This is a genomic window from Polycladomyces subterraneus, from assembly GCF_030433435.1.
GTDB classification, from domain to species: Bacteria; Bacillota; Bacilli; order Thermoactinomycetales; family JIR-001; genus Polycladomyces; species Polycladomyces subterraneus.
Genome location: NZ_JANRHH010000004.1, coordinates 1 through 57,671 on the forward strand (window position 1 = coordinate 1; position 57,671 = coordinate 57,671).

61 protein-coding genes and 2 pseudogenes (1 of these 63 running past the window's edge) are annotated in these 57,671 nt (G+C 53.8%); 2 read left to right on the forward strand and 61 right to left on the reverse strand.

The features are described from left to right. The 29 genes and pseudogenes from NWF35_RS00430 to NWF35_RS00570 form a co-directional block, all read right to left on the reverse strand. Positions 1-315: pseudogene (locus NWF35_RS00430) on the reverse strand (RNA-guided endonuclease TnpB family protein); the annotation flags it as partial. Positions 316-319: 4 nt separating this feature from the next. Further along, a pseudogene (gene tnpA / locus NWF35_RS00435) lies at positions 320-726 on the reverse strand (IS200/IS605 family transposase). A gap of 217 nt (positions 727-943) precedes the next feature. Beyond that, positions 944-1,747, reverse strand: coding sequence for a ribonuclease HII (rnhB, locus tag NWF35_RS00440; RefSeq protein ID WP_301237144.1), 804 nt, complete (start codon positions 1,745-1,747; stop codon positions 944-946). Then, on the reverse strand, positions 1,716-2,624 hold the full coding sequence (gene ylqF, locus NWF35_RS00445; RefSeq protein WP_301237145.1) for a ribosome biogenesis GTPase YlqF: 909 nt from the start codon (positions 2,622-2,624) through the stop codon (positions 1,716-1,718). Before ylqF ends, rnhB begins: the two co-directional genes overlap by 32 nt. Before the next feature lie 15 nt (positions 2,625-2,639). After that, positions 2,640-3,185: a signal peptidase I gene (lepB, locus tag NWF35_RS00450; RefSeq protein WP_301237146.1), complete on the reverse strand. Its 546-nt coding sequence runs from the start codon at positions 3,183-3,185 to the stop codon at positions 2,640-2,642. Positions 3,186-3,319: 134 nt separating this feature from the next. Further along, the gene (gene rplS / locus NWF35_RS00455) at positions 3,320-3,667 is read right to left on the reverse strand and encodes a 50S ribosomal protein L19 (protein WP_205492419.1); all 348 of its coding nucleotides are present in this window, start codon (positions 3,665-3,667) and stop codon (positions 3,320-3,322) included. A gap of 125 nt (positions 3,668-3,792) precedes the next feature. After that, on the reverse strand, positions 3,793-4,533 hold the full coding sequence (trmD, locus tag NWF35_RS00460) for a tRNA (guanosine(37)-N1)-methyltransferase TrmD (RefSeq protein WP_301237202.1): 741 nt from the start codon (positions 4,531-4,533) through the stop codon (positions 3,793-3,795). Between the two features lie 10 nt (positions 4,534-4,543). After that, positions 4,544-5,068, reverse strand: a complete 525-nt coding sequence (rimM, locus tag NWF35_RS00465; protein ID WP_301237147.1) for a ribosome maturation factor RimM — start codon at positions 5,066-5,068, stop codon at positions 4,544-4,546. Positions 5,069-5,094: 26 nt separating this feature from the next. Next, complete coding sequence (locus tag NWF35_RS00470; RefSeq protein ID WP_435873791.1) at positions 5,095-5,328, reverse strand: KH domain-containing protein; 234 nt, start codon at positions 5,326-5,328, stop codon at positions 5,095-5,097. 29 nt (positions 5,329-5,357) lie between these two features. Continuing rightward, positions 5,358-5,630 carry a 30S ribosomal protein S16 gene (gene rpsP / locus NWF35_RS00475; RefSeq protein WP_301237149.1) on the reverse strand — a complete coding sequence of 91 codons (273 nt, stop codon included), beginning with the start codon at positions 5,628-5,630 and terminating at the stop codon, positions 5,358-5,360. 35 nt (positions 5,631-5,665) lie between these two features. Continuing rightward, positions 5,666-7,021, reverse strand: a complete 1,356-nt coding sequence (gene ffh / locus NWF35_RS00480) for a signal recognition particle protein (RefSeq protein ID WP_301237150.1) — start codon at positions 7,019-7,021, stop codon at positions 5,666-5,668. Between the two features lie 34 nt (positions 7,022-7,055). Then, on the reverse strand, positions 7,056-7,388 hold the full coding sequence (ylxM, locus tag NWF35_RS00485; RefSeq protein ID WP_301237151.1) for a YlxM family DNA-binding protein: 333 nt from the start codon (positions 7,386-7,388) through the stop codon (positions 7,056-7,058). Between the two features lie 101 nt (positions 7,389-7,489). Further along, positions 7,490-8,479 (reverse strand): signal recognition particle-docking protein FtsY, encoded by a 990-nt coding sequence (gene ftsY / locus NWF35_RS00490; protein WP_301237152.1) that lies wholly within the window; start codon positions 8,477-8,479, stop codon positions 7,490-7,492. A gap of 15 nt (positions 8,480-8,494) precedes the next feature. Further along, complete coding sequence (gene smc, locus NWF35_RS00495; protein WP_301237153.1) at positions 8,495-12,085, reverse strand: chromosome segregation protein SMC; 3,591 nt, start codon at positions 12,083-12,085, stop codon at positions 8,495-8,497. 317 nt (positions 12,086-12,402) lie between these two features. Next, a complete protein-coding gene (locus tag NWF35_RS00500; RefSeq protein WP_301237154.1) occupies positions 12,403-12,735 on the reverse strand; it encodes a tRNA-binding protein in 333 nt (110 codons plus the stop codon). Positions 12,736-12,807: 72 nt separating this feature from the next. Further along, entirely contained in the window at positions 12,808-13,416 is a 609-nt protein-coding gene (locus NWF35_RS00505) for a putative glycolipid-binding domain-containing protein (RefSeq protein ID WP_301237155.1), read from the reverse strand. A 13-nt stretch (positions 13,417-13,429) separates the two neighbouring features. Beyond that, positions 13,430-13,624, reverse strand: a complete 195-nt coding sequence (locus tag NWF35_RS00510; protein WP_301237156.1) for a hypothetical protein — start codon at positions 13,622-13,624, stop codon at positions 13,430-13,432. Between the two features lie 150 nt (positions 13,625-13,774). Further along, positions 13,775-14,509 (reverse strand): ribonuclease III, encoded by a 735-nt coding sequence (gene rnc / locus NWF35_RS00515; protein ID WP_301237157.1) that lies wholly within the window; start codon positions 14,507-14,509, stop codon positions 13,775-13,777. 21 nt (positions 14,510-14,530) lie between these two features. Then, positions 14,531-15,775, reverse strand: a complete 1,245-nt coding sequence (fabF, locus tag NWF35_RS00520; protein ID WP_301237158.1) for a beta-ketoacyl-ACP synthase II — start codon at positions 15,773-15,775, stop codon at positions 14,531-14,533. A gap of 195 nt (positions 15,776-15,970) precedes the next feature. Then, positions 15,971-16,204, reverse strand: a complete 234-nt coding sequence (acpP, locus tag NWF35_RS00525; RefSeq protein WP_301237159.1) for an acyl carrier protein — start codon at positions 16,202-16,204, stop codon at positions 15,971-15,973. Positions 16,205-16,324: 120 nt separating this feature from the next. Continuing rightward, positions 16,325-17,068 (reverse strand): 3-oxoacyl-[acyl-carrier-protein] reductase, encoded by a 744-nt coding sequence (gene fabG, locus NWF35_RS00530; RefSeq protein WP_301237160.1) that lies wholly within the window; start codon positions 17,066-17,068, stop codon positions 16,325-16,327. A gap of 23 nt (positions 17,069-17,091) precedes the next feature. After that, entirely contained in the window at positions 17,092-18,030 is a 939-nt protein-coding gene (gene fabD, locus NWF35_RS00535) for an ACP S-malonyltransferase (RefSeq protein ID WP_301237161.1), read from the reverse strand. 234 nt (positions 18,031-18,264) lie between these two features. Beyond that, a complete protein-coding gene (locus NWF35_RS00540; protein WP_435873792.1) occupies positions 18,265-19,272 on the reverse strand; it encodes a beta-ketoacyl-ACP synthase III in 1,008 nt (335 codons plus the stop codon). Between the two features lie 5 nt (positions 19,273-19,277). Continuing rightward, complete coding sequence (plsX, locus tag NWF35_RS00545) at positions 19,278-20,270, reverse strand: phosphate acyltransferase PlsX (protein ID WP_301237162.1); 993 nt, start codon at positions 20,268-20,270, stop codon at positions 19,278-19,280. Further along, on the reverse strand, positions 20,270-20,854 hold the full coding sequence (fapR, locus tag NWF35_RS00550; protein ID WP_301237163.1) for a transcription factor FapR: 585 nt from the start codon (positions 20,852-20,854) through the stop codon (positions 20,270-20,272). Before fapR ends, plsX begins: the two co-directional genes overlap by 1 nt. A gap of 158 nt (positions 20,855-21,012) precedes the next feature. Beyond that, the gene (rpmF, locus tag NWF35_RS00555; protein WP_205492438.1) at positions 21,013-21,189 is read right to left on the reverse strand and encodes a 50S ribosomal protein L32; all 177 of its coding nucleotides are present in this window, start codon (positions 21,187-21,189) and stop codon (positions 21,013-21,015) included. 68 nt (positions 21,190-21,257) lie between these two features. Then, the gene (locus tag NWF35_RS00560) at positions 21,258-21,782 is read right to left on the reverse strand and encodes a YceD family protein (RefSeq protein ID WP_301237164.1); all 525 of its coding nucleotides are present in this window, start codon (positions 21,780-21,782) and stop codon (positions 21,258-21,260) included. Between the two features lie 11 nt (positions 21,783-21,793). Further along, positions 21,794-22,909 (reverse strand): SepM family pheromone-processing serine protease, encoded by a 1,116-nt coding sequence (locus tag NWF35_RS00565; protein ID WP_301237165.1) that lies wholly within the window; start codon positions 22,907-22,909, stop codon positions 21,794-21,796. Then, a complete protein-coding gene (locus NWF35_RS00570; RefSeq protein ID WP_301237204.1) occupies positions 22,893-23,723 on the reverse strand; it encodes a patatin-like phospholipase family protein in 831 nt (276 codons plus the stop codon). The genes NWF35_RS00565 and NWF35_RS00570 overlap by 17 nt, the downstream gene beginning before the upstream one ends. Positions 23,724-23,877: 154 nt before the next feature. Here NWF35_RS00570 and ylbJ point away from each other — a divergent pair, with 154 nt between their 5' ends. Beyond that, positions 23,878-25,122 (forward strand): sporulation integral membrane protein YlbJ, encoded by a 1,245-nt coding sequence (gene ylbJ, locus NWF35_RS00575; RefSeq protein ID WP_301237166.1) that lies wholly within the window; start codon positions 23,878-23,880, stop codon positions 25,120-25,122. Between the two features lie 26 nt (positions 25,123-25,148). On the opposite strand, the gene coaD is transcribed toward ylbJ, so the two are convergent. The 10 genes from coaD to NWF35_RS00625 form a co-directional block, all read right to left on the reverse strand. After that, positions 25,149-25,631, reverse strand: coding sequence for a pantetheine-phosphate adenylyltransferase (gene coaD, locus NWF35_RS00580; protein ID WP_301237167.1), 483 nt, complete (start codon positions 25,629-25,631; stop codon positions 25,149-25,151). Positions 25,632-25,643: 12 nt separating this feature from the next. After that, positions 25,644-26,204, reverse strand: coding sequence for a 16S rRNA (guanine(966)-N(2))-methyltransferase RsmD (gene rsmD, locus NWF35_RS00585; RefSeq protein ID WP_301237168.1), 561 nt, complete (start codon positions 26,202-26,204; stop codon positions 25,644-25,646). Positions 26,205-26,830: 626 nt separating this feature from the next. Beyond that, on the reverse strand, positions 26,831-27,427 hold the full coding sequence (locus NWF35_RS00590; RefSeq protein ID WP_301237169.1) for a hypothetical protein: 597 nt from the start codon (positions 27,425-27,427) through the stop codon (positions 26,831-26,833). A gap of 294 nt (positions 27,428-27,721) precedes the next feature. Continuing rightward, entirely contained in the window at positions 27,722-28,033 is a 312-nt protein-coding gene (locus NWF35_RS00595; protein ID WP_301237170.1) for a DUF2461 domain-containing protein, read from the reverse strand. A gap of 688 nt (positions 28,034-28,721) precedes the next feature. After that, positions 28,722-30,773 (reverse strand): ATP-dependent DNA helicase RecG, encoded by a 2,052-nt coding sequence (recG, locus tag NWF35_RS00600; RefSeq protein WP_301237171.1) that lies wholly within the window; start codon positions 30,771-30,773, stop codon positions 28,722-28,724. 4 nt (positions 30,774-30,777) lie between these two features. Beyond that, positions 30,778-31,665 (reverse strand): L-serine ammonia-lyase, iron-sulfur-dependent, subunit alpha, encoded by an 888-nt coding sequence (gene sdaAA, locus NWF35_RS00605; protein WP_301237172.1) that lies wholly within the window; start codon positions 31,663-31,665, stop codon positions 30,778-30,780. Between the two features lie 180 nt (positions 31,666-31,845). Further along, on the reverse strand, positions 31,846-32,505 hold the full coding sequence (sdaAB, locus tag NWF35_RS00610; protein ID WP_301237173.1) for an L-serine ammonia-lyase, iron-sulfur-dependent subunit beta: 660 nt from the start codon (positions 32,503-32,505) through the stop codon (positions 31,846-31,848). A 100-nt stretch (positions 32,506-32,605) separates the two neighbouring features. Continuing rightward, positions 32,606-33,460: a DegV family protein gene (locus NWF35_RS00615; protein WP_301237174.1), complete on the reverse strand. Its 855-nt coding sequence runs from the start codon at positions 33,458-33,460 to the stop codon at positions 32,606-32,608. 20 nt (positions 33,461-33,480) lie between these two features. Continuing rightward, the gene (locus tag NWF35_RS00620) at positions 33,481-35,121 is read right to left on the reverse strand and encodes a DAK2 domain-containing protein (RefSeq protein ID WP_301237205.1); all 1,641 of its coding nucleotides are present in this window, start codon (positions 35,119-35,121) and stop codon (positions 33,481-33,483) included. 447 nt (positions 35,122-35,568) lie between these two features. Further along, positions 35,569-35,934, reverse strand: coding sequence for an Asp23/Gls24 family envelope stress response protein (locus NWF35_RS00625; RefSeq protein ID WP_301237175.1), 366 nt, complete (start codon positions 35,932-35,934; stop codon positions 35,569-35,571). Positions 35,935-36,120: 186 nt separating this feature from the next. Between NWF35_RS00625 and rpmB the strand changes: the two genes are divergently transcribed. Continuing rightward, the gene (rpmB, locus tag NWF35_RS00630) at positions 36,121-36,309 is read left to right on the forward strand and encodes a 50S ribosomal protein L28 (protein WP_212772548.1); all 189 of its coding nucleotides are present in this window, start codon (positions 36,121-36,123) and stop codon (positions 36,307-36,309) included. Between the two features lie 133 nt (positions 36,310-36,442). On the opposite strand, the gene spoVM is transcribed toward rpmB, so the two are convergent. From spoVM to bcaP, 22 genes are all read right to left on the reverse strand, one after another. After that, positions 36,443-36,526 carry a stage V sporulation protein SpoVM gene (gene spoVM, locus NWF35_RS00635; protein WP_205493194.1) on the reverse strand — a complete coding sequence of 28 codons (84 nt, stop codon included), beginning with the start codon at positions 36,524-36,526 and terminating at the stop codon, positions 36,443-36,445. Positions 36,527-36,691: 165 nt separating this feature from the next. Further along, the gene (locus tag NWF35_RS00640; protein WP_301237176.1) at positions 36,692-37,366 is read right to left on the reverse strand and encodes a thiamine diphosphokinase; all 675 of its coding nucleotides are present in this window, start codon (positions 37,364-37,366) and stop codon (positions 36,692-36,694) included. Then, positions 37,363-37,920, reverse strand: coding sequence for an energy-coupled thiamine transporter ThiT (gene thiT, locus NWF35_RS00645; RefSeq protein ID WP_301237177.1), 558 nt, complete (start codon positions 37,918-37,920; stop codon positions 37,363-37,365). The genes NWF35_RS00640 and thiT overlap by 4 nt, the downstream gene beginning before the upstream one ends. Before the next feature lie 178 nt (positions 37,921-38,098). Beyond that, positions 38,099-38,770: a ribulose-phosphate 3-epimerase gene (gene rpe / locus NWF35_RS00650; protein WP_301237178.1), complete on the reverse strand. Its 672-nt coding sequence runs from the start codon at positions 38,768-38,770 to the stop codon at positions 38,099-38,101. Positions 38,771-38,772: 2 nt separating this feature from the next. After that, entirely contained in the window at positions 38,773-39,651 is an 879-nt protein-coding gene (gene rsgA, locus NWF35_RS00655) for a ribosome small subunit-dependent GTPase A (RefSeq protein ID WP_301237179.1), read from the reverse strand. 169 nt (positions 39,652-39,820) lie between these two features. After that, complete coding sequence (gene pknB, locus NWF35_RS00660) at positions 39,821-41,446, reverse strand: Stk1 family PASTA domain-containing Ser/Thr kinase (RefSeq protein WP_301237206.1); 1,626 nt, start codon at positions 41,444-41,446, stop codon at positions 39,821-39,823. A 28-nt stretch (positions 41,447-41,474) separates the two neighbouring features. Further along, positions 41,475-42,230, reverse strand: coding sequence for a Stp1/IreP family PP2C-type Ser/Thr phosphatase (locus NWF35_RS00665; RefSeq protein WP_301237180.1), 756 nt, complete (start codon positions 42,228-42,230; stop codon positions 41,475-41,477). 114 nt (positions 42,231-42,344) lie between these two features. Then, positions 42,345-43,403, reverse strand: coding sequence for a dual-specificity RNA methyltransferase RlmN (gene rlmN / locus NWF35_RS00670; RefSeq protein WP_301237181.1), 1,059 nt, complete (start codon positions 43,401-43,403; stop codon positions 42,345-42,347). Positions 43,404-43,756: 353 nt separating this feature from the next. Beyond that, the gene (locus NWF35_RS00675) at positions 43,757-44,932 is read right to left on the reverse strand and encodes a Ger(x)C family spore germination protein (protein WP_301237182.1); all 1,176 of its coding nucleotides are present in this window, start codon (positions 44,930-44,932) and stop codon (positions 43,757-43,759) included. After that, positions 44,916-46,073, reverse strand: coding sequence for a GerAB/ArcD/ProY family transporter (locus NWF35_RS00680; protein WP_301237183.1), 1,158 nt, complete (start codon positions 46,071-46,073; stop codon positions 44,916-44,918). Before NWF35_RS00680 ends, NWF35_RS00675 begins: the two co-directional genes overlap by 17 nt. Then, entirely contained in the window at positions 46,070-47,659 is a 1,590-nt protein-coding gene (locus NWF35_RS00685; RefSeq protein WP_301237207.1) for a spore germination protein, read from the reverse strand. The genes NWF35_RS00680 and NWF35_RS00685 overlap by 4 nt, the downstream gene beginning before the upstream one ends. 124 nt (positions 47,660-47,783) lie before the next feature. Continuing rightward, complete coding sequence (locus NWF35_RS00690) at positions 47,784-48,590, reverse strand: GAF domain-containing protein (protein ID WP_301237184.1); 807 nt, start codon at positions 48,588-48,590, stop codon at positions 47,784-47,786. Between the two features lie 74 nt (positions 48,591-48,664). After that, a complete protein-coding gene (gene rsmB, locus NWF35_RS00695) occupies positions 48,665-50,026 on the reverse strand; it encodes a 16S rRNA (cytosine(967)-C(5))-methyltransferase RsmB (protein ID WP_301237185.1) in 1,362 nt (453 codons plus the stop codon). Next, a complete protein-coding gene (fmt, locus tag NWF35_RS00700) occupies positions 50,023-50,946 on the reverse strand; it encodes a methionyl-tRNA formyltransferase (RefSeq protein ID WP_301237208.1) in 924 nt (307 codons plus the stop codon). The genes rsmB and fmt overlap by 4 nt, the downstream gene beginning before the upstream one ends. Positions 50,947-50,969: 23 nt before the next feature. Beyond that, positions 50,970-51,449 carry a peptide deformylase gene (def, locus tag NWF35_RS00705; protein WP_301237186.1) on the reverse strand — a complete coding sequence of 160 codons (480 nt, stop codon included), beginning with the start codon at positions 51,447-51,449 and terminating at the stop codon, positions 50,970-50,972. A 16-nt stretch (positions 51,450-51,465) separates the two neighbouring features. Beyond that, a complete protein-coding gene (gene priA, locus NWF35_RS00710; RefSeq protein WP_301237187.1) occupies positions 51,466-53,913 on the reverse strand; it encodes a primosomal protein N' in 2,448 nt (815 codons plus the stop codon). Next, the gene (coaBC, locus tag NWF35_RS00715) at positions 53,903-55,105 is read right to left on the reverse strand and encodes a bifunctional phosphopantothenoylcysteine decarboxylase/phosphopantothenate--cysteine ligase CoaBC (RefSeq protein WP_301237188.1); all 1,203 of its coding nucleotides are present in this window, start codon (positions 55,103-55,105) and stop codon (positions 53,903-53,905) included. The genes priA and coaBC overlap by 11 nt, the downstream gene beginning before the upstream one ends. Positions 55,106-55,247: 142 nt before the next feature. Next, positions 55,248-55,451 carry a DNA-directed RNA polymerase subunit omega gene (rpoZ, locus tag NWF35_RS00720; protein WP_301237189.1) on the reverse strand — a complete coding sequence of 68 codons (204 nt, stop codon included), beginning with the start codon at positions 55,449-55,451 and terminating at the stop codon, positions 55,248-55,250. 12 nt (positions 55,452-55,463) lie between these two features. Further along, positions 55,464-56,069: a guanylate kinase gene (gene gmk / locus NWF35_RS00725; RefSeq protein WP_301237190.1), complete on the reverse strand. Its 606-nt coding sequence runs from the start codon at positions 56,067-56,069 to the stop codon at positions 55,464-55,466. A 14-nt stretch (positions 56,070-56,083) separates the two neighbouring features. Then, the gene (remA, locus tag NWF35_RS00730; RefSeq protein WP_301237191.1) at positions 56,084-56,350 is read right to left on the reverse strand and encodes an extracellular matrix/biofilm regulator RemA; all 267 of its coding nucleotides are present in this window, start codon (positions 56,348-56,350) and stop codon (positions 56,084-56,086) included. Between the two features lie 152 nt (positions 56,351-56,502). Then, positions 56,503-57,366 (reverse strand): YicC/YloC family endoribonuclease, encoded by an 864-nt coding sequence (locus NWF35_RS00735; protein WP_301237192.1) that lies wholly within the window; start codon positions 57,364-57,366, stop codon positions 56,503-56,505. Positions 57,367-57,511: 145 nt separating this feature from the next. After that, on the reverse strand, positions 57,512-57,671 hold the end of the coding sequence (bcaP, locus tag NWF35_RS00740) for a branched-chain amino acid transporter BcaP (protein WP_301237193.1). The gene runs 1,250 nt beyond the window's last position; only the last 160 of its 1,410 coding nucleotides appear in the window; the start codon falls outside the window, past its right edge — the gene reads right to left on this strand; its stop codon occupies positions 57,512-57,514.

The window sequence follows — 57,671 nt, forward strand, 5'->3', positions numbered from 1 at the left end:
CGACACCGTGTAGAAGTCGCCATTTTTCTCGACTTTCAGGTTCTGATTGTTGAACGAACACCACATCTTCCTGAATACCCGAGCTTGTTGGTGTTTCTTCTGCGATCTCACATCCCGGATCGTTTGGTTAATGATGGCAGACGGGAACTTCTCGTTAGAAAACTCCTTGAAAATCTTGCTGGTCGCCTTGTTCACGTCGGGACGAAGCAAGAGCCAGTTTGCAAACTCCGTGTTGATCTGGGTCATTCGTTCATACATGGCCTGTTTGAATTTGGTTGGTTTGAATAGTTCCAGCTTGAGTGTGATGGTGGACATCCATTCACCCCCTTTTCTTTTGTTCTTCCACATATCGCTGGATCGTTTCACTTGAAACGTCCAGCCGTACTAAAAAGAATGAGCATGTCCACAAGCTGGGCAAATGAGAGCTGGGCAAATGAGACAAGTGATTGAATTCTTGCCTCAGTTTTCTAGTAGTCATCCACTTCAATTTTGCCATGATGTCAGATGGCGAATCACTGGGTCGGCAGTTTAAAAACAGATGACAGTGATCTGGCATCACTTCCATGGCAAGGATATCCCAGCCGTTTTCCTGACAGATGTGTCTTTCACCAACTGTTTGAATCGCTCTTCCACTTGGTATATCAACACTTTTCTGCGATAACGTGAGCAGAAAACAAAGTGGTAGTAAGATACCGTCTTTTTCGTCCTTCTGTATGCTTGTCCCATGGTTTTAGTTGTATCAGTATTTTATTAATACTGCAACAACTAAAAACAAAAAATGTTGCTCTAAGCGCCCTTTTCAGAGGGCACCGAGCAACGCCTTTCATCCCACAATTAAAACCGTGGGCTTTCAGATGACTTTTTCTATAAATAGCGGCAAGCGATGGCTTCCCCCGTCCTCCCTACTTGGCGCCGGTCATCCGGTTTCCGTCTTTTCATCGCTTCACCCCGTCGACCGGGTGGTTCGTTCCACTTGTTGCACCATCTCGCGAATCGGCGCGAAACTGCGCCGGTGCAATGGGCACGGTCCCCACTCGGCCAATGCCGCCAAATGTTCCGGTGTCGCATACCCCATATGTTTCTCAAAACCGTATTGCGGATAACGTGCTGCTTGCTCGATCATCCACTGATCCCGCACCGTCTTGGCGATCACCGAAGCGGCAGCGATGGAGTGGGAGAGTTGGTCCCCCTTGATGATGGCATGTTGCGGAATCGACAGATCGGGTACTTTCACCGCATCGACCAGCAATTGATCGGGGCGAATCGGCAAATCGTTAACAGCCCGACGCATGGCCTCGTATGTAGCCTGCAAAATGTTGTATGTATCGATGAAATCCGTTTCCACGATTCCGATCCCGATGGCCACGGCATGATGTTCGATCCGTTTCCGCAGCGTCGCCCGCTCTTCTGCCGACAGTTGCTTGGAATCATTGAGTCCTGTCGGATCAAAGTCTTCCGGCAAAATGACAGCAGCAGCAACCACCGGCCCGGCCAGTGGGCCTCTCCCCGCTTCGTCGATCCCCGCGATCAGTCGGCACCCCTGTTCCCGATACATCCGCTCAAACCGCCACATTTCCTCCAGGCGTGCCGCTTCCTTACGCTCCTGCTCCCGCTTGCGTAGATAGTAGGCCACCAGTTTTTGCACACCGACCCGCTCATCCCGTTTCAGTTGTGCTAAAAAATTGTCAGTGACCTCACCCTGTTCCAAACGCTTCTTAATGGACTGAATCGTTTCCGGGACTCTCATGCGCCGATGATTCACCTTCTTTCTGCCAATCGTCCGGGAGTTCCAGAGAGATGCGACCGATTCGACCAGAGCGAATCTCGTGGACCACCAGTTCCGCCGCCTTCTCCAAATCCACTTCCCCGCCTTTTCGCATGCATCCCCGGCGTCGTCCCACTTCTTCCAACATCCATGCGCCTTCCTGCATCTCGCCCGGCGCGATCCCGTAGCGCTCCTGTAACAAAACCGGATAGCGGTTCACCATATATTGCAAAGCAAAGGCCGCAACCTCCTCCAGCGGCAGGATTTCCTCTCGAATCGCCCCGCTGGCTGCCAGGCGCAAACCCACCAGTTGATCCTCAAATTTTGGCCACAAGATCCCCGGCGTATCCAGCAACTCCAATGCGTTGCCAATTCTAATCCACTGCTGTCCCTTCGTCACCCCCGGACGATCGCCGGTCTGCGCTGCATTTCGTTTAGCCAACCGGTTGATCAATGTCGACTTGCCCACATTGGGGATACCCAGGATCATGGCACGGATACGGCGAGTTCGGATGCCTTTGCGAGCCAATGCCGCAAATTTCTCCGCCAAAAGCATCTCACACCGCTTGGGAATTTGGGCCACTCCTTTTCCAGTCGTCGCATCCACCGGCAATACATCCAACCCCAACCGGTTGAAGTGACTCACCCATGCTTCTGTGGCCGTGGGATCAGCCAAGTCGGTCTTGGTCAATAGTACCAGCCGCGGCTTTTTGCCGACCAATCGATCGATCAGGGGATTGCGGCTGGACATTGGTAGACGGGCGTCCAACAACTCCAACACCACATCCACCATTTTCATCTTTTCTTCGACCTGGCGTTTCGCCTTGGCCATATGACCGGGAAACCACTGAATCACCATGTGACCACACCTTTTCTACCACAACACGCGAAAATCGTTGAGCGGCCAGAAGACGACATCCGCCCTTCCTACGATCTTGTCCACCGGGATCGGCCCCAATTCCGGGTCCCGGCTGTCGCTACTGTTCATACGATTGTCGCCCATGACGAACACATGACCCTTGGGGACTCTTTGCAGTTTGATATCATCCGTGCGTGTCGACAGGTACGGTTCGTTGATACTATGGCCGTTGACCCGCACGACGTTGTTTTGGGCTTCGATGGTGTCGTTTTCAACTGCGATGACCCGCTTGATGTAATCTTTGTGACCGGGGGCTTCAAATACGATGACTTCCCCACGTTTGGGCATACGGTACTGGTAGACGAGTTTGTTGACCAACACGAAATCGCCGTCATGCAATGTGTTCATCATAGACGGGCCGGAAACATTGAACGGTTCAAAGATAAAATAACGGATAATCAGCGCCAGGACCACCGCGATGACCAACGCCTGCAACCATTCCCATGCTTCATTTTTTCCGCGCCTTTTGTGCCTGGCGGATCGTGAGGGTAATTGGTTCATGAAGCTCCTCCTGCCTTGCGATCACAAACGAAATCTGAAATCGTGCAGAATAACGGGCGACACGGAACTAATGAATTTTCAGTATATATGCGGGAAAAGGGCTTGAGATGCCAAGCCCTTACGCCACCATTCGATCAGGAATGGATTTCTTTGATTCGCGCTGCTTTCCCGCGGAGCTTCCGGAGATAGAACAGCTTCGCACGACGCACTTTCCCGCGCCGAACCACTTCAATTTTCTCGATCCGCGGAGAGTGCAGCGGGAAGGTCCGTTCCACACCTACGCCATAGGACACTTTGCGGACGGTGAAGGTCTCGGAGATTCCGCCTCCACGGCGTTGAATCACCACGCCTTCGAACACCTGTACCCGCTCCCGTTGCCCCTCGATCACTTTGACGTGAACACGCAACGTGTCACCGGGGCGAAATTCCGGGATGTCTTGCCGTTTTTGGCTTTCAGTCACTTTTTGAATCAACGGATGCATCGTTTTCACTCCTTTCCTTTCCCACTTCTAAACCCGTATCTCAAGTGATCCCGATTTGCCGCACGAAAAAGGAAAACACGGGAAATATTGTACCACAATGGGGATCAGTTGCACAAACCTACGGCTTACTCACCGGAATCTTCCTCCAGTTTTCGCAGAAACGCCCGGTCTTCCTCGGTCAGCCGGGCGGTCCGGAGTAGATCCGGTCTGCGCTCCCAGGTACGTCTGAGCGCTTCCTGCCGGCGCCAACGTTCGATATTTTGGTGATGTCCAGACAGCAGCACGTCCGGAACTTTCCACCCGCGAAATTCTGCGGGGCGAGTGTACTGAGGATACTCGAGCAATCCAGTGGAGAACGAATCATCTTTGGATGACGATTCGTTGCCCAAAACACCCGGTAACAGCCGGATCACGCTGTCCATTACCACCATGGCCGGCAGCTCGCCGCCGGTTAGTACGAAATCGCCGATCGAGATTTCATCCGTCGCCAAGTGTTGGCGAATGCGCTCGTCGTAGCCTTCGTAATGGCCGCAGATCAAGATCAGACGACGGTGCTCAGCCAACTCCTCCGCCTTTTTCTGGGTGAAACGGTCCCCCTGCGGTGTCATCAGGATAATCGGCGGGCGCTTGGGTTCGTCCTGCAACAGGTGTTCCACCGCACGAAACAAGGGTTCCGGTTTCAGCACCATCCCGCCACCGCCGCCATACGGCGTATCATCAACGGTGCGGTGTTTGTCCGTGCTGAATTCGCGGAAATCCACAACCGAAGTGGATACGATCCCTTTTTCATGGGCTTTTTTGACGATACTCGACGAAAGAAATCCGGTAAACATCTCCGGAAACAAGGTCAGTACGTCGAAATGCATACGAACCACGTCACGCCAGTCCTTCCATCCACTGAATCACCACTTGTTTTGATTCGGGGTCCACTTCCTTCACCACATCGTCGATATACGGGATCAAGATGTCCTTGCCCCCGTCCGACGGTGCCACCACCCACACGTCGTTGGCGGGCAACTGAAGAATTTCCCGCACCGTGCCGATGTTTCGTCCTTCCGTGGTCACCACCTGGCAACCTATGATTTCATGGAAATAAAATTCCCCTTCATTCAGATCCACGGCATCAGCGCGTTCCACCACCAGCTTTCCGCCCTTGTACGGTTCCGCCTGATTGATGTCGTCCCATTCCCGGAACTTGATGATCACCACGCGCTTGTGAGGGCGGCTTTTCTCAACGGTGAGGGGAAGCGGTTCCCTCAGGTCGGGATGGGTGAGCAACAACCGGCTTCCCTGCGCGAATCGCACTTCCGGGAAATCGGTGTGAGGGTAGACGCGCACTTCCCCGCGAATACCGTGTGTCGTCACCACTTGGCCGACCAACAAATGTGTTTGTTCATTCATGAATCGGGGTCCCCCCCTGCGGAGTCTCAGACGATTTCAACCACGACGCGTTTGTCCTCTTTCACTGCGGCCGAACCGACCACCGTGCGCAACGCTTTGGCCACTCGTCCCTGCTTGCCGATCACTTTGCCCATATCGTCTGGCGCGACGGAGAGTTGGTACACGATCGTGTTATCCTTTACCTGCTCCGTCACCCGCACTTGGTCCGGGTGGTCCACCAACGCTTTGGCGATCAGCTCGATCAGCTCTTTCACTTCCATTCCCCCCTGGCTACACGAAAACGGGGTGCTTACTTACCGTATTTGGCTTCGTGCACTTTTTTCAGGATACCCACTTTGCGGAACAGGTTGTTCACCGTGTCCGTCGGTTGGGCACCATTGGACAGCCATTTCAAGGCTTTTTCCTCATTGATGTTGATTTGCGCCGGCTCGGTCAGCGGGTTGTAGTACCCGATTTCTTCGATGAAACGACCGTCGCGCGGGGAACGGGAATCAGCTACCACCACGCGGTAGAACGGCGCTTTTTTGGCACCCATCCGTTTCAGGCGAATTTTCACTGCCATTCGTCTTCACCTCCTTTTACAGAGTCAAAGGATATTCACTGCGGCATGAAGGGAAAACGGAATCCGCCGCGTTTCTTTTTCTTGCCGCCTTTGGTCATGGCGGAGAATTGCTTCATCATCTTTTTCATATCCTCAAACTGCTTGATCAACCGGTTGACATCCTGTACGCTCGTCCCGCTTCCCAATGCGATCCGGCGACGCCGGCTGGCATTGAGGATTTCGGGGCGCTGTTTTTCCTTGGGTGTCATCGAGCGGATGATCGCTTCGACCCGGGCCAGCTGCTTTTCATCAATCTGCAGGTTTTTCATCCCCTTGAGCTGACCCATGCCGGGGATCATCCCCAGCAGTTCGTCGAGCGGTCCCATTTTGCGCACCTGCTGCAGTTGCTCCAAAAAGTCGTCGAAGGTGAACTGCTGGGTACGCATTTTCCGCTCCAGCTCTTTGGCCCGTTCCTGATCGACCGCAGCTTGCGCTTTTTCGATCAGGGTCAGCACGTCACCCATGCCCAGGATTCGGGAAGCCATCCGTTCGGGATGGAACGGTTCAAGCGAGTCGAGCTTCTCACCCATCCCGACGAATTTGATGGGACAGTCGGTGACGGCTTTGACCGACAGGGCGGCACCGCCGCGGGTATCCCCGTCCAGCTTGGTCAGCACGACACCGGTCAATCCCAATTCGCGGTGGAAGTTTTCCGCCACATTGACCGCATCCTGACCGGTCATCGCGTCAACGACCAACAAAATCTCATGAGGCTGAACCTCTTCACGGATTTTCCGGAGCTCCTCCATCATCGCCTCGTCGACGTGCAGCCGACCAGCGGTATCGATCAGGACGACGTCACAGCCTTCCTCCTTGGCCCGGGCAACTCCTTCCGCAGCGATCCGGACGGGACTTTCCTTGTCCCCCATTGAAAATACCGGAACGCCCACCTGTTCCCCCAGCACCTGCAGCTGGCGAATGGCCGCCGGCCGATAGACGTCGCCCGCCACCAACAATGGCTTGCGGTTCTGCTTTTTCAACAGACGCGCCAGTTTGCCGGTCGTCGTCGTTTTCCCGGCCCCCTGCAGACCGACCATCATGATGACGGTCGGCGGGCGCTGGGCGAAAGTGAGTTTGCTTTGCTCCCCGCCCATCAGCCGAGTCAGCTCTTCGTTCACCACTTTGATGACCTGCTGGCCGGGTGTGAGGCTTTTGAGCACTTCCTGCCCAACGGCGCGTTCCCGAACACGGTCAACAAACTCTTTGACCACTTTGAAGTTGACGTCAGCTTCTAACAGGGCAAGGCGCACCTCGCGCATTGCCGCCTTGACGTCGGCTTCCGTCACTTTGCCTTTGCCGCGCAATTTTTGCAGGGCGGCCTGCAGTCGTTCGGACAATCCTTCAAATGCCATTGTGCCGCCTCCCGCACAGGCTTTTTTCGAGACCCTAATCCAGATCCAACAGCGCATCCAACAGCGGCTCGATCTGTGCTTTCCCTTCGGGATGCACTTCCAGCCGCTTCCGTATCTCATCCGCGATGGCAATCCTGCGGTTGTGTTTCTCCAACAAGTGCAATCGCTGTTCCAGATCTTCCAGCGCGGTCTGCGCCCGTCTGATCGCTTCAAACACGGCTTGACGGGAAATACCGTGATGTTCGGCGATTTCCCCCAGAGACCAATCCTCGTGATAATACAATTCCAACATGGCTCGTTGCTTCTCCGTCAACAACGGACCGTAAAAATCGTACAACCAATTGATCCGGTTGGTTTTCTCCAACATGCGGAGTCACCTCGCAACAAGCCCGTCAAGGAAATGCCCTTTACAGGGTAACACTCTATCACGTCCCGCGTCCGGTGTCAAGGTTTTCTCCTTGATATCTTTCATTCCGCCTCTTCCATCAGCCGTGACTGGCCGAACAAACCGTGGACAAACTGTTCTGCGTCGAATTCCTGCAAATCCTCCATCTTTTCTCCCAAACCGACCCATTTGACCGGCAAATCCAGCTCGTTTCGGATGGCGATGACGATACCGCCCTTGGCTGTGCCGTCCAGCTTGGTCAACACGATCCCGCTGACGTTGACGGCCTGGCTAAACGTTTTGGCTTGTTGCAATGCATTTTGTCCGGTCGTGGCGTCCAGCACAAGTAACACCTCGTGCGGTGCGCCCGGCACTTCCCGCTGAACCACCCGATACACCTTTTTCAACTCTTCCATTAGATTCACTTTGCTGTGCAGGCGTCCGGCCGTATCGCACAAAAGGACGTCCGCACCGCGGGATTTGGCCGCCTGGATGCCGTCGTACACCACGGCGGCGGGATCCGCACCCGCTTGGTGTTTGATGACATCCACCCCGACACGTTCCCCCCAGGTTTCCAGCTGCTCGATCGCACCGGCTCGGAACGTATCTCCCGCTGCTAATACCACTTTTTTGCCTTGGGATTTCAGTTTGTGCGCCAGTTTGCCGATGGTGGTCGTTTTGCCGACCCCGTTGACCCCAACAAAGAGGATGACGGTCAACCCTTCGTTGTTCATGGCAAGGGACGGTGTCACGTCATCGGTTTTCATCATTTCCAGGAGTATTTCCGACATCAAGGGTTGCAGTTCGGCCGGATCCTGGATTTTGCGCTCTTTTACCTCTTGGCGCAGGCGGTCGACCAGCTCCATCGTCGTCGAGACGCCCACATCGGCGCTGATCAAGATTTCCTCCAATTCTTCGAACAGCTCTTCATCAATTTTATTGCGCCGCAGGATCAGATCTTCCATCGCCCCGACCAGGGACGAGCTGGTCTTGCTCAGGCCGGAGACGAATTTTTGCGTCACCGACTCCGTCGTTTTGGACACCTTTTCCTTCAGTTTCCTGAAAAAATTCATCGTTGTTCTCCCTCCTTACGCGCGGCTGGCGGCCACCTCCACCTGCTCCTCGAAGTCCTCCAGCTTGACGGACACCAACTTGGATACCCCGGATTCCTCCATCGTAATGCCGTAGAGGACATCAGCCCCTTCCATCGTCAATTTCCGGTGAGTGATGACGATGAACTGGGTGTTTTGGGAAAACTCCCGCAGATAACGAGCAAACCGAGCCACGTTGGCATCATCCAACGCTGCGTCCACCTCATCCAGCACGCAAAACGGCACCGGTTTCACGCGAATCACGGCGAACAGCAACGCAATGGCGGTCAATGCCCGTTCCCCGCCGGAGAGCAAGCCCAGATTTTGAAGCTTTTTGCCTGGGGGCTGAGCCATGATTTCGATACCGGTCTCCAGCAGATTGTCCGGGTCGGTCAGGTGAAGATCTGCCCGTCCACCCCCAAACATTTTAACAAATACGTCCTGGAATTCGGTACGGATCGCTTCAAAACTCTCCAGGAAACGGCGGGACATCTCCGACTCAATGTTACGGATGACTTCGTAGAGCGTGTTTTTCGCCTCAATCAGGTCATTTTGCTGTTGCTCCAGAAATTCGAGGCGTTCCGTCAGCCGTTTGTATTCTTCGATCGCTCCGAGATTCACCTCGCCCAAGGAGGCGATTTTTTGTTTGAGAGATCTCACCTCCCGCTCAGCTTGGGACGGATCTTCCGGAACGGAGAACCGTTCGCGGGCCAGTTCAAAGCTCATCTCGTATTCTTCCGCCAATTTCTCCAACAAGTGATTCAATTCCACGTCCATCCGGTTGACCTTGATTTCATGTTGCCGGAGTTGATCCTCTTGTTTGCGCAGGGTTTGTTGCACCTCACGCAACTCCCGCTCCAGCTCCTCCCGCTGACGATACCATCCGTCCCGTTTTTTGCGCGCTTCATCCAACTGGGCTTGCGTCTCGGATTTGACTGTGCGCAAATCGCCGGTTGACGCTTCCAGCTGTTCTGCTTCACTCCGGTTGCGTTCCAATTCCGCGTCCAACCCTTCCCGCTGTTCCATCGCAGCACGGAGTTGTTCGTCCAACCGGTCCAGCTCTTCCCGAACACGCGATCCGTTGGTCTTCAGGTATTCCTTTTCCTGTGTCAACCGGGCCACGGTCACTTTCCATTCTGTGATCATGCGACCCACTTCGTCTTTTTCGGTGGCCTCCCGGCGAACTTCCGCCTCCAACTCTGCGATGGCGGTTTGGCATTTCTCCGCTTCCTGTCGCAGTGTCGCAAGCCGCTCGGCTAGCTCCGTTTGCTTTCGGCCGATTTCAACCAATTCCGCATCTGTTTTTTCCCGTTCTTCGCGTACCACATGCAACCGTTCGGCGACCGACCGGTGTTCCACTGCCTTTTCCCGCTCAGATGCATGCAGCTCCTGTTTACGGGCCCTGTGTTCCTCCCCTTGGCGGCGCAATTGTTCCAATGCTTGTTCCCACGCCTGATGGCGATTCTCCAATGCGTCCACCCGTTCCCCGATGTCGCGCCATTCACGTTCTGCTTCCCGCAGACGGGTTTCCAACTCCTCCAATTGACGTGTGCGTCCTAACAAATTGACCTTGGATTTTTGCCGGCTGCCACCGGTCATGGAACCGCCCGGGTTGACGACGTCGCCATCCAATGTGACCACCCGGTAACGGTAGCCCAATTGACGGGCGATCGCATTGGCCTTCTCCAGGGTACGTGTGACCACCACTTGTCCCAGCAGATTTTCCACGACCGAACGGTATCGATCATCCGATTTAACGAGATCAGCCGCGATGCCGACAAAGCCGTCCACACTGCGCAGGCGGTCTGCCTCATGAGCAGGGAAATGGCGCGGTTGGATGACTTCCAACGGGAGGAACGTAGCACGTCCCAAACCGTTTTCCTTCAGGAAGCGAATCCCCTTGCGGCCATCCTCTTCCGTGTCGACTACCAAATGTTGCAGGGCACCGCCCAGCGCCGTCTCCATCGCCGCTTCATATTCCGCGGGTACCTGAATCAATTGGGCCACTGCGCCGTGAATGCCCTTCAGTGCCGCGTGGCCGCGATCGCGAGCTTTTAAGAGCTCTTTGACACCTTGAAAAAAGCCGGCGTGCTCAGCTTCCATCTCCTTGACGATCTCGTGACGCGAACGGAGGGCATCCACTTGTTGTTCCGCTTGCCGGAGCCGTTTGGCCATTTCGGCCAATTCGGCCTCCCCCGCTTTTTTCTCATCCAATGTGCGCCGGTAGTCATCAGCTACCGTTTCCAACATCTGTTCCACTTCAGCTGTTTCGCGCCGGAGCTGTTCCATCCGATCAGCCAGCGACCGCTCCGTTGCGACCAGCTGCTTTTCTTGTTCAGCCAACTCTTCGAGCCGACGCTCGGTTTGCACTCGTCGATCTGTCAGGTGACGCTCTTCGCTTTGCAAGGCGGTGATCTCATTGGTCAATTCCCGGTAACGGTCACGAAGCCGCTCCAGTTCTACTGCGCGATCGTCCCCGGTCGCGGCCAGACGGGCTTCCGCTTCCCGCAGACGGGCTTCGGCCTCCGCCAATTCGGCCTCTTTTTCCCGCAAGCGCTCGTCGTTAACGGACTGTTCCTCCCGCAGACGAACCATGGCTGACTGGAGTTCTCCAATGCGCGAGACGGTCTGCGCATATGCTGCTTCTTGGTTGCGAATCCGCTCCAGCAGGACCTCTCTTCGCCCTTCCGCTTTTTCCAGTTCTTCACTCACCTGCAGCAACCGAGTTTGAAGTGCTTCCATCTCTTCCTCATGTCGGCTGATCTCCCAGCGCAGAGATTCCAGTTTGGCCTCACGTTGGCTGACTTCGGCGGACAGATCCACTTGCCCGGTTGAAAACGACTCCACTTGCTTGGTCGCTTCTTGCCAAGCCTGATGCAAGGTTTCAATCTTATGTACATACAAGCCGATTTCCGTTTGTTCCAATTGCGCGCGCCATTCTTTGTACTGTGCCGCTTTCTCCGCCTGTTCCGCCAATGGCGCAACCTGGTCCCTTAGCTCCAGTACCAAATCGTTGAGCCGGGCCAGGTTTTGTTCGGTAGCGTCCAGCTTTTTTTCCGCTTCCTTTTTCCGCGATTTGTATTTGACGATTCCAGCCGCTTCCTCAAAAATGGCACGACGATCTTCCGATTTGGTGCTCAGGATGTCGTCGATGCGCCCTTGACCGATCATGGAGTAGGCTTCCTTGCCGATCCCGGTATCCATGAACAACTCGGTAATATCCTTCAAACGGCATGGTTGCCTGTTGAGCAGATATTCGCTTTCTCCCGAGCGATAGACACGACGGGTGACCGTCACTTCTGAATAATCAAGGTTCAATTTTCTGTCCGCGTTGTCGAACGTGATGGAGACTTCGCAGAACCCGACCGGCTTGCGCGAATCACTGCCGGCGAAAATCACGTCCTCCATCTTGGACCCCCGGAGCGATTTGGCGCTTTGTTCTCCCAGCACCCAGCGGATGCCGTCGGTCACATTACTTTTGCCGCTTCCGTTGGGACCGACCACGGCGGTGATGCCGGGGACGAATTCCAATTCGGTCTTATCCGCGAACGACTTGAACCCCATCATCTCCAACCGCTTGAGATGCACGTGCTAGCCTCCTTTCGCTCGAGTTTCACGATCCGGACTTATTTGCCCGGCAACCGCTTCCACCATGGTGTGACGATCGGACAAAGACCACCCTTCCACCATGAGAGACAACGGATCAGCCGGGCAAGTTCATCCGAACTGCACTATTTTACCACATAACGGTTATACCGGGAACTCAGGTGCAAATATTACAAATCGATTTGCAAAAGTTCTTTACACACTATCCTCTCTTTCCCGCTTCGATCCTCAATTCCAGGACGTGCCTGATCACATCCGAAGGTGAAACGAATTATCGACACACCTACATCGACTAAAGTTCACAAAATGCGCTTTCCCAGCGGCACCTCCCGGTCGGGACGGATCAACGCCACCTCTCCGTCATCCAACACCACTCCGAGTACCAACACTTCTGAAATGAAGTTGGCTACTTGACGCGGCGGAAGGTTGGTAACGGCGATCACCTGTGTGCCGACGAGTGTATCGGTTTCATACAGCTTCGTGATTTGGGCGCTGCTTTTCTTCACGCCCAATGGCTCTCCGAAATCGATCCACAGACGGTATGCCGGTTTACGCGCTTCCGGGAACGATTCCACCCGCACAATCCGTCCCACTCTCATCTCGATCCGTTCAAAATCGGCGTAGGTAACCATTGCCTCACTCCTCTTCGGGTGCTGATTTCTCCAACTGATCAGCGGTGCGGCGCAACGTCTCATCGGCGACGATCACCGCAGGGTTTCCCCCTTCGGCGGCAAGGTTGTCTTATGCCACACTCGTTCAAACCATCCGGAGTAATCGATCACGCTGCCTTCTGCGTCCACGCGCAGCTCAGCGGTGATACCCGTGTCCAATCCCTCATATCGATATACGGTCTCGTCAGCTGTACGTACGAGGCAGGTGTAACGCTGGGAGATGGGTAGCCAACAAAGGCTCGGCACATCAACATAAACGACTCGAATCGTCTCCATGTCTGTCGGACTCAGACCCAATCGGCGTATGGCGATTGTATTGGTGAACGGCGTGACGTTCAAATCCACATCTACGCACCCGTCGAGGGCTGGAACAGGACGACCGAAAGCATCCCGCCAATGCCCCGTCCCATCCGAGATCAACCGGATCGGTTCCAAATCCTCCTGGTTTTGCAGACAGACGACCACTTCCCTTGTTCGCCACCATTGATCCGTTTGCACCCAATATTGATAACGAACCGGCTCATCACTTCCCAACCATATCCCCACACCGTCCGCGAGCCAACCGTTCTGTTTTTCTTGCAGTGTGACTTGCTCGTAACCGACGGTGTCCAATCTTTTCCACATCCAGTGGTGGGTTTGCACAAGCGATCTCCCCTCATTTCTGCATATCGGTTCGGGATCCCGTCTCCTGTTCCGCCAACCGCTCTAAAGCCGCTGCTGCAGTTTGCAAGGCGCGCATGATCTTCCATAGCGAAATCATGACCACCACATATGTGATCAAAGTAATAAACGGAAGAATAATACCGAACAATCCCATCCCCAACAACATGGAATGATGGAATATCTCCATTCCCATCCTCCCCTTTCGCATGATCCCTTACCATTTTCGACAACTTGATGATCGAACCTCCATTTTCTACAAAAAAGAAAATCCCATCGGCAATGTCGATGGGCAAATTGACCGGAGCAATCATGATGCGCTCCGGTTTTCCATTCCCCGTCAACGTTGCCGATGGGAGTCGGCGATGTCGTGACCTGGGCGACCTGGGCCTTGTTCCCAATTCTGCAAGGCTTCAAAGGCGGCACGCTGTTCCGCTTCCTTTTTAGAACGACCACTGCCTCTGCCCAGCCGTTTTCCCTCCAGCCACACCTCGGCCACGAAATGGCGGTCATGGGCAGGTCCCTGAATATCCACGATTTGATATTCCAACGGTCCCATTCGTTCCTGTTGCACGATCTCCTGCAATTGACTCTTGGCATCCGTTACCTGGGATAACCATTTTTCATCTATGCGGGGAAAGACTACCGCATGCAAAAATTGTTTGACCCGATCTAAGCCTTGGTCCAGGTACAGCGCTCCGACAAACGCTTCAAACACATCAGCCAGCAAGGCCGGACGCGTCCGGCCCCCGGTCATCTCTTCCCCTTTGCCAAGACGGACGTATTGACCGAAATCGAGCTCATGTGCAAAAGCGGCCAATGACGGTTCACACACGACTCGGGCCCGCGTCCGGGTCAAATCTCCTTCGCTCATGTCGGGAAACCGATGAAACAAAAACTCCGAAACCGCCAGTTCCAACACGGCGTCCCCCAGAAATTCCAGCCGTTCGTTGTCTTCGTGAAAAACGTTTCCCTTTTTCTCATGGGCAAACGACGTATGGGTAAATGCCTGCTGAAACAAACGACGGTTCCGAAACGGGAAGCCGACTTTTCGCTCCAAATCGGTCAAATCCATCCGTCTTTCACCACCTGGTCATTACGCGTCCTCATAGGTTTTCAAAGCGATCGTCGCATTGTGACCGCCAAATCCGAACGAGTTGGACAAAGCGGCTCTTACGCGCGCACGACGGGCTTCGTTGGGGACGTAATCCAGATCGCATTCCGGATCCGGTGTTTCATAGTTGATCGTCGGCGGGATGATTTGCTCTTTGAGCGTCATCGCTGTCGCCACCGCTTCGACACCACCTGCGGCGCCTAGCATATGTCCGATCATCGACTTGTTGGAGCTAATGGCCAACTTGTAGGCATGATCGCCGAACGCCTTTTTGATGGAAATGGTTTCAAATTTGTCATTGAGGTCGGTCGACGTACCGTGAGCATTGATGTAATCGATATCTTCCGGTTTCAGTCCGGCTTCTTGGATGGCGCGCGTCATGGCACGGGCTGCCCCTTCTCCTCCCGGTGCAGGTGAGGTAAGGTGGTAGGCGTCACCGCTCATACCGTAACCCACAATTTCGGCGATGATGTTGGCTCCCCGTTTTTTCGCGTGCTCCAGTTCCTCCAGAATCAAGACGCCCGCTCCTTCGCCCATGACAAACCCGTCCCGATCTTTATCAAACGGCCGGCTCGCCTTTTCCGGCTCGTCATTGCGCGTGGACATGGCACGAGCCGCACAAAATCCGGCAAATGCGAGTGGACGGATCGTGGATTCCGCCCCGCCGGCAATCATGACGTCGGCATCCCCGTGCTGGATGATCCGAAACGCGTCCCCGATGGAGTGCGTACCAGAGGCACAGGCAGATACAGATGTGCTGTTGGGCCCTTTGGCACCGGTAATAATGGATACCTGACCCGCCGCCATATTGGAGATCATCATCGGGATGAAGAACGGGCTCACCCGGTTTGGTCCACGATTCAACAAGACTTGGTACTGTTCCTCCCAAGTGGTCAAACCGCCGATGCCCGAGCCGATGTACACCCCGACACGATCCGGATCCACCTGATTCATGTCCAATCCGGCATGTTCCAATGCTTGGCGGGCAGCGGCAACAGCAAACTGAACAAAACGGTCCATGCGCCGTGCTTCTTTTCTGTCCATGTAATCCAACGGGTCAAAGTCTTTGACTTCCGCCGCGATGCGCGTGGGATAGTCGCTCGCATCAAACTGGGTCACTGGACCCACGCCGGATTTTCCGGCGATCAGATTGTTCCAAAACGTCGACAAGTCGTTGCCGATCGGCGAAATGACCCCCAAGCCACTGATCACCACTCGTCGGCTCATGATTCCACCGCCTTTTCCAACAACTGATCTATGTGAAGGGTGCCGTTATGCACCCCTTCTACTTCTTCATATGGGGGAGAGGATGCGTTTCCCGCCGCAATCCGCCGTATAGCGGACATCCGGCCGGGAAAACGCCCCCCTGCTCAGGTCGAGATATCAATAACCTGAAAGTCCCGTTATGTAACGGGACTTTGATTATTTGTGGGACTCGATGTACGCGATGATATCCCCCACCGTGGAGATTTTTTCAGCGTCTTCGTCCGAAATCTCCATTTCAAACTCATCTTCCAGCTCCAGAACCAAATCCATCACATCAAGGGAGTCAGCTCCCAGATCTTCCTTGATCGAGGCTTCCGGAGTCACTTCGGAAGGATCCACGTTGAGCTTGTCTACAATGATGCGTTTCACACGCTCCAACGTATCTGCCATCTTGTTCACCTCCCTTTCGTATTATACGAAAAGTACCATTAAAAGACTAGCAATCCAAAACGATGAGCAACGCCGTCGAATATCCGACCATATGCGTCAACCCACCGTGGATTCACGATGTTAGTAAGTCACCATGCCGCCGTCCACATTCAAGGTTTGTCCCGTGATGTAGGCGGCGTCATCGGACGCCAAAAACGCAACCGCACCGGCCACATCCTCAGCGGAACCAAAACGGCCCAACGGGATTTGACTGAGCATCTGCTCCCGGGTTTCCTCTCCCAATACAGCCGTCATATCGGTTTCGATAAAACCTGGTGCAATTGCATTCACGGTGATGCCCCGGCTGGCCAATTCGCGCGCCGCCGTTTTGGTCAAGCCGATCACGCCGGCTTTGGCGGCCACATAGTTGGCTTGCCCCGGGTTCCCGATCAATCCCACCACAGAGCTGATGTTGATAATGCGGCCGAAGCGTTGTTTCATCATTTGGCGGGTGACCGCCTTGGTGCACAGGAACACCCCTTTGAGGTTGGTGCTCATCACCGCGTCCCAATCTTCCTCTTTCAATCGGAGCAGGAGATTGTCACGGGTGATTCCTGCGTTGTTCACCAAAATATCGATTCGGCCAAACGCCTCGATCACTTGTTTCACCATGGCGTCCACTTGTTCTGCCTGTGAAACGTCAGCCTGGATCGCCACGGACCGTCGACCCATCTCCTGAATTTCGCCGACGACGGCTTCCGCCTTTTCGCGGTTGCCAGCAAACACGACAGCTACATCAGCACCCGCTCGGGCCAATCGGAGTGAAACGGCCCGCCCGATGCCGCGGGAACCGCCGGTGACGATCGCCACTTTACCGGTTAACATGCGTGAGCCTCCTTCGGTCATCGTCATTTTCGCAACGTATCCACTGCTGCCTGCAGTGTTTCCACGTCCTGTACGGAAACAGCAGTCACTTCGCGCTCCACTTTCCGCACCAATCCGGTCAACACGTTGCCCGGTCCGATCTCCACGAACGTGTCCACTCCCTGATTCAACATCCAGCGAACACTATCCTCCCACAAAACGGGGCTGGCCACTTGTTCCACCAGCGAACGGCGGATCTCATCCGCGTCTTGGATCGGAGAGGCCGAGACGTTGGCCACGACCGGTACGCGTGCATCACGGACGGTGATGGCATCGAGAACATCTTTTAACCGTTCGGCCGCCGGTTGCATCAAAGGTGAATGGAAGGGGCCGCTGACGGCGAGCGGAATCACTCGACGAGCCCCGGCGGCTTTGGCTTTTTCGCCCGCTTCCTCGACGGCGTCACGATGTCCGGAAATGACGATCTGCCCAGGGCAGTTGTAATTGGCCGCCACCACTACGTGGCCTTCGCGCGTCACTTCTCGGCACACCGCATCCAACGCCTCGCGTTCCAATCCCATCACCGCCGACATCGCCCCCTGACCGGCAGGGACTGCTTCTTCCATGAACAGTCCGCGCCGATGCACGGTGGCCACCGCATCCGCAAAATCAAGTGCTCCTGCGGCGGTCAACGCCGAATATTCTCCCAGGCTGTGTCCCGCCACATAATCGGGCTCGATCCCTGCGTCAGCAAAAACCGTATAGATAGCCATACTGGTGGTCAAAATTGCCGGTTGCGTGTTAGCCGTCAGGCGCAACTCCTCTTCAGGGCCTTCGAAACAGAGTCGAGACAACGCATAACCGAGCACTTCATCCGCCTGAGCGAAAAGACGTGCCGCACGCTCGTCGTGTTCCGCGATGGCCCGACCCATCCCCACGGATTGCGATCCCTGACCGGGGAAGAGAAACGCGATTTTTCCCATCGTTCCTGCTCCTTTCCGTCAACTTGCGCCGTGTTTGGGGTGTGTCGAATCCATTCTATTTCTCACTCGCTTTAGTTCACCAATCTCAAAGTTAAGGTCGACCGCGAGAAACAGGCTTCCCTTTCCTAAAATAACCAGACATGCTTGTAGGGGTGTCTGATCCATAGCGTCCACATCGCATTCCCGGCTCTCGCCTGGAAAACATTGCCGCTTGGTCGAATGACCAGCCAGGTCTTAGTCCCCTAGTTTTTCTTTGGTGGACCACTTGAGTACGGCCGCACCCCAAGTCAGTCCACCGCCGAATCCGACGAGCACCAGGGTATCTCCCTCACGAATGCGACCTTCACGCACGGCTTCGTCCAACGCGACCGGGATGGAGGCAGACGACATGTTACCATAGCGATCCAAGTTGACAATCACTTTGTCTTCCGACAGACCGAAACGCCTTACCGCGGCGTCGATGATGCGGATATTGGCTTGGTGCGGGACGAGAAAATCGATGTCGTCCTTGGTCAACCCCGCTTTTTTCAACGCCTCTTCGGCGGCATTGCCCATGACGCGAACGGCGAATTTGAACACTTCCCCGCCAGACATGGAGATAGTGTGCAGTTTTTTCTCCACCGACTCCACTGTCGCCGGAATACGCGAACCCCCGGCCGGCTGAAGCAACAGGTTACCACCCGAACCATCCGCGCCCAAATCAAACGAGAGGAAACCATATCCCTCTTCGACGGGGCCCAGTACCACTGCGCCCGCCCCATCGCCAAACAGCACACAAGTATTCCGATCCTCCCAGTTGGTGATTTTGGACAAACAATCGACACCGATCACCAAAGCGTAACGATAGATTCCGTTGGCGATGAATTGGACCGCCGTGGTAATTCCGTACAAAAATCCGGTGCAAGCGGCGGACAGATCAAAAGTAGCCGCTTTTGAAGCTCCCAGTCGGTCCTGTACGAGGCAGGCCGTTGCAGGGAACATCATGTCGGGCGTCACCGTGGCCACAATGATCAAGTCCAACTGATCAGGTGTGATCCCCGCCGCTTCCAACGCTTTTCGTCCGGCCTCCACCGCCAAGTCCGAAGATGCTTCATTATCCGCCGCGATGCGCCGCTCCCGGATACCGGTTCGGCTCACAATCCACTCATCCGAAGTATCCACCATCTTCTCCAAATCGGAATTGGTTAACACCTTTTCCGGCAAATGCGCGCCGGTTCCTAAAATCCCCACGGATCGCATCATCGTCGTCATTCCCCCCTGTCATTCCCGATCTCACCGGAGATCTGTGAAATCACCGCCTGTTCCACAAACCGACGCGCCTGGCGAATCGCATTGGTAATCGCGTTGGCGTCAGAAGATCCGTGTGCCTTGACGATCGCCCCGCTTAACCCCAACAGCGGCGCACCGCCATGTTCGGTGTAATCCATCGCTTTGGCGAACCGTTTCAGACCAGGTTTCAAAATCGCCGCAGCCAATTTGTTCAACCATGTACGGGTAAATTCCGCTTTCAACCGTTCAAAAATCGCCTTGGCCACGCCTTCTGTGTTTTTCAGCAGAATATTGCCGGAAAAACCGTCACACACGAGAACGTCGCACACCCCGTACAACACGTCCCGCGCTTCCACGTTGCCGATAAACCGTATGGGCAACTGCGACAGCAAGTTGTACGCCTCTTTGGTCCGATCCGTTCCTTTCCCTTCCTCCGTTCCGATGTTGAGCAAACCGACACGCGGTTTTTCAAAACCCAATACCTTTTCGGCATAGATCGCACCCATCCTGGCGTATTGCGCCAAATGCTCCGGTTTGGCTTCCGGATTGGCACCCACGTCCAATACCAATATGCCGCGTCCGTCCATCGTGGGGAACACCGGCGCCAATGCTGGACGGTCAACCCCCTGCAATCTGCCGGTGTAAAACAGCCCGGCCGCCATCAGTGCGCCCGTATTGCCGGCACTGATGAATGCGTCCGCCTTGCCCTCCTTCACCATCCGGCAACCGACGACGATGGACGAATCCTTTTTACGTCGGATGGCCTTGACCGGCTCTTCTCCCGCGTCGATCGACTCGGTGACGGAATGGAGTTCCACATTGGATGGATAACTCGTTTGAGAATGCAAGACTTCTTCCCGGCCGATCAATATCAAACGCAAATCCGGCCATTGTTCAGCCGCTTGCCGCACTCCTTCGAATATGGCCGTTGGCGCATGGTCCCCGCCCATTACGTCCAACGCAATGCGCATCAATGCCCCTCCTTCAATTTAACCGCCTCGTCTCCCGAGGCACGATACATATCGAATTCGCCTTGAAAGACGATTTCTTCTTCCACATAGGTTTTCACGTCGACTTGTACGCGGTGGGCACCTTTCTTCACTACTTTCGCCCTGGCAACGCATTTTTCCCCCAAGCGAACGGGGCGCAGAAAGCGAATACCCGCCGAAGCGGTCAACACGATCTCCGCATCGATAATCGCCACCGCCAGCGAATTGGCCTGCGCAAACAGGTAGTGCCCGCGTGCGATGCGATTGCGGGTGAACACGTGCTCCCGCTTGATTTCCAAAATGGAAGTTCCGCCGTGATCCAGGTGGAGTTCAACGATCTCACCGATCACCTCTTCCGGCGCCAACGAACGCACCCGGTCAAATTTCTCTTCCGCCATGTGCTTGATTCGTTCCCGCAGTTCGGGAATGCCCAATTCCATCCGATCCAACCGGATCGTCTGGATACTGACGCCGAATTGGCGGGCCATCTCTTCGTCCGTCGCGAACGGGTTTTGTTGTAACGCCAACGTCAATTGACGCTGCCGTTCTTTCTTCGAGAGGCGCACAGCGGGAGTCTCACCACCTTTTAAGACCACCTATTAATACCAAGTCCTAACTTAGTATATAGAAAACGCCGCCAAAATACAACGGCTATTTTAGCGAATGTCCCAAAAATGATGAAAGACCGGTCGCTGACGCCGGTCTTCCGCTTTATTCCGTGTGATCAGTCATTGCTGGCCACTTCGTTGCCTTTGTAGTATCCGCATGCTTTGCACACGCGGTGAGCCAGTTTGAATTCGCCGCATTGCGGGCAACGCACCATGCCCGGTACAGCCAGTTTGAAGTGCGTGCGCCGTTTGCGCTTACGGGTTTTGGATGTACGCCGAAAAGGTACTGCCATGATTTCACCCCCTCCAACATGATGGAACCGATCAGGGCAGCCTATCGTCGCTAAATGACCTAGATGCCCTAATCTTTTTCAGGATGCTGGTTGAACCAATCCTGTAAAGCCGCTAGTCGGGGATCGATCCGTTCCATGTCGCAGGTGCAGGTCACTTCGTTCCGGTTGACGCCACACTTGGGACACAACCCCTTGCAATCTTCCCGACATACGGGGATAAACGGAAGGGTGAACAACATTGCTTCCCGTATGTAAGGGGTAAGATCGACCGGATCGGATTCGATCAGTTGAACTTCCCGTTCCTCCGTCTCCTCCGCATACGCGGGATGGTCGGTCAACCACTCTTCCCATTCGGTATGCAAAGGGACGTCAAATCGCTTCAAACATTTGGAACAGACGACCGTCGCCGTCGTTTCTAGTTCACCTTTCACATGAAATCGATGGTCGTTACGGGAAATAGCGACCTGAACGCGGAGCGGCTCAAACCGAACCAATTGCCGCACTTCCCGTTCAAGCCCCTCCAGTTCAACCGTTTCGTTCAAAACCAGCGTTTCCGCCCCGATGCGGTTGAGTTCCCGCAGGGATACCTGCATGCTCCCACTCCTTATGAAAACAGGGTTATTATATGCCAATCCCGACGACCTGTCAATGTTTCCGCCTGATGGAAAGCCGCCTTCCGCCGCTGGGGCAGACGCTCCAAATACCGGATTGCTTCCTGCAAGGTGGCGACGGGAACCACTTTCATGTGCAATTTCAAACGCCTTACCGTGGCCTGCGCGGTTTCCGAATTGCTGTCACCCGGTGCGATATCTTTCGGTACAAAAAAGAGGGTCGCGCCTTCCCGCTCTGCGGCCACTACCTTGTGCTCCACCCCGCCGATTTGCCCCACACGTCCGTCAGGGGAGATCGTGCCCGTTCCGGCTACACGATATCCTTTGGTCAAATCGCCGGGTGTCAGCTGATTGACGATCTCCAGCGAAAACATCAACCCGGCCGACGGCCCGCCGATGTCTCCCGCATTCAATCTGATGACAGGCCTGGTTTTCACTACTCGATCCGTGACGGGAACAATTCCGATTCCCGCCTGTATTTTCCCCGGCATCACCGGAAGACGGGTCAGTGTCACCGTCTCTTCCCTTACTTTTCCGTTACGAACCACTCGCAGCCGGACACGTTCTCCTGGGTGGCGCCATTTCAACGCCTGCATCAACTGATCGGCTGTTTGCACAGGCTGTCGGTCAATCGCCTGGATCAAATCGTTTTCCTTCAATACTTTTTCCGCCGGCATTCCTTTAACCACACGCAAGATCTTTACGCCGCGCAGTTTCACTGAAACAGGTTTGCCTGCTTGATGAAATGCGGCGATGACTGCATTGTCCTGCGAAGTGCGCATAATTTCTTCCTGCCGTTGGAAATACTCACGTGAATTCTCTCCCGGGCTCAATATTTCCTGTTTGGCGACCAGTTCGCCATCATCTCCATATTTGGCCAGTAGATAAGTCCATACGTTTCCTTCCTTCATCAATACCGTCGTAAGGTAAAACGCGCCTGCCTCATCAGGGTGCACACCCTGAATTTTCACCATTGGTGCCACCGGCATGGCCGAACCAGGGGCTATCACATAATACGGAACCGGAATCACCCAACCCAACACAGCCAACACCGCCAATATTGCCAATACCTGCAGCCAACGGTGCCGATTATTACTTGGCCACCCCATCACCTTCCACTCCTTCCCAGTTGCGGATCCGCTCCCGAATCCTTTCCACATGTGCACGCGCCGCTTCCTCACCTAAACGGATGCATTTCTCCACCTGATGAAAAGCGGTCGGACTGATTTCAGACATCTCCGGGTGAATCAGGAAGTCAGCTTCAATCAATTGCTGGCTGAGCATTTGCCTCTCCATCACCCCGAGCGTTTGCGCAATCACATCAAAGATCGACCGGATTTTGACTTCGTTGAAACGCGGAACCACATCGACCGCAATGACCAAATCGGCTCCCATCTCACGAACCACCGTAATGGGAATGCGGTCGATCACACCACCGTCAACCAGGATTTTATCTTCCCATTCGACTGGTTCAAAGATTCCGGGGATGGAGATACTCGCCCGTACCGCCAAATCAACCGGACCGGACGTAAATACCACACGTTCCCCTTTTACGAGATCGGTCGCCACCACCGCCAAGGGAATAGATAATTCTTCTATTGATTTTCCGTGTGTGAGCAAGCGGATCAGCTCTCTTACTTTGTCACCGATCATAAATCCTTTGCGCGGAACGGTCAGATCAACCCAATATTTGCGCTTCAACCGTGTCGCCAAACCTTCAATCATGTCCAACTCTAAGTTATTAGCATATAACGCTCCGACTAAACTCCCCATACTGCTTCCCGCAATCATGTGAACGGGGATGCCCGCTTCCTGCAACACCTTGAGCACTCCAACATGGGCCCAACCTCTTGCCCCACCCGATCCCAAAGCCAATCCAATTTTCGGCCCTCCCAAAACGCCCCCTCCTTTCGGGTGTCCCATGTCTGATGGTAAGTCGATCACCTTAGGAAACGTTGCCGATTTCTAAACAACGCATTTCCTTACGCATTCTATGGGACAGACAAGCGGTCTAATTCCCCGCATGATCGCGTAGACATGATATCACCATCACCTCACGCCTGTTTGGAGGATTCCGATGTATCGGACAAACCTTGTCCTGCTCTCCCAACTGAAATCACTGGGACTTGCTTTGGTCGCCTTATTTTTTGCCGTTTCACTGGTGTTTTACCCTGAACCCACCTTCCAAGCTTCCTTAAAAGGGTTAAAAATTTGGTGGGACGTCATTTTTCCCGCTCTGTTTCCCTTTTTTATCGCATCGGAGATCCTGATGGGGCTCGGTGTCGTCCACTTCATGGGCATCCTGCTGGAGCCATTGATGCGCCCCCTGTTTCGTGTGCCCGGTACGGGCGGCTTTGTCATGGCGATGGGGTTCGCCTCAGGTTATCCGATGGGGGCGAAACTGACGGCACGACTTCGGGAACAACACTTACTGACCCGTGTAGAGGGGGAACGACTGGTTTCCTTCACTTGCACCGCTGACCCGTTATTTTTGTTCGGCGCCGTTGCTGTGGGCTTCTTTCGTGATGCTTCCTACGGTATCACCATTGCCTTGGCGCATTATGGTGCATGTGTTCTGGTGGGGTGGTTGATGCGCTTTCATAACGGGGGCGACGAGGTTACTACTCTCTCGCACGAAGATCATTCTTTTTTCTTGACCCGCGCATTTCGGGCCATGCATCACGCCCGCTTGCAAGACGGACGAACATTGGGAAAATTGATGGGGGACGCGATCCAATCCTCCATTCAGACCTTATTGATGATCGGTGGATTCATCATGATGTTTTCCGTCATCATCCAAGTGTTGACACTGCTCGGTGTGACACATGTCCTCGTACTGCTGATCAGTCCGATTCTGCAGGCAGCAGGAGTGCCTATGGAAATGTCCGCACCTTTTGTCGCCGGCTTCTTCGAAGCGACACTGGGGGTGCAAGGGATCAGCAACACATTGCCCACCGTTTCTCCGACCGACCAGTTGGCCGTTGCCGGTGCTGTCCTGGCATGGAGCGGATTGTCCGTTCATGCCCAAGTGGTCAGCATATTGAGCAAGACGGACATTCGCTACACGCCATATTTGGTGGCCCGATTCATTCATGCCGGCCTGGCCGCAGCATTGACCTACCTGTTGGGAGCACCGTTGAAAACGGCGGAGACAGTGGTGGCCATTCCCGCATTTGCCGCACGAATCTCCGTTTCCGGCTGGCCTTCGTTCGGGGAGCAAGTATGGTGGAATGCCGAAAAAACCCTGATCGTTTTCACTGTCATGATCGGGTTGGGTTTGATCATGCAGATGATGCGTTCTCAGTCTCCCGCCAAAAGGTGAAAAACCCGATGTCGCCACCGGGTTGATCACTGGAATCCAAATTTGTTCCGAAGCGCAGCCTCAACAGGCGGCGGAACCAGATCGCTGACATCCGCCCCATATTTGGCCACCTCTTTGACCATCTTGGAGCTGAGGAAAGAATATTGATTGTTCGTCATCATAAACAGGGTTTCCGCGTCCGGATTCATCTTTCGATTGATGGAAGCCAATTGCAACTCGTACTCAAAATCGGTAATCGCCCGCAGTCCACGAACAATGACATCCGCGTTCCGTTTGCGTACATAGTCGACCAACAGCCCGTCAAAGCTGTCCACTTCCACGTTTTTCATATCGGCCACCACTTCACTGATGAGGGCTTTCCGCTCGTCCACGCTGAACAAGGGCTGTTTCTGTGCATTATGTAGTACCGCCACAATCAGGTGGTCCACCACTTTGGAACTACGTTGGATGATATCGAGATGACCGTAGGTCAAAGGATCAAAACTTCCAGGATATACGGCAACCGTCACCGCCTCCACCTCCTAAACATTTCTTTGTAGCTGGTATAACCGGATCGCGGTGTCACCATACACCAGCTCGCGAGTAACGTGAAGTGCCTCTACCGCCTTCGGCAGCTCCTGATCAGACGCTGATTCGACAACGACCACACCGTTTTTTTCCAAGATCGGTGTTGCCGCCAATTGCTTCAACACGGGCACATGCCAACCTTCTCGGTACGGAGGATCAATAAAAACGAATTGAAAGCGAATCCCGCGACGGGCCAACACTCGGATGGCGGCTCGTGCGTCTCGCTGATAAATCTCCGCTTGTTCCTCGAAGCCGGCCAATTGAACATTGGCGCGGATCGTTTCCACACTCAACCGATGACGATCCACGAACACCGCGCGATCCACCCCGCGACTCAGGGCCTCCAAACCCAGAGCACCAGTACCGGCAAAGAGGTCCAGCACCCATCCGCCTTCAAAAAAAGGGCCGATGATGTGAAACAATGACTCCTTCACTCTGTCCGCGGTGGGCCTCACATGCTTGCCGGGAACCATTTTCAGTCGCAAACCGCGTGCAGCGCCGGCAATAATCCGCATGAGTCTATACACCCTCTTTTTTTGGACATGCCTGATCTGTCCGATCTGCAAGGAACACCCACAAAGTCCCGCAAAAGCAGTCTCCCGTTTCTCTTTCATCCTCCGGAAATTGCCTGCGATCCGAACCTCGCGATTTCCGGTTCTCTGATTGTAATTAGGTCGTCGTCACCTGGGGATACATTGCCCCTTTGTGGGTTTTCTGGACACGTCCCAGCGTCACTTGATAGGGAGAAGACTTTCACTCTTTCTCTGTTCTCAGCGAAACCTTCTGGGGTGTCATACCTCCAGACATGCCTTCTTCATCAACGTGAACATTTCTATCCTACCATAAAGAAAACATTGGTGAAAACGCGTTCATGCTGAGAGCAAAAAATCGGATAACCAAGGCGTATATTTTGCTTCGGATGTGGCAACGATAGGAATGGCGGCATCAACCGATGCCGTCAAACCGCGGAGAAGACTTACGTTTCCCCATAAGCTCTTCCTCCGGTTTCTCCTCTCCCATTTCAGTATCGGTGCAAAAGTGCACGGATACTATCGGCTCGCTGGGGTTACCCGCGAGTCCTTTTTTGTGCAAAAAAAAAATCCGCAGACTTGACATCGTCTGCGAATCAGACACTTTCCGGTTACCGTTTTTTACGACGCCGGTTCCTGCTTCGCCGTCCTCCGCTCTTGGCGGTATTCACTTTGGCTCTTTTCGCCTCTTTTGTTTCATCTGGAATCGGTGGAAACCCCTCCCAGTCTGGTACACTCCGGTTATTGCGATGCAGATCGTCCCACTGAGTGATCGGCGGCCACTCCATCATATCGGGGGCTCGCTTCTGTGTATTCTCCCCTTTTTCCAAAAGATGCTGCGGTGGGGGAATATCCTCAAAGTCCCATTCATACAACAGCCATTCTCTGATGTTTCGGGAGCCTTCTCGCTCCTGCGGTTCGGATGCTCCATCCTGATTCCGCGGCGGGGCCGGCCATTCTTCACCCCACGGCGGAGCCGGGGGCAACTCTCTATGACGTGGAGATTCCATCGGATTTAATTCGGTCATTCCATGCCGATGAGGCGATTCATGACCTTGCGGCGCGCCGGGAGGTTCGTGAGGTTGCAGTTGTTGTTCACGCAGACGCGAAAGGTGTTCCAGACGGTCTTTCAACAGTTGATCCACTTTTTCCTGTAACCAGCTCAAACCACGGGATTGGGGCTGGCTATGGGTCCGCAGTTTTTTCAAAGGGCGCCTTCCCCCTTTCAAGCTTTTGAATGTGCAACCATGGATACACTGCTATCGTATGACGGATGCCCTTATCCTGTCTGAGATATCGGCCCATTCAACCCACCCAATCTTTTGAGGGGGATTGCCCAAAGAGTGCGCCACCCTTTCACCTGACGGAAAATGACCAGGTACAACCTGGGGGTTGTCTTCAAAAAATTTTCTTTATCGCTATCCATCCATGCTAAGCCGGAAAATGTAAAGCTTACCGGAATTACGAAACAACCCCTAGCTGAACCGATCCACGTACCGCCGTTACACCATGTGCTTGAACATCATCCCTTGCGCGGGAGTCAGCACTTTTTCCAGGACCAACAGATCGATCATACGGTGCGACAATTCCTTTTTTCTCGGAGATCGCTTCAACATCTCCACTTCTTCCGGGGTAAACCAAGTTTCGTATAAATGAGTGGCATAATGCATCAGTTCCGATGTACCGCCATATCGCTTGATCCGTTTGGCTTCTTCAACGGCTTGGCGAATCCTTTCCGGGTGAATCGCCTTTCTTCCCAACGTCTGATTGATCGTTCTGGCCAAATCCATATAGAGCGCTTTATCCGGATTCACAGCTTTCTCCTCCATCTGACCGTCGGATCTCGACAGATAGTCACTCAGTTATCGATTTGATACCAACAGCCTATGCGTAATTGCCAAATCTGTTCACCTGGCCTGCAAAAATCGCGGGCGGAAGGTAGAATCCCAATAAAAAAAACGCCGAGTCGGCCGAAAAATATTTCTATGTGTTTACATCATTGGTTTGATATGGTATATTGGAGTTAGGCCAGCACCCAGATTTAACCAATTTCGGAAGCTTATTTTAAAAAATTCGGAATATATTTTTACCCCAAAGCAATCGGACTGAAACCTCTTGTTTATCCGCTCGTTTCCACCCCACCTACCGCTTTCTGACTTCACCATCTGTATTCCAACATCTGCGCTCCTTTCTACCATTGACCCCATTGACTTGACGGGAGTTGGCTGGCAAGTCCGCCGTCAGTAGCAGCCTTGATTAGAAAGGAGGGTACGAACGTGGAGAAATGGATCATACTCTTCTCTGCGGTCGTCAGGCTGATCGAGACACTGACACAACTGTCGCAGCGATATGGACGGCGTTACAAAAGGAAGGCGAGAAAAAAAGACCCATTCTGATGGTGAGACGGGTCCAACATCCGGGAGAAAACCTAGAGGCGCGGAACCTCTAGGTTTTTTCAGTCACAACATATTCTTATGTGCAAATCGACAACGTAAAACTTGTTCAATCAAAATTTACTTGTCCTTCTTCATCCAAACTTCGAAGGTAGCGGTGCAGGGGCGACCATTCATTGCGCTGCCAAAAATCAGGGCTTGTGATCAGCCGGATGGCATCCGTACGGGCAATTTCCAGGATCTTGGCATCCTCCACCACATCTGCCACCCGAAAATCGGGCAACCCGCTCTGTTTGACACCAAAGAAATCTCCCGGTCCCCTCAGTTCCAAATCACGTTGAGCGATTTCAAATCCGTCTGTCGTCTCTGTCATAATTCGCATCCGTTCCACGCCCGTTTCCGTTTTGGGATCAGCTACCAGAATGCAAGTAGCCGAACCGCCGCCGCGGCCCACCCGACCGCGCAACTGATGGAGTTGGGCCAATCCGAAACGGTCGGCATCATAAACGACCATTACAGTGGCGTTGGGTACGTTGACCCCTACTTCCACAACGGTGGTGGACACCAACACCTGGATGTCATTGGCCGCAAACCGCCGCATCACTTCTTCTTTCTCCGCCGGAGACATTTTTCCATGTAAAAGACCAACCCGCACGGGCGCCAGCGTTTGCGTCAATTCTTCAAACACAGCCTGGGCGTTTTGCAAATCCAGTTTCTCGGATTCGTCGATCAGGGGGCAGATGACATACGCCTGATGATGGTTGCGGCATTCCTTCGCGATAAATTGCACCACACGTGGCCATACATCGGATTTGACCCAATAGGTGTCGACAGGTTGACGACCGGCCGGCATTTCATCGATCACCGAGACATCCATATCCCCGTAAACCGTGATCGCCAGTGTACGAGGAATGGGCGTCGCCGTCATATGGAGTACGTCCGGTGCTTCTCCTTTTTCCCGAAAACGGGCCCGCTGCTTCACCCCGAACCGGTGTTGCTCGTCGGTGATCACCAATCCCAAACGTTGAAACGTCACAGGCTCCTGGATCAACGCATGCGTTCCCACCACCACATCGGTCAACCCCATCTGCAATTCACCCAGTACTTCCCGCCGCTCTTTGGTGGTCAAACTTCCCGTCAACAAAGCCAAACGGACGCCGTACGGTTCCAGGAGCTTCCGCAATGACTGCATATGCTGCTCAGCCAGGATCTCGGTCGGCACCATCAACGCGCCCTGACAACCGCTCAGATAATTGGCGTAGAGCGCGATCGCTGCAATGACCGTTTTACCTGAACCCACATCTCCTTGCAACAGACGGTGCATCTGCTCCGGCGCTCGCAAATCGTCCAAAATTTCGCGGACGACACGCTGTTGGGCACCCGTCAGGGAAAACGGCAAACCCTCGATCATTTGTTTGACTTGACCTGTATCAAATTCATGGGCAATGCCTTCTACCCGTTCACGCGTCTGCCTGCGCCAATGAAGAAGTTTCAATTCATACAAAAACAGCTCCTCATATGCCATTCGACGTCGAGCACGGCTTCCTTCCTCCCTGCTTCGAGGAAAATGGAGACGATACATGGCCTGCGCCCGGTCCATCAACCGGTACCGTTCAATGATCTCCGCCGGCAACACCTCTTCAATTTGTCGTCCAAACTGAAGAAAAGCCTGATGGATGGTTTTGCGCAACCAAGCGACCTTGATGCTGCCCGAGATCGAATAGACCGGCAAGAGGCGACCGGCTTGCTTTTCCTGCTCGGCACTGTTGAAAAAAGTCCGATCCGCAGTAATCTGCAGACGATGCCGATCCCACTTTCCCGAAACCATCAGGGACTGCCCTATTTGGAGCTTGGATTTGAGATATGCCTGATTGAACCACACCACTTGAACCGCCAAACCGTCCACATCCAGTTTGGCGCTGATGCGGGACTTTTTTCCGCCATACCATCGGATGCTGGGGAGAGTGATCAACTTGCCCCGGACGGTGACGCGCTCCTCGTGCTCCGCCGAGGTCAGATCGACCAGACGGTAATCTTCGTACCGGTATGGAAAATAGGTCAACAAGTCCTCCACGGTTCGGATGCCCAACTGCTCCAGCTCTTCTGCCCGCTTTTCTCCCACTCCCGTCATTGCCGTCACTGGCGTGTTTCTCAAATCCATCCGTTCACTGTGGCGTCCCCCCGAAAATCCGACGTTCCAATGCCCGTCCCGTCGGGGTCGCCGCCAACCCTCCCAATGCCGTTTCTTTCAGGGCCACCGGCATATCCCGGCCGATCTTATACATCGCCTCCACCACTTCATCCGGCGGAATAACGCTCTCTACCCCGGCCATCGCCATATCTGCCGCCACCATGGCGATCGCTGCTCCCATCGCATTGCGTTTGACGCAGGGGGCTTCGACCAGTCCGGCAACAGGATCACAGACCAAACCCAACATATTTTTCAACGCAATTGCCACTGCTTGCGCTGACATCGAGGGGGTTCCACCGGCCATTTCCACGACAGCAGCAGCCGCCATCGCCGTAGCGGACCCCACCTCGGCCTGGCAACCTCCTGCTGCCCCGGAAATGCATGCATTGTTGGCGATGATATATCCGATCGCCCCGCCGACAAACAGCGCCCGTACCATCGTTTCCCTGTCTGAGTTCAACCGGTTGGCTGCGGTAAACACACAGCCGGGCAGAATACCACATGAACCGGCCGTCGGCGTGGCGACGATCGTTCCCATCGCGGCGTTTACTTCAGATACGGCTGTCGCACGTGAAACCGCATCCAAAACTGTCGGGCCGGACAGTAGAAGTTTCGCTTTGTTTTTGTAGTCTTGTATCTTTTTGGCGTCACCGCCCGTCAATCCACTGTGGGAACGGATATCTTCCGTCAGGCCACGGTGGATGGCTTGCTCCATCACATCCAGATTTTGCTCCATCATGCGGAAGATCGACTCGCGGGATTCCCCCGTCGCTTCCATCTCCGCCCGTATCATCACTTCCGAGATCGGCATTTGTTCCGACTCGGCAATTTCCACCAATTCGGCTATCGTTCGAAACTTCATGGAGATCCGTCTCCTTTTCGATGACGTGTTGCTGAAAACTGATGAAGATTCCTTTTTCCTACAGTTATGATAGCACACCATCCAGGAAAAAATCAGCCGCCGAACCCCGGAAATCACGGGATCGACGGCCTTTCGATAAAGGTCATCGGTATGTGACGATGAACCGGACATACCCGTGAATCATGACAACACGGTCACACCCGTGATGCCTTCTTGCGCCTCGATTTCGGCTTTCACCTCTTCACTCACCGACTGATCGGTCTCGATGGTCATCAGAGCCAGCGAACCTTTTTCCTTACGCGAAACCTGCATATAACCAATGTTGATTTGATGGCGAGCCAAAATCCCGGCTACGGTGGCGATGGCACCATACCGGTCATGGTGCAGGACGAGTAATGTCGGTGCATTACCGGACAGGTTGAGTGAAAAACCGTTCAGTTCGGTGATCTCCATCTTGCCACCGCCGATGGAGATCCCTACCACTTCCGTCGACCCATTCTCGTCTTCCAGCAAAATCCGTGCCGTGTTCGGGTGATCCGGCACTTCCTCCGACTCCTGAAAGATCACTTCGATCCCTTGTTCACGCGCGATTTTCAAAGAATCGACAATCCGTTTGTCAAATGTGTCAAAATCCAACACACCACCGACGATGGCGATGTCGGTGCCGTGTCCTCGATACGTCTTGGCAAAAGAACCGTAAAACGTAATCGTCACTTTTTTCGGTTTTCTACCAAACAATGCGCGGGCCGCCCGTCCGATCCGTGCCGCTCCGGCTGTATGAGAACTGGAGGGGCCGATCATGATCGGCCCGATAATATCAAACACCGTACGATACTTCATCCACACTCACTCCTCCTGCAACCACCTACTCGCCATTATTGCCTCGCTCCGCCCGTGAAAAAAGAGAGGATAAAATAATGATAGCAATCACCGGGTACATTTATGCAGGCAAAACGACGACCGCAATCGTTCCCGGTCCGACATGAGTGCCGACCACCGGACCAACTTCCGTGATGACAACATCTTCTACCGCAAATTCGGTGCGCAGTCGCTCCGCCCATTTCTCCGCCTCTTCTGGCCTGTTGGCGTGGCATACTGCCGCTTTTTTCAAACCTTTTTCCCCAGCTTTTTCCCTGACCAGTTCAATGACACGGGCTTCAGCCTTGCTCTTGCCGCGCACTTTATCCAGGGGATATACTTCGCCGTTTTCGTTGAAGGAGAGAATCGGCTTGATGTTCAACAACGATCCGACGAGTGCGGACGCTTTTCCGATCCGGCCACCTTTTTGCAGATATTCCAGCGTGTCCACCATGAAATAGACACCCATCTCGTCGATCATCCGGTTGACCAGAGCGACACATTCGTCGAGCGACCGTCCTTCCTTGGCTGCGCGGGCCGCTTCAACCACGATCATGCCGATGGGGTATGACGCTTTTTTCGAATCAATGACGGTAACTTTGAACTCTTCCTCCACCATCGATTTCGCCAGCAGCGCTGACTGAAACGTACCGCTTAAAGCGGAAGACAAGTGGATGGAGAGAATATCCACGTTACCGTCTTTGGCCGCCTCCCGATATGCTTCCACAAATTCGATCGGGGACGGCTGCGAAGTCGTCGCCAACTCATCCGCTTCCTGTAACTTTTGATAAAACGTTTCTGGTTGGATTTCTACTCCGTCCAAATACGATTGACCCTGCAAATGCACTTTTAAAGGGACAACGGAAATCTCCAGTTCCTGTACCAATTCGGCGGGAATGTCCGCTGTGCTATCGGTGATTACTTTTACTTTGCGCAATGCAATAAGCACCTCCGCGGTTATTCTACGGCAAACAGGAAGAAATACAATGGTTGACCGCCATAATGCACTTCATATTCCACATCGGGGTAGTTTCGCTTTAGAAAATCGGATAACTCCTTGACCTGTGCGTCGGTGACGTCCTTCCCATACAGTATGGTGACGACATCGGCCGGCTCTGACAACATTTTCTGGAGCAAGTCCCGGGAAGTGGCCAGCAGGCTGCCACCCACCGTTTCAATTTTGCCTTCTCGAATACCCAGGAAGTCCCCTTCTTTGATCTCCAGGTCCTGCACGTTGGAATCGCGAACCGCATAGGTGACTTCGCCCGAACGTACTCGAGTCAGGCTTTCCGTCATACGCCGCCGGTTCTCCTCCAAGTCGGCGTCCGGTTGGAAAGCGAGCAGTGCTGCCAACCCTTGCGGAACCGTCTTTGTCGGTAAGACTGTCACCGGGGTTTCGACGATATGTACCACCTGTTCCGCCGTGAGGATGATATTCTTGTTGTTGGGCAGAATGATGACATGTTTGACGTTTAACCGCTCAATTGCCCGGGCGATATCCTCCGTGCTGGGGTTCATCGTCTGCCCGCCTTCGATAATCACATCCACGCCCAAACTGCGGAAGATTTCCGCAATGCCGTCCCCCGCAGCAACCGCTACCAGCCCGTAGGGCTTGGGCTCCACCACCTTTTCTACCGGTGGTTCAGTCGGGGAAACCGACACTACCTTTTCCACGATGTTGGCGTGCTGCTCCCTCATGTTCTCAATTTTGATGCGCGTGAGCCCACCATATTGCATGGCAAAGTTGAGCGCATCTCCAGGACGCTCGGCATGAATGTGCACTTTGACCAGATCGTCGTCAGTCACTACCAAGAGCGAATCACCAAACTGCGCCATCTCCCGGCGAAACACCGTCTCGTCAAATGCATCCTTCTCCAACATGATCATGAATTCGGTACAATATCCATGCTCGATTTCGGATGCGTCGATTTTGGACTGTGCGCTTTGATGTGCTACCGCTCCCAAGGATTCAGCAGGCTCTACGACGGTCGCTAGTGATTTCGACTCTTCTCGCTGCACCATTCCTTTCAAAGCGGACAAAAAACCTTCATAAATGAGGACCAATCCTTGTCCGCCCGCATCCACCACACCAGTTTGCGCCAACACGGGCAACAATTTGGGGGTGCGAGAGAGGGAGAGGCGTGCTTCTTCCAACACAGCCTCCATCACCGCCACCACATCGTTCGTCTGGCTCATACGCATCAGCCCTTTTTCCGCCGCTTCCCGCGCAACTGTGAGAATGGTGCCTTCAACTGGTTTGATCACAGCTTTATAGGCAGTTTCCACCCCCTTTTGGAAAGCCAAAGCCAAATCCCGCGCTGTCAATGTCGCCTTGTTTGCAACGGATTTGGCAAACCCACGGAACAACTGGGATAAAATGACGCCGGAATTTCCGCGCGCCCCCATCAGCAAACCTTTTGATAGCGCTTCCGCCAGTTGCCCCACATGCTCACTCTTTTTCCGTTCCACTTCCTTGGCGCCGGAAGAGAACGATAGATTCATGTTGGTCCCCGTATCACCGTCCGGTACGGGAAAAACGTTGAGAGCGTTTACTTGTTCCACGTGTTTGTCCAGTTGGTGCGCTCCCGCCCAAATCATGAGTGAAAAAAGTGTCGCGTCAATCTGTTGATGTGTCAACAGTGCTCCTCCTTACAGAAAATGCTAACGAGAACCCCACGGTTTCATTCGTTGGATAAAAGGCTGCGTTACCCGGAACCTCCTATTGATATGGCTAGAGCAACCGATCTGTTGATGAAGCGAGCGTATGAGCAGTTGCTCCTCCCACTGCGAGTGGGCCACGTTCCTTCAAACGCCATGGTATGAGGTTCCAGTACCCTCCCACCGAGTAAAACCATAGGGTGAAAGAAGGAACCAGCGTACTTTTTGGTACGCCGCCCATGTAGGTATATACAACCGGGATTTAGAATTGCAAGGGACGGGGTGATGACCACCTCTGAACTTGGTGTTGTTTAATACGGAAACCGACCCAAGAGTCCCACAAATCCCTCAAGAATTGCACTTGAGGTGCGTAAGCCGTGTGGAGTGTCAATCTTCGTTGACCAACCGTACTCCTTGAACAAAGATGTTCACCCGGTTGACCTCGATACCCACCATTTGTTTCAGTGTGTACTTCACTTTGGATTGAACATTGTTCGCGACTTCGGAGATTTTCGTTCCGTAGCCGACGATAATGTACATATCGACCACCACTTCACCCCGATCGATCCGGACCTCGATCCCTTTGCTCAAATTTTCCCGTTTGAGCAACTCCGTGATACCGTCTTTCAATTGGCTGCGTGAAGCCATGCCGACCAAGCCGTAGCAATCCATGGCTGCTGCACCGGCAATGGTGGCAAGAACTTCGTTGGCTACTTCGATGTGCCCTAGATCATTGGCCAATTCGAGACTCATCGTCATTCCTCCTTGGGAGAGGTCACTCTTTTGCACATTCAGCACAATTGTACAACAACATGTTAGGAATTAAAAGTTACCAAACAATCTTAGTTGGTTAACCCGTTCCTTGCAAGGGTGCTGGGGTTGTGCTAAAATGTGTAGGTGTTTTGCTATCTATGAGAGGAAACTGGGGAGGTGTTCAGAGTGGCCCGTCGTTGTTTCATCACCGGTAAAGAAGGACGCACCGGAAACAAAGTTAGCCACTCCAACCGCAAGTCCAAGCGCAAATGGGGCGTCAATGTTCAAAAAGTGCGCATCTTGGTGGACGGCAAACCGAAACGCGTCTATGTGAGTGCCAAAGCTCTTAAATCGGGAAAAGTAACCCGCGTCTGACCGGACTGCGGGTTTTTTTGAAGCCGTCAAAAAAAGCACCGTTTGCGGTGCTTTTTTCGTGGACACGCCGTCATCGTCCCTAGTCTCCCCGGGACGTGAGCTAACGCGCGTGATGGATCAAGATGGATGAAGCTCATTTTTCCTTCTGAAACATGCTCAAGAGGGCTCTGACCATCCCACCGAGAAATTTCGGGAGCTTGATGGTGTAAAACTTCACCCTTACCCCTCCTTACCGCTGTTAGTACGCACGTAAAATTCCGTGTTCGTTGACGTCATTTATTTATATGCGACGGAGGGGAAAGTGTGCCCATAAACAAACTCTGGAACCATAAGAGACCATGTTTTCCCGTGAAAGCGATGCGGACGATATAGAGCAGACACGCTAAACGGCAGATGCGTCATTGCTCTCCACCACCAGCAACACACCGGAGCGGATGACGATGACTGCCTGATCCGCTTCCCATTCATTGCTGATGCCCCACGTGTCACCCCGTTTTAGCGTCGCCTCTTTCAATGGATAACGAAAGCCCGTCAGTGTTACCCCGCTCACTTCCTCTGACACCGGCAGCAGCGAACAATAGGCGTACCGATCTCGCGGAAGAACAAGCGACCCAGCACCCTTCATCAGTCGAAGCCGGTTCCATCGGTTCTGAATGATCCCGACACTGCCTCGATCTGCGATGCGCTCCAGCAAACTCACGTTGGCCCATGCATGATCAAAGCGCGTCCCGCCCAGCGCTCCCAACAACAGAATTTCTTGCGGGTCGTGCATCAACGCTTGCTCCACCGCGTACTGCGTATCAGTCAAATCCTTCTCCGCCGGCAATCGACGTGTAGGAACACCGGATTCACACAAAGAATGTAAAAAATCCTCACCCGCCGTGTCGAAGTCACCGACAGCCAAATCGATGCGTACACCTGCCTCCCACAGGCGAACAGCACCGCCGTCGACGCCAATCACCACGTCACCCGGACGAATGGCTGAAAAGTCTCCGGTGTCGGTAGACCCCCCCGCCACAATCACGACACGCTCTGTCCCATGCAATTTCCCACTCACCGTTGTTTCATCACCAACTGCGGTGCCTGTGTAATCAGGATTGTCATGAGCACTGCTGCGATGATCACATCAGGCAAGATGTAGGAAACATTGTAAAGGAAGGAATACATGGCTACATTCATCCCTTTGGGTGCATACTGACCAAACCAGATCACACCTGAGATGAAATGGGACAGCAAGCGCAAACCCCCAGCAAGAATCAAACCCAGAATGGCCCGCGTCACCTGCTTACCGCGAGGTATGTCCCGATTCGGGGCGAACACGCCAGACAGGCCCAGTGCCGCAAAAGCCAGCGGATAATCCAACACCACTTGCACAGGATGCACCACAAACGGTTCCACCATCAAATTGATCAGTCCAACCAACAAACCGCAAATCACGCCGGCCACCCATCCACGGCGAAAGGATAACAAAGCGATGGGCAGCATCACCAGGCTGATGGAACCTCCTTGCGGCCAAAACCCCTGGATTTTGACGTACGTGGACAACAATACTCCGATTGCAGCCATGATGGCGATTTCGGTTAACGTCAACAACCGTCGTTGACTGGTCAATATTCATTCCTCCTTTTTCGCGTTATTTTCATCTCTCGTCGATCGATTGCGGCCATCATTCCACATCACTGCCGAAAATTCATCTCTATTATTGTCAAGGCAGGTACGGTTGACAAGACAGCCGGGGCCGTTTCCCTTCATTTTACAGGGAAACGGCCCCAATTTTAAACCCTATTTATCATGTTTCCAGTGCGTTTCTCGCCGCTTCCCGCAACCGACGCATCGCCTCTTCTCGATCCTCAGCCCCAAACACTGCAGAGCCGGCGACTAACACATTGGCACCTTGCGCTACAACATCGGCCGCGGTATGCGGGTTGATCCCTCCGTCCACTTCCAATGCGACATCCATTCGACCCACGCGTTGCAACATGTCGCGAACTTGACCGATTTTCGGCAGTACCGATGAGATGAACTTCTGACCACCGAAGCCGGGATTGACCGTCATCAGCAAGATCAGGTCCACATCAGGCAAAATGGGTTCCAATACCCCTGCGGGCGTAGCCGGATTGAGGACCACGCCCGCCTTGACACCATGCTCTTTGATCAGATGAACAGTTCGGTGAAGATGCGGACACGCCTCAACATGCACACTGATCCAGTCGGCGCCGCTACGTGCAAAAGCGGGAATGTACCGATCCGGTTCCTCGATCATCAAATGAACGTCCAAAGGGAGACTCGTATGAGGCCGGATCGCTTCCACTACAAGCGGACCAATCGTCAAGTTGGGAACAAAATGGCCGTCCATCACATCCACGTGAATCCAGTCCGCTCCCGCCGCTTCCACTTCCTTGATCTCCTCTCCCAGTCGGGAGAAATCGGCGGAAAGAATGGATGGTGCGATTTTGATCATGCTCAATACCTCCGTAACGCTTCGACTTCCTGCAAGAACTGAAGGTAGTGCTCATACCGTCCGGCATCAACTTCCCCTTTCTCCACCGCTGACCGGACAGCACAGTCCGGCTCATTGCGATGAAGGCATCCTCGGAATCGGCAATCAGGGGAGCGCAGACGGAATTCAGGGAAGCAATCGCTCAAATCGGTTGCTTCCATTCCTTGAAATGTCAACTGACTGAATCCTGGTGTGTCCGCCACTTGACCCCCATCAGGAAGATCCAATATCTCCACCGTTCGCGTCGTATGCCGCCCCCGGCCGATCTTGCTACTGACAGATCCGGTCGCCAGTTGAAAACCGGGGTGAATGGCGTTGAGCAAAGAAGATTTGCCCACTCCGGACTGGCCGGCAAATACCGATAACGTTCCTTTCAGATATTGCCTGACTGTATCGATGCCTTCCCCCGTCACCACACTGGTGGCCACCACCGGATAACCGGCTGTTTCGTAAATAGATCGGACCCGTACGATTTCCTCCTCATCCGACACCAAATCCGTTTTGGTCAGGCAAATCACCACATCCAGCCCTGCCTTTTCACAATGCACCAACACACGGTCTAACACCATGAGTTGAATTGCAGGCTCACGCAAAGCGCTCACGACGATCGCCTGCTCCACATTGGCAATCGGAGGGCGAATCAGTTGGGTCTTGCGCGGTTTTACTTCTGTGATGAAGCCTTGACCGTCGCCCGTCCAGTCGAAGCGAACGAGATCGCCCACCAACGGTGTGACGTTTTTCTTTTTAAACACGCCGCGCGCGCGGCATTGCACCTGTTCCCCTTCCGGCGTCCGCACATAGTAAAAACCGCTGACAGCCCGAACGATTTGCCCCTCCGGCATAACATTCCTCCTTGTCGTATGTATTCACGCCACAAAATGGCGGGTCACGTCTCCCGCCGCAAACCAACGACGGGAAAACGGCACAGGGACCGTTTTCCCGTATCCCCCTCTATTCATCTTTCCCTATGTGAGAAATCTAACAAACCTATGCAGACGGAAGTCCCCTTGTTTACGGTTTTCCTCCTTGGGATGGCGGGGGATCAACCTTATTGTCTGCGTCTACCCACACATAGATGGTGGCGCCTGGTTTCACCCATGTACCGGGTGCGGGGTATTGTTCATACACCTTTCCGTGAACACCAGGAAAATCCCACCACCGGGGCTTAATATCAAATCCCGGGGTATGTTCCACCCTGCTTTGAAATTTCCCCCTAAAATCGGGCACCTGTACCATGCCTTCATTGGAAGCGACGTACAAAGTAACCGGCGAGCCGGGCTTGACGGAAGTCCCGCTCGCCGGCTCCTGGTTGAAAACGACACCCGGTTCGACGCCTTCTTTGCTTTCCCTTTGAATTTGCCACTTCAAACCGTGACTTTTTAACCACTCTACCGCTTCTCTACGGGGCTTGTTGGTCAAATCTACCAACGTCACCGACTGAGCGGTCGGTTGATTTTTGTTCATCGCGCCCTGGTCCTCACCCGCGCTGGAGAAGAGGCTCCACAGGCTGGTGAATCCGAAGATGGTCAAGGCAATGATCACGACCATGGTAAATAGTCCAAACAGAAGTTTTTGCCACCACGGCATGTTGGCCTGCATATTCTCCAGCCAGATGACGGTACGCTGCAAAACGGTCTTGTTTTGGTCAGCCGGTATATTGCGCAGGCGCTCCAAGCTGGCCATGGTGTCCTGACCCACCTTTGTAGATTGGCGCGGTTCCTCCGCTTTCGCAGCCGCTTCCACACGGGACAACGTGGCGATCGGTTTGGTATTTTCGTCATCCTTAGTTTCAGAACGCCAACGCGGCGCTTCCAACCGGTCCGAATGGAACGCAAATTTAAGCTCCTGCATCATCGCTTTGGCGGACGGGAAACGGTTTTGCGGATCTTTTTCCAGCGCCCGCATGATAATGTCGATCAGTTGATCTGGAATGTCCGGATTCCATTGCCGCGGATCAGGCACGGGCTCCTGCAGGTGTTTGAGCGCGATGCCGATCGCCGAGTCACCATCGAACGGCAATACGCCTGTCACCATTTCGTACAGTACCACACCCAACGAGTACAGATCGGATTTTTCACCGATCACACCCCCGCGCGCCTGCTCAGGGGAGAAATAATGTACCGATCCCATCACCGAACCGGTTTGCGTGATGGTAGACGAGGTGGCCGCACGGGCGATGCCGAAATCAGTCACCTTGGCTCGTCCGTTGGAGCCCAACAAAATGTTGTGCGGCTTGATATCCCGGTGAACAATCTGATTTTCGTGAGCGTGCGCCAACGCATCGCAGATCTGGATTGCAATGGCAGCCGCTTCTTCCGGAGGCAAAGGGCCGTTTTCTAAAATAAACTCCTTCAACGTCGGCCCTTCCACATACTCCATCACGATATAATGGGTGTGGCCGTCCTTGCCCACGTCATACACGTTGACGACGTTGGGATGTGACAAACTGGCTGCCGCCTGCGCTTCCCGACTGAAACGGCGGATAAACTCCGCGTCGTTACTGAGTGACTCGTTCAGCACCTTGATAGCGACATACCGGTTCAACAAAAGGTCCTTCGCTTTATATACCACGGCCATTCCGCCACCGCCGACACGACTGATGACGTGGTAACGCCCACCCAGCTTTTTCCCTTCCATATTCATGTCACCCCGCTCCTCCTCCGACCTATCCCGAATATGTTTTTCTCGCCCGGGTATTTTTCAGCAAGATCAAGGAAATATTATCCGTTCCCCCCGCTTCATTGGCCAATTGTACCAACCGATCGGCCTGTTGGTCCAACGTCAGCCGGGAGGTCAACACCAACCCGATCTGGCGGACATCCACCATGCCGGTCAAACCATCTGTACACATCAGCAAGGTGTCCCCCGGGTTCCATGGTGTCTCAATGATGTCCGCTTCCACTTCTTCATTGGTGCCCAACGATCGAATGATCACATTACGCTGGGGATGATTCCGCGCTTCTTCCTCCGTGATTTGGCCGTGTTTTTTCAGGATGTTCACCAGCGAATGATCTTCCGTCAATTGATACAGGCCACCTCGATGGAGCAGATAGGCACGGCTGTCGCCAATGTGGGCGAGCACAATTTCACGTTTGGCGATGACGGCGGCAATGAGTGTAGTGCCCATCCCTTTATATTTTTGCACTTCGTTCGCCAATTGGAAGACGCTTTGGTTGGCTTTTTGGACGGCCTCCAGAAGACGTTGACGACGCTCCTCCACATCTGCCCTAGAAGAGAGTGTATCCAATTCCCGACGGATGATCTCGACGGCATGCCTGCTGGCTACGTCTCCGGCTTGATGACCGCCCATCCCGTCAGCAACCACAGCAACCAGAGCCCCTTTTTTTGTGCGAAACAGACCGATGCTGTCTTCGTTGTGCTTGCGCACCCGGCCTGTATCGGTCCGCCATGCCATCTTCATCCCCGGTAACCCCTTTCCTCATCTACATGGAAAAACGCTCCCATTCATTGGATGGAAACGAGGATTCAGCCGTAATAGTTCCTAGGCTCCCGCTTCCATTATGTTTTCTCTTGATCATTTTGTTGTTGTGTTCTCCAGTTTTTCCAGATGTTTAGCCCTCAATTGTCCGCAGGCGGCTGCAATATCGCTGCCGTGTTCCCGGCGGATTGTCGCCGAAATGCCGAGGGATTCCAAAATGCGCTGAAAAGCGATTACCTGCTTCCGCGGCGTCCGTACATAATTCCGTTCCGGGACGTAATTGACCGGAATCAGGTTGACCAAACAATCAAGCCCCTGGAGCAGCTCGGCCAGCTCGTGCGCATGCACGTCCTGGTCGTTCACACCCCCGATGAGAGCATACTCGAACGTGATCCGCCGCCCGATTTTCCGCAGGTAATACCGACATGCCTCCATCAGATCCGGCAACGGAAAGCGACGATTGATCGGCATCAACTTGGATCGCAGTTCCGTATTCGGGGCGTGAAGCGAAACAGCCAGCCGCACTTGCAAGCCTTCGTCGGCAAACTGGTAGATCTCCGGAATCACGCCACTGGTGGAAACCGTGATGTGCCGTTGTCCAATATTCAACCCTTTGGCGTCATTGATCACACGGACAAATTGCAGCGTCGCCTCATAGTTTTCAAACGGCTCCCCCGACCCCATGACGACGACGGAACGCACCCGTTCCCCTTCTTGATCGAGGTATTGTTGGGCCGCGACCACTTGTGCAACGATTTCCCCCGCTTGCAGGTTTCGCTTCAATCCTCCCAATGTTGATGCGCAAAACGTGCAACCGATCCGACACCCGACCTGAGTGGTGACGCAAACGCTGATCCCGTAATCATGGCGCATGATGACGGTTTCGATCGCATGCTGGTCCGGGAGCGCGAACAAAAATTTCACCGTCCCGTCCCGGGAAACCTGCTTCGTGATCGCATTCAACGGTTGGATCACAAAGGACTCGGCCAGACGCGAACGTAAAACTTTGGGTAAATTGGTCATCTCGTCAAAGGAAGTGGCTCTTTTTTGATATAACCATTCCATGACCTGAGTCCCGCGCCATTCGGGCAATTCGTGTTTGCGCATCCACGCTTTCCAGTCTTCGTGCGTCAGATCGTATGCAAAAGCATTCATGTTCATTCCCACCATTTTTCGAATTCCATGCAATGAATCATTCAAAACAATCCTCATTATATCAAGCTTTTGTGGAGGTGAAAAGTCGGGGTACATAAACCTGCATGCGATACCGGGTGTGTGACCATCAATCGGCAAAACGGAACACATCGAAGATATTGTTTGGCCAACATACCCATCCAATAAGCAAAGGGCACAACAGCAAACGAGATCCGTGGAAGAAATGTTTCTCACAATCACCCCTTGCGGCTACGTGAACAATCCCACCAAAATGGTCCCAGTTATCACTGATCATTCCTGACGTGTCGGGATTGAATGAATTTGGACATGTCCCTGTACTCCCTGTTCACTCGTCATTTGACATCCAATCCGAATCGTCGGTTTTCCACCTGATACTTTAGATCAATCTGAGCATTTGGGTATTGCTTGTTCCAATTGAGTGATTTCCAAATATCCGGATGAAAAGCGCGTATTTCATTGCCAAACCCAAACACATCCGTTTTCCATTCCTTTTGTGTTTTTCGCAACACACTGTTTCCCATACGTTCATACCATTGCCCCACTGTGTTTTCCACCTTCTCAATATGCCCGTCTTGGCTGAGATCAATCGGACACGTTTTTTCCGAAATCTCCCCGTTGACAAGTATACGGACGTGAATACAAACATTGCCTTTCGTTTTGTTGATTTGATATTTGGTTTTCACTCTGGTCGGCTGAAACACGATTTCCCCTTTTCCATCGGGACAAGGAACGCTGACGGGATCGCCTGTTTTGGATTCTTTGGCTTGCAATAAAATAGCGCTTTCTTGCGTATTGAGCGTGCCTACCATTTTGTCCTTTTTGAACAAAGCCAGCCCCAGCCATCGCACCGTGTCCTTCTCGGCTTTAATATAGTTGAGATATGGATTCAACGCCGGGTTGAATAAGGCTTTGAATATCCTCCCCATTGTCATGTCGGCCATGCTGCCGTCTCTGACCCCGCTGTCCACCATGTCCATGATATATACAGTAGGAACTTGTTCCAATTTGGTTTTCACCTGCAACACGGATTGGGCCTCCCCTTTTACGACCAAGGGCCAGAGCCGTCTGCGGATGAGAGGATGCCGCCGGAAACCGTCCATCAACGGCAAAATCCCTTTTTTCGCCACTTTTTCTCCGATCAAGACCAAACGGGCATGACCCAGAAACACCTCTTGGTTCGTCTGGTTTTGAATGTCATTCATCGCTTCCATGAGCGTTTTCCCTTTCCCGGTCAGCATCTGCACGGCATCTTCCCCTCCTCCCCCTCCGCCACCACCGGCACCGAAAATCTTGAGTGGATTGGGCACTTGGACGGAGACTTTGTATCCTGCCGGGTCTTGATCAACCGCCAGCGCGAGGACCGATGTCCGTTCCTCGATTTCACGCTGGTCCCAACACCCCGTCAGCAATGCCACCAACAATATCCATACCATCATACCGCGAAACAATCGAAGGCGACCGATGCACTTAGCCAATTTCCACGACGGATGATCATGAAGGCGCCACATCCTCGGTCCCTCCTTTGATCTTGCGAATGACGGCGATGATCAACAAAAAAGCGGAAACAAGAAGGGCGTATCCAATCAATACGATTCCGATCCAATCCCGTACGAGAAATGCGGTTTTCATATCAGGCGGCCAGATTGCAATCACATACAAAACGGGGACGCACCCCAAGGCGATCCATTTGCGAAACCGATCTGGCCACCGAAACGCCACCATCGTCGTATTGATAGCCGTATTGAGGTTGATGATCAAAGTGGTGAACACAGCAACCATCCAGACGGTGACGATCGCTGATTCCAGCCGCTCCAGAATATGGCCGGGAATACTCGCCACCTTGATCAATTCGTACGTGGGATATGTCATTCGCACCAATTCAAACGGGCCGAAGGTGGCGAGCGAAGCCATGAACGTGGTCCAATACAATAGAGTCACAACGGAGATCCCTGTCATATGTCCGATCATCGCTTTTTGTGGCTGTTGGTAATCGGGCATATAGTTAAGCACAAGCTCAAATCCGGCAAATGCGAAAAAGCTGGTCAACAAGCCACGCAGCAATTGTGTCAGATCGACCTGAAAAAGCGGAAGCAGGTTTTCCAATTCACCCCGCTGTAACCAGGTAATGAGGTTCAACACAAACGGAATGAACAAAAACGGTAACAAAAACTCGTTGAACCGTGCGATTACTTCTGTTCGTTGGGCTGCAACGACCGCTCCCACCGCGATCATGGAAAAAATGATAAATGGAAGAGGTGTTCGTGGCAAAACCATGGCGACCAGACCCTCGCCAAATAGACGGCTGACCAAGGCGGATGTCAACAGCCAGAGAAGAACGCTGATGACGATCAACGGAGCCGCCATGATTTTTCCCAACCAAGGAGCCCGCTTGCTTCCGAGAATGCGGGGAATGTACTGGACAAAGTGCTGATCAGGAAACCGCAGCCCCAATTTCGTAATAAAAAAAGTCCCCAAAGCGACCAACATTCCACCCAACGGAAAGATCCACACCCCGTCCGTTCCCGCATCTTTTGCGACACCCTGCGGCATGGAGAGCACCCCAACCCCGATCATCGCAGACGTGATCAAGGCGAAGGCTTGATAGGTGGAAACCGTCTTTTGCGTCATTTGCTTGGATGACGAGTTCAAGTTGTGTTCCCTCCTTCTTCTTGTCGCTGCGTATCGCCGGGCTTGATAATTTTGGGCCGATCCTTCATCCATTGCCACGGTACCCGGATTAATGTGTCTTTCAAATCGGTCCAGTTGATTGGTGAAAACGGTGCCAAATAGGGCACCCCGAACGACTTTAATTGCACCAGGTGCAACAACATGAGCATCAACGCAAGCGTGATGCCGTACAACCCGAGGATGGATGCCACGATCATCAGCGGAAAGCGGATCAGACGGAGTGAGATAGCAGCGTTGTAATAGGGGTTAGCGTACGAACTGATCGTCGTCAACCCGACGATGATCACCATCGCAGGACTGACGAGCCCGGCTGACACCGCCGCATCCCCGATCACCAAAGCCCCCACGATCCCGATCGTCGGACCGATCGGACCCGGCAGTCGGATGCTCGCCTCCCGTAACACCTCTACACTGGTCTCCATGATCAGCGCTTCGACGATGGAAGGGAACGGCACCGTCGCCCTACCCGCGGCCATTGCGATCGCCAATTTGGACGGGATCATCTCCGGGTGAAACGATACAAAAGCAATGTAAAGCGCAGGTAACAACATCGCGATAAGCAAACTCAGCAAACGGATCATCCGCAAAAATGACGTAATCAAGTATCGCTCATAATAATCTTCGGGACTGTAATAGAACTGGGTAAACACCGCCGGCGCGATCAATGTGTTCGGCGTACCGTCAACTAAAATGGCCACTTTCCCTTCCAGCAAATGACCCACGACCGCATCCGGTCGTTCGGTGTTTTGCAACTGAGGAAACGGTGTCCAAATCTGATCCTGAATCAATTCCTCGATATATCCCGATTCCAATACACCGTCAATTTGAATGTTCTGTATCCGATTCTCCACTTCTTGTACAACTTTTGGATCTGCCACGCCCTCGATGTAGAAAAGGGAGACGTTGGTTTTCGTCCGTTTGCCGACCATGTAGTTTTTCAACCGCAAGTCGGGATCTTTCAATCGCCGGCGAATCATGGAGGTGTTGATACGGATTGTTTCAGTCAGTCCTTCACGCGGACCACGAATCACCGCTTCCGCACGCGGTTCGCTGACCCCTCGTTTTTCCCATCCGCGCGTGCCAATGATCAAACCGGTATCGGATCCGTCCAAAAACAAAATGGTATCTCCCGACAATAAGCCGTTGACGATTTCCTGCATTTTGGTCGACCGCTTCATCTCACCGGTCTGCACCAAGCTCTCATTGACCATCTGCCATAAGTCCGTCTTGACTTTCAAGCGTTCTCCTTCCACCATCAACGGATGAAGAATGAACTGATCCACAATAGCCATGTTGACCAGACCGTCGATGTATAAAACGGATGCTTTGCGATCCGGTGCGTATTGAATGGTGAAAACGCGTGAGATGACGTCAGCACTATCTCCCAACAATTTGACCAGATATTGGGCGTTTTTCTCCGCATCCGGCGTGACGGCGGTATCTTCCACCCGCTCCTTCACCTTTTGCTCCGCTTGCTGTTCCAGTTTTTCCGCCTTTTTGCGCGTGCGTTTGCGTGTCCATTTGTTACCCTGTTGTTCCATGATCATCACCACTCTTAACATCCCCGCTTGCCAAAAAAACCATACCAAGGAAAAAAGAAGACCTGATGCCTAGCATCAGGTCAAGTCTTGCAATTTCCAATCATCAGTCAGAAATGGGAATATCAATCCATTATGTTTGTACCACTAACGTTTCGTGACCGTTAGTTTCTTCTTTGGAGTGCCCCCATGGGGAACGGTGCAATTCCAGATGTAATAAGGGCGCCAGCACATTGGCAAATGCCTGCAAATACGTTTTTTCCGCATCCGAGTATGTTTTCTGTTCATCTCCCGTCACACTGAGGATGCCGATGACCTGTTCTCCCATCTTGATCGGCACACATATCAGGGAATGATACACTTTTTGCGCTTTGGGATGCGCTTTGAATCGGTTCCCTGGTGCGTGGATGTCGCCGGAAAAATAGACCTCGCCCGTGCGGTATGTATACCCTGCTGCCGAATCGTCGATCGGCAACCGCAACTTCTTCATGCCCTCCGGTGTGTGCGCCGCGGCTTCATGCACCTTGAGTGTGCCGTCACCAGCGGAGACAAACACGCAAACACGCGGGTTGTTGGCCTTGTTCACGGTCATGACGGCGACGAGTTGAGATAGAAAATACGTATAAATGGCTCTTCGCTGCTGTTCAAAATCCTCCTGGGAACCGTAAAGAACAACGGCAATTTCCTCGGAAAGCGTCTTGACCGATTCGATCACCATCTGGGCGCGCTTGTATTCATGGGACATGCGTTCGTTGGTTTCCTTCAATTCATGAAGCGTTTTATGCGGTTCGATGACAATCCCCCAGAGTGCAATCCGGTCCCCTTTTTTGGCCCGCCAAACGAAGACGACAGCCACCGTGACCATCAACGCGAGCAAGGCGTAGGTGAGTAACGGGTTATTGATGATCACTTTTACAATAAACCCCAGATCCGTATCCATCGGCTGTTTCACCACCTTTTTTTCCAAAAATCGCCGGCAGGACCCGGGAGCCACCCACCGGCGACATATAGTCTCTATTTTTGTTTTATCATGCGGGTGATGAAAAAACCATCCGTGTTCAACTGATGCGGCAACAATTTGACCATTCCCGACTCCACCCAACAGTGCTTGACCACCGTCTCCGATAACAATCGCGGCAATTGTTCATCCGCCCGAAATTCGGGATGACGTGCAAGAAACGATCGCACCTGTTCCTCGTTTTCCCGTGGCTCCAATGTACACGTGCTGTAGACCAATATACCGCCTGGCCGAACCATTCGGCTCACCGCATCCAGCAATTCCCGCTGCAGAGCAATCAACGGCTCGATATTTTCGGCTTCTTTGCTCCACTTGATATCCGGTTTGCGGCGGATCACGCCCAAGCCGGAACAAGGCGCATCCAACAGGACAAAATCAAACTCTGGTTCAGATGTATCCAATTTCCTGGCATCCGCTTGGCGGGCTTCGATGATGGTGATGCCGAGCCTTGTAGCATGATCACGGATTAAATCCACTTTGTGCGCATGGATATCGCAGGCAAGGATGTGGCCGCGGTTGTTCATCAACTCGGCCAAGTGGGTCGTTTTGCCTCCCGGTGCTGCACAAGCGTCCAAGCCACGCCAACCCGGACGGGGGGCCACCACCTCAGCCACCAGCATGGAAGCTTCATCCTGAATGGTGAAATACCCCTCCTCAAATCCGGGCAAACGGGCGGGACTACCCCCGCCTCGGTAACGGATTGCCTGCACGGAAACGGGGGAAGGTTCCACTGTCGCCTCCGGGCGGGCCTCCGCCAGCCGTTTCAGGACCGTGTCCCGATCTGCTTTGAGTCGATTGACGCGCAGTCCGGTAGCGGGAGGCCGATTGTTCGCTTCCAAAATCGCGGTGGCGGTCGGTTCGCCATATACGTCGATCATCCGCCGAACCAACCATTCCGGATGAGAGGTGGTGATCGCCAGACGTTCAACTGTCGGCATGGACGTTGGCGGTTCAGGAACAGACGGTTGACGCAGCAATGCCCGCATTACACCGTTGACCAAGCCGCTGATCCCGCGATGCCCCCGTTTTTTGGCGATCTCCACAGTCTCGTGTACGGCTGCCCTGGCGGGAATCCGATCCAGGTACACCAATTGATAAACACCCATCCGCAATAGCTGACGCACCCACGGCTGGAGTGAATCCACCCCTTTTTTCACCAGTGCATCCAGCAGCCAGTCCAACGTTTTTCGCCTCTGAATGGTGCCATATACCAGTTCCGTGGCCAAACCGCGATCGCGCGGTGACAAATCCGCCTCATCCAATGCATGGTCCAACACCAGGTTACTGTAGGCATCGCGTGTTTCCACTGCGATCAGCACATCCAATGCCACTTCCCTGGCTGATTTGCGCCGTTTCATTCCCTGTCCCCCAAACGTTCACCCGGCTCCATATTGCGACCGCGCACGAATTGCGCCACTGTCATCCGCTTCTTGCCGGACGGTTGCAACTCTTGAATGACGACAGCCCCTTCTCCGGCGGCGACGGTAATGCCGTCCTCCTCAACGTTCAGCACCGTTCCCGGCACCGAATCATGCTGGACATCGGCGACCTCGACCCACCACACTTTCAATGGTTTCCCCTGCCACATCGTAAACGCTACCGGCCACGGGTGCAAACCGCGTACCCGGTTGAAAATGGCACGGGCCGGCTTGGACCAATCGATCCGCTCATCCTCCCGCCGAATGTTGGGTGCATATGTAACCAGGGATTCATCCTGTGGCACCGGTTGAATCTTCCCTGCCAACAATGCAGGGATCGTCTCCATCAACAGTTCCGCTCCCAAACGGCTCAATTTGTCGTGAAGCGAACCGACGTGATCCGTTTCTTCGATTGGGATGGCCCGTTGTGACAGAATATCGCCGGCATCCAATTGCTCCACCATGTACATGATGGTGACCCCCGTCTCTTTCTCACCATTGATCAACGCATGGTGGATCGGCGCCCCACCCCGATATTTGGGCAACAGCGAAGCGTGTACGTTAATGCAACCCCATCGCGGCGCTTCCAACAATTCGGACGGGAGCAATTGTCCATAGGCGGCGGTGACCACCAAATCCGGTTTCAGTGCCAAAATCTCCTGTAAAGCTGTCGGATCGCGCAATTTTTCCGGTTGAAAGACAGGGATGCCGTAAGAGAGTGCCGCCGTTTTGACGGGCGGCGGGGTCAACACTTGTTTGCGTCCTTTGGGACGATCAGGTTGCGTCACAACACCGACGATCGGATAGGCTTGTTCTACCAGCACCTGCAAAGAAGGCACCGCGAAATCCGGGGTGCCCATGAACAAAATGCGAGGTTTTTCACTCACGCTTCTACTTCCTCCTCTTCATCCGGCCGGAATACGCGTTCGGCGATATCAATGAACAGGATGCCGTTCAAATGGTCCACTTCATGCTGGAAAATACGGGCCAAATAATCTTCCGCTTCCATCTCGAACGGCTGTCCGTAGCGATCTTGCCCTTTAACCCGCAATTGGTAGGCGCGGCGCACGACACCCAGCAATCCTGGAATGCTCAGGCAGCCCTCCGGCGGCGATAATTGTTCACCCTTCATATCCACCAATTCAGGATTGACCACTTCGATCAGTCCGTTTCCGTCATCAACCACGATGACGCGTTTGGAAATGCCCACTTGGGGTGCTGCCAAGCCCACTCCCTTGGCGTCGTACATCGTTTCCGCCATATCATCGAGCAATTTGTGCAGACGCTCATTAAATTTGGTGACCGGTTTTGCCTTTTCTTTCAAAATCGGATCGGGATATTTGACGATTCTTCTGATGGCCATGCGCTTCGCCTCCTTCTTAATCAATCCGGCCGTCCCGGTCCACGCTCCATTTCAGCCGGGGATCGTCCAATATATCTTCCAGTTCACGCAACCGGTGCATTAAATCTGCCACGGAATCCGTTTCTACATTATATTTCACCATCACCTGCATTCGATACCGATCTTTCAAACGGGGGATCGGCGCCGGCACCGGACCCAACACTTCCACACCGGGCAACCGGTCCTGCTGCAACCTGTTGGCTGCCAGGTGAGCAGAACGCATCAACAGCGCTCGGTCCGGGTGCGTCAACAATACCGTAAACAAACCGCAAAACGGTGGATACCGGTGTTGTTTGCGCAACCGACATTCCTGCCGGTAAAACGACTCCACCTGGTAACGAGCCGCCAGATCCACACTGTAGTGTTCGGGATTGTAGGTCTGGATCACCACTCGCCCAGGCAATTGATGGCGACCAGCACGACCGCTCACCTGCATCAGCAATTGGAATGTCCGCTCAGCGGCACGGAAATCCGGCAAATACAGCGAAGTGTCCGCCGCGATGACACCTACCAGTGTCACTCGAGGGAAATCCAGCCCTTTGGCGATCATCTGTGTCCCCAACAGTACGTCTGCCTGGCCGCTACCGAAAGCTTTCAACAGGCGCTCGTGTGCTCCCTTTCGGTTGGTTGTGTCCACATCCATCCGAATCACCCGTATTCCAGGAAACAGACGGGCCAACTCTTCTTCCACCCGTTGGGTACCCGTGCCAAAATAACGAATGTGCGTACCGCCGCATGCGGGACAGGTGGAGGGAACTTGTGTCGCATACCCGCAATAGTGACAACGCAGGGTGCGATTGGTTTGGTGATAGGTGAGCGAAATGTCGCAGTGCGGACACGTCATCGCTTCTCCACAATCCCGGCAGAGCACAAACGTGGAGTAACCCCGTCGATTCAGAAGCAAGACGGCCTGTTCCCCCCGTTCGACACATAGGGTGAGGGACGTGCGCAACTTGCGGCTGAACAGGGATCGGTTTCCCTGGCGCAATTCCTCCCGCATGTCCACCACATCCACCGTGGGAAATGGGCGATTGTTTACCCGTTGAGGAAGGGTGACCCACTCATACACGCCCGTCCGGGCTAAAAAATAGCTTTCCACGGCGGGAGTGGCCGAGCCCAGTACCACCGTAGCCCCATGCTCCCGGGCGCGCCACAGCGCAACGTCACGGGCGTGGTATTTGGGCTGTTCCTCTTGTTTGTAACTGGACTCGTGCTCCTCGTCGATGATGATCAATCCCAACTGTTCAAACGGGGCGAAAATGGCCGAACGTGCCCCAATCGCCACCCGCACCTCGCCAGAGCGGATTTTGCGCCACTCATCATACCGCTCGCCGTCGGACAATCCACTGTGCAAGACCGCAACCTCGGAGCCGAATCGCTCCTTGAACCGTTTCACCATTTGCGGTGTGAGCGAAATCTCCGGAACCAGCACAATCGCCTGCTTCCCCTGCCGGATGGTGGCATCGATCGCCTGCAAATAGACCTCCGTTTTGCCGCTTCCCGTCACCCCATGCAACAGAATGGTGCGCTCCTTGTTACTGTTCAACGCGGAAAGAATGGTGTCCAATGCCTGTTGTTGCTGATCCGTCAACGGCAAAGGCGGCTTGTGTTCAAACGCGTGTTCACCGTATGGGTCCCGGTAAACCTCGCGTTCCTCCCAGGTGAGCCACCCTTTTTCCACCAACTTCCCGACGACGGAACGGGTAGTTCCCGCTCGGGTGAGCAAATCCGGGAGGGGGATTTCTTCCGGATGGTGAATGAATTGTTCCAACACCGCACGCTGACGAACGGATCGGGCGGGGATGTCCGCCAAGCATCGGGACAGCTCGTCCGACGAAAGCGCCGGTTTCACCCATGTGACAGTTCGCAATGTTGCACGGTCCCCCACATGTTCAACCAGCAACAACCGCTTTTCCCGGATTAGTCGACGAATGATGGTCCGATTCACACCTGGCCACGTCAACGCCTGCGACAGCGGTACCTCCTGTTTCGACTCGATGCGCTCAATCAGTTGCCGCTCTGCGTCGGGCAACGCGGTTGCCGGTGGAGCATGCGGATGGACGCGCAACATGCGGTGGTACCGTCCTTTCAGCACCGCGGGCACCATGGCATGCAAAGCGGTAATCTTCCGGCATAGGTAGACTTCGGACAGCCAAAATGCCAACCGGACCAATTCGGGAGTAAGCGGTGGGGTGACATCCAGTACATCGATGATGGCTTTCAACCGGGTGAGAGATGCGGAGAGGGCAGTTGTGAGATCGACTACATATCCCATCACGGTTCGCGGTCCGAACGGCACCTTCACCCGAGAACCAATCTCGGTGTCTGCAAGCAGGGAATCGGGCACTTCATAATCAAACGGCCGATCTGTTTCCTTGCTTGGCACGTCGACAATCACACGAGCAATCCGCCGATCAGCGCGCATGCAACCTCTCTCCGATCAAGCCGATCAGCCGCCGGGCCACTTCCCGCTTGGACAGCATCGGCAAACGGAGTACTTCCCCGTCTCTGTCGTAGACGGTGACAATGTTGGTATCACCGTCAAACCCGGCACCGGGCAGTGTGACGTCGTTGGCAACGATGAGGTCCATATTCTTTCGCTTCAGTTTGTCTTGTGCGTATGTCGCGACATGATCAGTTTCCGCAGCGAATCCGACCAGCAACTGGTGAGGTTGTTTGCGTCGCCCCACCTCTTGGGCGATGTCCGGGGTCCGTTCCAGTCGAACAACCATTTCCTCCCCGGTCTTTTTAATCTTGTAATCTGCCACGTGTGCCGGCCGGTAGTCCGCCACCGCCGCTGCCTTGATCACCACGTCAGCCCGGGGCAAATCACGCAGGACGGCTTCCAGCATCTCATCTGCCGTGCCCACATCTACCCGCCGGACACCCTGCGGCGTCTTCAGAGAGACGGGGCCGCTGATCAGGACGACTTCTGCTCCTGCAGCGCGTGCGGCTTCCGCCAGTGCGTATCCCATCTTGCCGGAGGAACGATTGGAAATAAACCGTACAGGGTCCATCGGCTCCCGGGTGGGGCCTGCCGTGACGATCACGCATTTGCCGGAGAGATCTGTCACCGGCTCCGCCAAGAGTTCCCGAATTCTTTCGACGATCTCCTCCGGTTCCGCCATACGCCCACGGCCGACGTAACCGCATGCCAGCTGTCCTTCACCAGGATCGATGAAGTGATAGCCCAGCCGCTTCAATTTGGCTATGTTTTCTTGGACGATCGGATTTTCGTACATATGCACGTTCATCGCAGGAGCAATCAACACTGGTGCTTGGGTAGCCAATAAGGCCGTCGTCAGCATATCGTCCCCCAAGCCGTGCGCCAGTTTCCCCAGCAGATTGGCCGTAGCGGGGGCGATAACGAATAGATCGGCATGATCGGCCAGATCAATATGAGAGACCACTGCCGGATCGCGCTCGTCAAAGGTATCCACCGCCACATGATGCCGCGAGAGTGTTTGCAGTGTGAGCGGGGTAATGAAACGGGTGGCCGATTCGGTCATGATCACGCGAACATCGGCCTCCAGTTTCGCCAGCGCACTGACCAGCGCAGCAGCCTTGTAAGCGGCGATCCCACCGGTGATGCCGACCACGATGCGTTTCCCCTTCATGGGATGCCCTCCTTCATCAACCCGATCCCATACAAAGCGAACGGGACCCATTTTCCTGCAGTCTGGGCCGCAATGGCATCAGCCGACCGGAAAACGGTCCCTCTTCTTCCTCGCTTCGTTTTCGGTTGCTTTCCGATTTCTTTTAATTGGTAGTATCGTCCTCTTGCGGTTTCACCACATCAGCGGCGATTTCCTCGAGCGCTATACCCACATATTTGTTGGAACGGGGTTCAATCCCTGGTTTCGTGCCGTCCAGGAGCTGCCTCGCCCGTTTGGCGGCCAACACCACCAGCGAGTATTTGCTGTCTGTTTTTTCCATCAACTTGTCTATCGACGGATAGAGCATGTTCCAACCCTCCTATTCCCAAATGGCCATGAGGCGTTCTCTGCGGCAATGTTCAGCGATAATGATCGAACGAATCCGATCGCAAGCCGCATCCACACGGTCGTTGACGACCACGTAGTCATAGTGTTGGATCAGATCCAGTTCTTTTGCAGCGGTGTCCAGTCGCTGCTCAACCACTTCGTCCGTTTCAGTACCCCTTCCTTCAATCCGCCGTCTCAATTCTTCCAATGAAGGGGGTACCAAAAAGATGAACACGCCGTGGGGAAAACGTCGTTTGACCTGCATAGCCCCCTGTACCTCGATTTCCAAGAGAACGTCTTGTCCTTCGGCAAGGCGTTCTTCGACAAAACGACGGGGGGTCCCATAGTAGTTCCCCACATATTCGGCCCATTCCAAGAGTTCGTCGTTGCGGATCATCTCTTCAAACTCTTCTCGCGTCTTGAAAAAATAATTGACCCCTTCTTGTTCTCCTTCACGCGGTTTTCGTGTCGTGGCGGAGACAGAATAGGTCAACTCGGGCATAAAATTGCGCAAACGCGCACAAACAGTTCCCTTTCCCGCCCCGGAAGGGCCGGAAAGAACGATGAGAAGACCTTGTTTTTGATGGGAGAATTGCATGCAACAAATCCTTCCTATTCGACAATTTCCTCATTGTGATCTTTACTCGTCAGGCGATGCGCCACAGTTTCCGGCTGAACGGCAGACAAAATCACATGATCGCTGTCGGTGATGATCACCGCTCGAGTACGTCTGCCGTATGTGGCATCAATCAACATGCCGCGTTCTCTCGCCTCCTGTATGATCCGCTTGATCGGTGCGGAATCCGGGCTGACGATGGAAATGATCCGGTTGGCTGAGACGATGTTGCCAAAACCGATGTTGATCAGTTTGATACCCAATCCAAGTGCCTCCTCGCTCCACTGAGAAAACTGAGCTCGTCGTGATGGATCAACCGCCCGGAGCCGATGGGCGGACCGGTACGGAATTCCTTCATCCCCATTTTAGATCCTTTTGACCCGGGAATCAATTCTACCCTTCCATTATTGCCGTCTTACTCGATGTTTTGCACTTGTTCTTTCATTTTTTCCAGCTCGCTCTTGCACTCCACTACCCAGGAACTGATGAGACGGTCGCCCGATTTGGAACCGATCGTATTCACCTCACGATTCATTTCTTGCAGCAGAAAATCGAGGCGACGTCCCACTGGTTCATTTGAACCGAGCGACTGAAGAAACTGACGGGCATGACTTTCCAGCCGGGTCAATTCTTCCTGGATATCTGATTTATCGGCAAAGATGGCCGCCTCCGTCAGCAATCGGTCTTCGTCGATTTTCACTTCCGACAAAAACTCGCTCAATCGTTGACGCAGACGGGTACGGTATTCCTCTACTACCACTGGTGCGCGTTTCCGGATTTGATCCACCAAACGGGTCAGGTTGCCGATTCTGTGGGCGAGATCCTCCGCCAACGCTTGCCCTTCCCGCTGACGCATCTGGAGTAACGCCTCACAAGCTTCATGAACCGCTTCCAGCAACAGAGACTGGTGATGCTCCGGTTCGATTTCTCTCTCACGTAACGTCCACACTTGGGGCATCTGCAACAAATCCATGGCAGTCGGTTCACCTGACAATCCCAAGCGTTGATTCATCTCCCTCACGGTATGGACAAGCGTTTGCGCCAACTGCCAATCCACTTCGGCCGTTTGCTCCCGGTCTCCCGTCTCCAGGGTGACGAACACGTCAACACGCCCCCGCTTGACAACGGATTGCACCGCTTTTTTCACAGGGTCTTCCATCATCATCCACCCTGACGGCAACCGGACCATAATCTCCAAAAAACGATGGTTGACCGAGCGGATTTCCACGATGAAGCGAATACCGTCCTTTTCTCGATCACCGCGACCGTAGCCTGTCATACTGCGGATATTCCTTTTTTCTTCCATGTTTTTATTCTAAAAGATTTCCCGTTGACTCACAAGTGAAGTAACCGCGTTCGCATCAGGGTTGATGGAAACGAAACAGGCTGCCCCAAACGGGTCAGCCTGTCTGTACGGTCAACATTTATTCCGCTTCGCTCAATGCAGAGTGCTTGCGGGAATAGCCGAAGTAAATCACCAATCCGATGGTAAGCCAGATGACGAACGCCATCCACGTAATCGCGGCCAACCGCGTCATCAGGAAGACGCAGAATAATATGGCCAAAATCGGTACAACCGGAACC

What these genes read in the sequence shown, in the direction of transcription:
- rnhB (WP_301237144.1), bottom strand. Translation starts at nt 1,747, where the DNA reads ATGAGAGTCCCGGAAACGATTCAGTCCATTAAGAAGCGTTTGGAACAG.
- ylqF (WP_301237145.1), bottom strand. Translation starts at nt 2,624, where the DNA reads ATGGTGATTCAGTGGTTTCCCGGTCATATGGCCAAGGCGAAACGCCAG.
- lepB (WP_301237146.1), bottom strand. Translation starts at nt 3,185, where the DNA reads ATGAACCAATTACCCTCACGATCCGCCAGGCACAAAAGGCGCGGAAAA.
- rplS (WP_205492419.1), bottom strand. Translation starts at nt 3,667, where the DNA reads ATGCATCCGTTGATTCAAAAAGTGACTGAAAGCCAAAAACGGCAAGAC.
- trmD (WP_301237202.1), bottom strand. Translation starts at nt 4,533, where the DNA reads ATGCATTTCGACGTACTGACCTTGTTTCCGGAGATGTTTACCGGATTT.
- rimM (WP_301237147.1), bottom strand. Translation starts at nt 5,068, where the DNA reads ATGAATGAACAAACACATTTGTTGGTCGGCCAAGTGGTGACGACACAC.
- NWF35_RS00470 (WP_435873791.1), bottom strand. Translation starts at nt 5,328, where the DNA reads ATGGAAGTGAAAGAGCTGATCGAGCTGATCGCCAAAGCGTTGGTGGAC.
- rpsP (WP_301237149.1), bottom strand. Translation starts at nt 5,630, where the DNA reads ATGGCAGTGAAAATTCGCCTGAAACGGATGGGTGCCAAAAAAGCGCCG.
- ffh (WP_301237150.1), bottom strand. Translation starts at nt 7,021, where the DNA reads ATGGCATTTGAAGGATTGTCCGAACGACTGCAGGCCGCCCTGCAAAAA.
- ylxM (WP_301237151.1), bottom strand. Translation starts at nt 7,388, where the DNA reads ATGTTGGAGAAAACCAACCGGATCAATTGGTTGTACGATTTTTACGGT.
- ftsY (WP_301237152.1), bottom strand. Translation starts at nt 8,479, where the DNA reads ATGAATTTTTTCAGGAAACTGAAGGAAAAGGTGTCCAAAACGACGGAG.
- NWF35_RS00500 (WP_301237154.1), bottom strand. Translation starts at nt 12,735, where the DNA reads ATGGTTACCTACGCCGATTTTGAACGGATCGAGATGAGAGTGGGACGG.
- NWF35_RS00510 (WP_301237156.1), bottom strand. Translation starts at nt 13,624, where the DNA reads ATGGAGATATTCCATCATTCCATGTTGTTGGGGATGGGATTGTTCGGT.
- rnc (WP_301237157.1), bottom strand. Translation starts at nt 14,509, where the DNA reads ATGGATTTGACCGATTTGGAGCGAAAAGTCGGCTTCCCGTTTCGGAAC.
- fabF (WP_301237158.1), bottom strand. Translation starts at nt 15,775, where the DNA reads ATGAGCCGACGAGTGGTGATCAGTGGCTTGGGGGTCATTTCGCCGATC.
- acpP (WP_301237159.1), bottom strand. Translation starts at nt 16,204, where the DNA reads ATGGCAGATACGTTGGAGCGTGTGAAACGCATCATTGTAGACAAGCTC.
- fabG (WP_301237160.1), bottom strand. Translation starts at nt 17,068, where the DNA reads ATGTTAACCGGTAAAGTGGCGATCGTCACCGGCGGTTCCCGCGGCATC.
- fabD (WP_301237161.1), bottom strand. Translation starts at nt 18,030, where the DNA reads ATGGGAAAAATCGCGTTTCTCTTCCCCGGTCAGGGATCGCAATCCGTG.
- NWF35_RS00540 (WP_435873792.1), bottom strand. Translation starts at nt 19,272, where the DNA reads ATGATGCGATCCGTGGGGATTTTAGGAACCGGCGCGCATTTGCCGGAA.
- plsX (WP_301237162.1), bottom strand. Translation starts at nt 20,270, where the DNA reads ATGCGCATTGCGTTGGACGTAATGGGCGGGGACCATGCGCCAACGGCC.
- rpmF (WP_205492438.1), bottom strand. Translation starts at nt 21,189, where the DNA reads ATGGCAGTACCTTTTCGGCGTACATCCAAAACCCGTAAGCGCAAACGG.
- NWF35_RS00560 (WP_301237164.1), bottom strand. Translation starts at nt 21,782, where the DNA reads ATGCAGGTATCCCTGCGGGAACTCAACCGCATCGGGGCGGAAACGCTG.
- NWF35_RS00565 (WP_301237165.1), bottom strand. Translation starts at nt 22,909, where the DNA reads ATGGGGTGGCCAAGTAATAATCGGCACCGTTGGCTGCAGGTATTGGCA.
- NWF35_RS00570 (WP_301237204.1), bottom strand. Translation starts at nt 23,723, where the DNA reads ATGGGACACCCGAAAGGAGGGGGCGTTTTGGGAGGGCCGAAAATTGGA.
- ylbJ (WP_301237166.1), top strand. Translation starts at nt 23,878, where the DNA reads ATGTATCGGACAAACCTTGTCCTGCTCTCCCAACTGAAATCACTGGGA.
- rsmD (WP_301237168.1), bottom strand. Translation starts at nt 26,204, where the DNA reads ATGCGGATTATTGCCGGCGCTGCACGCGGTTTGCGACTGAAAATGGTT.
- recG (WP_301237171.1), bottom strand. Translation starts at nt 30,773, where the DNA reads ATGGATTTGAGAAACACGCCAGTGACGGCAATGACGGGAGTGGGAGAA.
- sdaAA (WP_301237172.1), bottom strand. Translation starts at nt 31,665, where the DNA reads ATGAAGTTTCGAACGATAGCCGAATTGGTGGAAATTGCCGAGTCGGAA.
- sdaAB (WP_301237173.1), bottom strand. Translation starts at nt 32,505, where the DNA reads ATGAAGTATCGTACGGTGTTTGATATTATCGGGCCGATCATGATCGGC.
- NWF35_RS00620 (WP_301237205.1), bottom strand. Translation starts at nt 35,121, where the DNA reads ATGATTTGGGCGGGAGCGCACCAACTGGACAAACACGTGGAACAAGTA.
- NWF35_RS00625 (WP_301237175.1), bottom strand. Translation starts at nt 35,934, where the DNA reads ATGAGTCTCGAATTGGCCAATGATCTAGGGCACATCGAAGTAGCCAAC.
- rpe (WP_301237178.1), bottom strand. Translation starts at nt 38,770, where the DNA reads ATGATCAAAATCGCACCATCCATTCTTTCCGCCGATTTCTCCCGACTG.
- rsgA (WP_301237179.1), bottom strand. Translation starts at nt 39,651, where the DNA reads ATGCCGGAGGGGCAAATCGTTCGGGCTGTCAGCGGTTTTTACTATGTG.
- pknB (WP_301237206.1), bottom strand. Translation starts at nt 41,446, where the DNA reads ATGGAAGGGAAAAAGCTGGGTGGGCGTTACCACGTCATCAGTCGTGTC.
- NWF35_RS00665 (WP_301237180.1), bottom strand. Translation starts at nt 42,230, where the DNA reads ATGAAGATGGCATGGCGGACCGATACAGGCCGGGTGCGCAAGCACAAC.
- rlmN (WP_301237181.1), bottom strand. Translation starts at nt 43,403, where the DNA reads ATGAATGCTTTTGCATACGATCTGACGCACGAAGACTGGAAAGCGTGG.
- NWF35_RS00675 (WP_301237182.1), bottom strand. Translation starts at nt 44,932, where the DNA reads ATGTGGCGCCTTCATGATCATCCGTCGTGGAAATTGGCTAAGTGCATC.
- NWF35_RS00685 (WP_301237207.1), bottom strand. Translation starts at nt 47,659, where the DNA reads ATGATCATGGAACAACAGGGTAACAAATGGACACGCAAACGCACGCGC.
- NWF35_RS00690 (WP_301237184.1), bottom strand. Translation starts at nt 48,590, where the DNA reads ATGGATACGGATCTGGGGTTTATTGTAAAAGTGATCATCAATAACCCG.
- rsmB (WP_301237185.1), bottom strand. Translation starts at nt 50,026, where the DNA reads ATGAAACGGCGCAAATCAGCCAGGGAAGTGGCATTGGATGTGCTGATC.
- fmt (WP_301237208.1), bottom strand. Translation starts at nt 50,946, where the DNA reads ATGGGCACCCCGGATTTCGCGGTGCCTTCTTTGCAGGTGCTGGTAGAA.
- def (WP_301237186.1), bottom strand. Translation starts at nt 51,449, where the DNA reads ATGGCCATCAGAAGAATCGTCAAATATCCCGATCCGATTTTGAAAGAA.
- priA (WP_301237187.1), bottom strand. Translation starts at nt 53,913, where the DNA reads ATGCGCGCTGATCGGCGGATTGCTCGTGTGATTGTCGACGTGCCAAGC.
- coaBC (WP_301237188.1), bottom strand. Translation starts at nt 55,105, where the DNA reads ATGAAGGGGAAACGCATCGTGGTCGGCATCACCGGTGGGATCGCCGCT.
- rpoZ (WP_301237189.1), bottom strand. Translation starts at nt 55,451, where the DNA reads ATGCTCTATCCGTCGATAGACAAGTTGATGGAAAAAACAGACAGCAAA.
- gmk (WP_301237190.1), bottom strand. Translation starts at nt 56,069, where the DNA reads ATGCAATTCTCCCATCAAAAACAAGGTCTTCTCATCGTTCTTTCCGGC.
- NWF35_RS00735 (WP_301237192.1), bottom strand. Translation starts at nt 57,366, where the DNA reads ATGACAGGCTACGGTCGCGGTGATCGAGAAAAGGACGGTATTCGCTTC.